At 70.7% G+C, this 57,427-nt stretch carries 52 protein-coding genes and 1 tRNA gene (1 of these 53 cut by a window edge); 30 read left to right on the forward strand and 23 right to left on the reverse strand.

Annotated elements, in window-relative coordinates; all coding sequences use genetic code 11:
• Positions 1-78 precede the first annotated feature (78 nt).
• The gene (locus tag QM595_RS05560) at positions 79-612 is read right to left on the reverse strand and encodes a hypothetical protein (protein WP_415170538.1); all 534 of its coding nucleotides are present in this window, start codon (positions 610-612) and stop codon (positions 79-81) included.
• 134 nt (positions 613-746) lie between these two features.
• On the opposite strand from QM595_RS05560, the gene QM595_RS05565 reads away from it, so the two are divergent.
• Both QM595_RS05565 and QM595_RS05570 read left to right on the forward strand, forming a co-directional pair.
• Positions 747-1,220, forward strand: a complete 474-nt coding sequence (locus tag QM595_RS05565; RefSeq protein ID WP_415170539.1) for a SigE family RNA polymerase sigma factor — start codon at positions 747-749, stop codon at positions 1,218-1,220.
• On the forward strand, positions 1,207-2,154 hold the full coding sequence (locus QM595_RS05570) for a PASTA domain-containing protein (RefSeq protein ID WP_415170540.1): 948 nt from the start codon (positions 1,207-1,209) through the stop codon (positions 2,152-2,154). The genes QM595_RS05565 and QM595_RS05570 overlap by 14 nt, the downstream gene beginning before the upstream one ends.
• On the opposite strand, the gene QM595_RS05575 is transcribed toward QM595_RS05570, so the two are convergent.
• From QM595_RS05575 to QM595_RS05595, 5 genes are read right to left on the reverse strand one after another with little or no spacing between them, the layout of a single operon-like run.
• Entirely contained in the window at positions 2,155-3,042 is an 888-nt protein-coding gene (locus tag QM595_RS05575) for a siderophore-interacting protein (protein WP_415170541.1), read from the reverse strand.
• Positions 3,039-3,848: an ABC transporter ATP-binding protein gene (locus tag QM595_RS05580; RefSeq protein ID WP_415170542.1), complete on the reverse strand. Its 810-nt coding sequence runs from the start codon at positions 3,846-3,848 to the stop codon at positions 3,039-3,041. Before QM595_RS05580 ends, QM595_RS05575 begins: the two co-directional genes overlap by 4 nt.
• Complete coding sequence (locus QM595_RS05585; protein ID WP_415170543.1) at positions 3,845-4,906, reverse strand: FecCD family ABC transporter permease; 1,062 nt, start codon at positions 4,904-4,906, stop codon at positions 3,845-3,847. The genes QM595_RS05580 and QM595_RS05585 overlap by 4 nt, the downstream gene beginning before the upstream one ends.
• Entirely contained in the window at positions 4,903-5,964 is a 1,062-nt protein-coding gene (locus QM595_RS05590) for a FecCD family ABC transporter permease (RefSeq protein WP_415170544.1), read from the reverse strand. Before QM595_RS05590 ends, QM595_RS05585 begins: the two co-directional genes overlap by 4 nt.
• Positions 5,961-7,031: an iron-siderophore ABC transporter substrate-binding protein gene (locus QM595_RS05595; RefSeq protein WP_415170545.1), complete on the reverse strand. Its 1,071-nt coding sequence runs from the start codon at positions 7,029-7,031 to the stop codon at positions 5,961-5,963. Before QM595_RS05595 ends, QM595_RS05590 begins: the two co-directional genes overlap by 4 nt.
• Before the next feature lie 78 nt (positions 7,032-7,109).
• Between QM595_RS05595 and QM595_RS05600 the strand changes: the two genes are divergently transcribed.
• A complete protein-coding gene (locus QM595_RS05600; RefSeq protein ID WP_415170546.1) occupies positions 7,110-7,952 on the forward strand; it encodes a phosphatase PAP2 family protein in 843 nt (280 codons plus the stop codon).
• On the opposite strand, the gene dcd is transcribed toward QM595_RS05600, so the two are convergent.
• Positions 7,914-8,489 carry a dCTP deaminase gene (dcd, locus tag QM595_RS05605; protein WP_415170547.1) on the reverse strand — a complete coding sequence of 192 codons (576 nt, stop codon included), beginning with the start codon at positions 8,487-8,489 and terminating at the stop codon, positions 7,914-7,916. The two genes, QM595_RS05600 and dcd, sit on opposite strands and share 39 nt — an antisense overlap.
• A gap of 51 nt (positions 8,490-8,540) precedes the next feature.
• Here dcd and QM595_RS05610 point away from each other — a divergent pair, with 51 nt between their 5' ends.
• From QM595_RS05610 to QM595_RS05650, 9 genes are all read left to right on the forward strand, one after another.
• Positions 8,541-9,317 (forward strand): SGNH/GDSL hydrolase family protein, encoded by a 777-nt coding sequence (locus QM595_RS05610; protein WP_415170548.1) that lies wholly within the window; start codon positions 8,541-8,543, stop codon positions 9,315-9,317.
• A 66-nt stretch (positions 9,318-9,383) separates the two neighbouring features.
• Positions 9,384-9,459 (forward strand) — tRNA-Gly (locus QM595_RS05615).
• A 340-nt stretch (positions 9,460-9,799) separates the two neighbouring features.
• Positions 9,800-10,018, forward strand: a complete 219-nt coding sequence (locus tag QM595_RS05620) for a hypothetical protein (RefSeq protein WP_415170549.1) — start codon at positions 9,800-9,802, stop codon at positions 10,016-10,018.
• A 32-nt stretch (positions 10,019-10,050) separates the two neighbouring features.
• The gene (locus tag QM595_RS05625; protein WP_415170550.1) at positions 10,051-10,335 is read left to right on the forward strand and encodes a type II toxin-antitoxin system RelE/ParE family toxin; all 285 of its coding nucleotides are present in this window, start codon (positions 10,051-10,053) and stop codon (positions 10,333-10,335) included.
• Complete coding sequence (locus tag QM595_RS05630; protein ID WP_415170551.1) at positions 10,325-10,888, forward strand: GNAT family N-acetyltransferase; 564 nt, start codon at positions 10,325-10,327, stop codon at positions 10,886-10,888. Before QM595_RS05625 ends, QM595_RS05630 begins: the two co-directional genes overlap by 11 nt.
• Positions 10,889-10,900: 12 nt before the next feature.
• Positions 10,901-11,542: a DUF2461 domain-containing protein gene (locus QM595_RS05635; protein ID WP_415170552.1), complete on the forward strand. Its 642-nt coding sequence runs from the start codon at positions 10,901-10,903 to the stop codon at positions 11,540-11,542.
• Positions 11,543-11,624: 82 nt separating this feature from the next.
• The gene (locus QM595_RS05640; RefSeq protein WP_415170553.1) at positions 11,625-12,416 is read left to right on the forward strand and encodes a thioesterase family protein; all 792 of its coding nucleotides are present in this window, start codon (positions 11,625-11,627) and stop codon (positions 12,414-12,416) included.
• A 203-nt stretch (positions 12,417-12,619) separates the two neighbouring features.
• Entirely contained in the window at positions 12,620-14,503 is a 1,884-nt protein-coding gene (locus QM595_RS05645; protein WP_415170554.1) for an acyl-CoA dehydrogenase, read from the forward strand.
• A gap of 120 nt (positions 14,504-14,623) precedes the next feature.
• On the forward strand, positions 14,624-15,673 hold the full coding sequence (locus QM595_RS05650) for a family 43 glycosylhydrolase (protein ID WP_415170555.1): 1,050 nt from the start codon (positions 14,624-14,626) through the stop codon (positions 15,671-15,673).
• Between the two features lie 168 nt (positions 15,674-15,841).
• On the opposite strand, the gene QM595_RS05655 is transcribed toward QM595_RS05650, so the two are convergent.
• From QM595_RS05655 to QM595_RS05665, 3 genes are all read right to left on the reverse strand, one after another.
• Positions 15,842-16,636 carry a crotonase/enoyl-CoA hydratase family protein gene (locus QM595_RS05655; RefSeq protein ID WP_415170556.1) on the reverse strand — a complete coding sequence of 265 codons (795 nt, stop codon included), beginning with the start codon at positions 16,634-16,636 and terminating at the stop codon, positions 15,842-15,844.
• Between the two features lie 74 nt (positions 16,637-16,710).
• Entirely contained in the window at positions 16,711-17,964 is a 1,254-nt protein-coding gene (locus QM595_RS05660) for a fatty acid desaturase family protein (protein WP_415170557.1), read from the reverse strand.
• An 8-nt stretch (positions 17,965-17,972) separates the two neighbouring features.
• Positions 17,973-19,118: a ferredoxin reductase gene (locus tag QM595_RS05665; RefSeq protein ID WP_415170558.1), complete on the reverse strand. Its 1,146-nt coding sequence runs from the start codon at positions 19,116-19,118 to the stop codon at positions 17,973-17,975.
• An 89-nt stretch (positions 19,119-19,207) separates the two neighbouring features.
• Here QM595_RS05665 and QM595_RS05670 point away from each other — a divergent pair, with 89 nt between their 5' ends.
• Complete coding sequence (locus tag QM595_RS05670) at positions 19,208-20,374, forward strand: PucR family transcriptional regulator (protein ID WP_415170559.1); 1,167 nt, start codon at positions 19,208-19,210, stop codon at positions 20,372-20,374.
• A 37-nt stretch (positions 20,375-20,411) separates the two neighbouring features.
• On the opposite strand, the gene QM595_RS05675 is transcribed toward QM595_RS05670, so the two are convergent.
• The gene (locus QM595_RS05675) at positions 20,412-21,422 is read right to left on the reverse strand and encodes an agmatine deiminase family protein (protein WP_415170560.1); all 1,011 of its coding nucleotides are present in this window, start codon (positions 21,420-21,422) and stop codon (positions 20,412-20,414) included.
• Between the two features lie 100 nt (positions 21,423-21,522).
• Between QM595_RS05675 and QM595_RS05680 the strand changes: the two genes are divergently transcribed.
• Positions 21,523-22,185: a hypothetical protein gene (locus tag QM595_RS05680; protein WP_415170561.1), complete on the forward strand. Its 663-nt coding sequence runs from the start codon at positions 21,523-21,525 to the stop codon at positions 22,183-22,185.
• Here QM595_RS05680 and QM595_RS05685 read toward each other — a convergent pair.
• Positions 22,173-23,606, reverse strand: coding sequence for a protein kinase domain-containing protein (locus QM595_RS05685; protein ID WP_415170562.1), 1,434 nt, complete (start codon positions 23,604-23,606; stop codon positions 22,173-22,175). The two genes, QM595_RS05680 and QM595_RS05685, sit on opposite strands and share 13 nt — an antisense overlap.
• Positions 23,607-23,624: 18 nt before the next feature.
• Between QM595_RS05685 and QM595_RS05690 the strand changes: the two genes are divergently transcribed.
• The 11 genes from QM595_RS05690 (at position 23,625) to QM595_RS05740 (ending at position 37,692) form a co-directional block, all read left to right on the forward strand.
• Complete coding sequence (locus QM595_RS05690) at positions 23,625-24,164, forward strand: RNA polymerase sigma factor (RefSeq protein ID WP_415170563.1); 540 nt, start codon at positions 23,625-23,627, stop codon at positions 24,162-24,164.
• A complete protein-coding gene (locus QM595_RS05695; RefSeq protein WP_415170564.1) occupies positions 24,161-25,624 on the forward strand; it encodes a M1 family metallopeptidase in 1,464 nt (487 codons plus the stop codon). Before QM595_RS05690 ends, QM595_RS05695 begins: the two co-directional genes overlap by 4 nt.
• Positions 25,625-25,799: 175 nt before the next feature.
• Complete coding sequence (locus QM595_RS05700) at positions 25,800-26,849, forward strand: NAD/NADP octopine/nopaline dehydrogenase family protein (protein WP_415170565.1); 1,050 nt, start codon at positions 25,800-25,802, stop codon at positions 26,847-26,849.
• Positions 26,850-26,870: 21 nt separating this feature from the next.
• Positions 26,871-28,061, forward strand: coding sequence for an amidohydrolase family protein (locus tag QM595_RS05705; protein ID WP_415170566.1), 1,191 nt, complete (start codon positions 26,871-26,873; stop codon positions 28,059-28,061).
• Positions 28,062-28,151: 90 nt separating this feature from the next.
• The gene (locus QM595_RS05710) at positions 28,152-29,813 is read left to right on the forward strand and encodes an ABC transporter substrate-binding protein (protein WP_415170567.1); all 1,662 of its coding nucleotides are present in this window, start codon (positions 28,152-28,154) and stop codon (positions 29,811-29,813) included.
• A 69-nt stretch (positions 29,814-29,882) separates the two neighbouring features.
• Entirely contained in the window at positions 29,883-30,830 is a 948-nt protein-coding gene (locus tag QM595_RS05715) for an ABC transporter permease (protein ID WP_415170568.1), read from the forward strand.
• A 23-nt stretch (positions 30,831-30,853) separates the two neighbouring features.
• Positions 30,854-31,669 carry an ABC transporter permease gene (locus QM595_RS05720; RefSeq protein ID WP_415170569.1) on the forward strand — a complete coding sequence of 272 codons (816 nt, stop codon included), beginning with the start codon at positions 30,854-30,856 and terminating at the stop codon, positions 31,667-31,669.
• Between the two features lie 26 nt (positions 31,670-31,695).
• Positions 31,696-32,601 carry an ABC transporter ATP-binding protein gene (locus QM595_RS05725; RefSeq protein WP_415170570.1) on the forward strand — a complete coding sequence of 302 codons (906 nt, stop codon included), beginning with the start codon at positions 31,696-31,698 and terminating at the stop codon, positions 32,599-32,601.
• Complete coding sequence (locus QM595_RS05730; RefSeq protein ID WP_415170571.1) at positions 32,598-33,428, forward strand: ABC transporter ATP-binding protein; 831 nt, start codon at positions 32,598-32,600, stop codon at positions 33,426-33,428. Before QM595_RS05725 ends, QM595_RS05730 begins: the two co-directional genes overlap by 4 nt.
• Positions 33,429-37,265, forward strand: coding sequence for a hydantoinase B/oxoprolinase family protein (locus QM595_RS05735; protein ID WP_415170572.1), 3,837 nt, complete (start codon positions 33,429-33,431; stop codon positions 37,263-37,265). It abuts the gene before it with no gap.
• 16 nt (positions 37,266-37,281) lie between these two features.
• Entirely contained in the window at positions 37,282-37,692 is a 411-nt protein-coding gene (locus tag QM595_RS05740) for a nuclear transport factor 2 family protein (RefSeq protein WP_415170573.1), read from the forward strand.
• A gap of 10 nt (positions 37,693-37,702) precedes the next feature.
• Here QM595_RS05740 and QM595_RS05745 read toward each other — a convergent pair whose 3' ends face one another.
• Positions 37,703-38,377, reverse strand: a complete 675-nt coding sequence (locus QM595_RS05745) for a TetR/AcrR family transcriptional regulator (RefSeq protein WP_415170574.1) — start codon at positions 38,375-38,377, stop codon at positions 37,703-37,705.
• 74 nt (positions 38,378-38,451) lie between these two features.
• On the opposite strand from QM595_RS05745, the gene QM595_RS05750 reads away from it, so the two are divergent.
• A complete protein-coding gene (locus QM595_RS05750; RefSeq protein WP_415170575.1) occupies positions 38,452-39,912 on the forward strand; it encodes a carboxyl transferase domain-containing protein in 1,461 nt (486 codons plus the stop codon).
• Here the strand turns inward: QM595_RS05750 and QM595_RS05755 are convergent.
• The 5 genes from QM595_RS05755 to QM595_RS05775 form a co-directional block, all read right to left on the reverse strand.
• Complete coding sequence (locus QM595_RS05755) at positions 39,903-40,478, reverse strand: hypothetical protein (RefSeq protein ID WP_415170576.1); 576 nt, start codon at positions 40,476-40,478, stop codon at positions 39,903-39,905. The genes QM595_RS05750 and QM595_RS05755 overlap by 10 nt on opposite strands.
• Positions 40,479-40,617: 139 nt before the next feature.
• Positions 40,618-41,898 (reverse strand): dihydrolipoamide acetyltransferase family protein, encoded by a 1,281-nt coding sequence (locus QM595_RS05760; RefSeq protein WP_415170599.1) that lies wholly within the window; start codon positions 41,896-41,898, stop codon positions 40,618-40,620.
• Positions 41,899-41,995: 97 nt separating this feature from the next.
• Positions 41,996-42,976, reverse strand: a complete 981-nt coding sequence (locus tag QM595_RS05765; RefSeq protein WP_415170577.1) for an alpha-ketoacid dehydrogenase subunit beta — start codon at positions 42,974-42,976, stop codon at positions 41,996-41,998.
• The gene (gene pdhA / locus QM595_RS05770) at positions 42,973-44,073 is read right to left on the reverse strand and encodes a pyruvate dehydrogenase (acetyl-transferring) E1 component subunit alpha (protein WP_415170578.1); all 1,101 of its coding nucleotides are present in this window, start codon (positions 44,071-44,073) and stop codon (positions 42,973-42,975) included. Before pdhA ends, QM595_RS05765 begins: the two co-directional genes overlap by 4 nt.
• 187 nt (positions 44,074-44,260) lie before the next feature.
• Complete coding sequence (locus QM595_RS05775; RefSeq protein WP_415170579.1) at positions 44,261-45,208, reverse strand: glutathione S-transferase family protein; 948 nt, start codon at positions 45,206-45,208, stop codon at positions 44,261-44,263.
• A gap of 146 nt (positions 45,209-45,354) precedes the next feature.
• Here QM595_RS05775 and QM595_RS05780 point away from each other — a divergent pair, with 146 nt between their 5' ends.
• Complete coding sequence (locus tag QM595_RS05780; protein ID WP_415170580.1) at positions 45,355-45,771, forward strand: YciI family protein; 417 nt, start codon at positions 45,355-45,357, stop codon at positions 45,769-45,771.
• On the forward strand, positions 45,744-47,075 hold the full coding sequence (locus tag QM595_RS05785) for an RNA polymerase sigma factor (protein WP_415170581.1): 1,332 nt from the start codon (positions 45,744-45,746) through the stop codon (positions 47,073-47,075). The genes QM595_RS05780 and QM595_RS05785 overlap by 28 nt, the downstream gene beginning before the upstream one ends.
• A 12-nt stretch (positions 47,076-47,087) precedes the next feature.
• Here the strand turns inward: QM595_RS05785 and QM595_RS05790 are convergent, their stop codons facing one another.
• The 5 genes from QM595_RS05790 to QM595_RS05810 all read right to left on the reverse strand — a co-directional run bounded on the left by QM595_RS05790 (position 47,088) and on the right by QM595_RS05810 (position 56,001).
• A complete protein-coding gene (locus QM595_RS05790) occupies positions 47,088-48,182 on the reverse strand; it encodes a hypothetical protein (RefSeq protein ID WP_415170582.1) in 1,095 nt (364 codons plus the stop codon).
• Positions 48,183-48,208: 26 nt separating this feature from the next.
• On the reverse strand, positions 48,209-49,183 hold the full coding sequence (locus tag QM595_RS05795) for a putative zinc-binding metallopeptidase (RefSeq protein WP_415170583.1): 975 nt from the start codon (positions 49,181-49,183) through the stop codon (positions 48,209-48,211).
• 184 nt (positions 49,184-49,367) lie between these two features.
• Positions 49,368-50,252 (reverse strand): transglutaminase family protein, encoded by an 885-nt coding sequence (locus QM595_RS05800; protein ID WP_415170584.1) that lies wholly within the window; start codon positions 50,250-50,252, stop codon positions 49,368-49,370.
• Positions 50,249-52,732, reverse strand: coding sequence for a circularly permuted type 2 ATP-grasp protein (locus QM595_RS05805; protein WP_415170585.1), 2,484 nt, complete (start codon positions 52,730-52,732; stop codon positions 50,249-50,251). Before QM595_RS05805 ends, QM595_RS05800 begins: the two co-directional genes overlap by 4 nt.
• Positions 52,732-56,001, reverse strand: a complete 3,270-nt coding sequence (locus QM595_RS05810) for a DUF2126 domain-containing protein (protein WP_415170586.1) — start codon at positions 55,999-56,001, stop codon at positions 52,732-52,734. Before QM595_RS05810 ends, QM595_RS05805 begins: the two co-directional genes overlap by 1 nt.
• Before the next feature lie 248 nt (positions 56,002-56,249).
• Between QM595_RS05810 and hisC the strand changes: the two genes are divergently transcribed.
• Positions 56,250-57,299, forward strand: a complete 1,050-nt coding sequence (gene hisC, locus QM595_RS05815; RefSeq protein WP_415170587.1) for a histidinol-phosphate transaminase — start codon at positions 56,250-56,252, stop codon at positions 57,297-57,299.
• Between the two features lie 33 nt (positions 57,300-57,332).
• Positions 57,333-57,427: the 5' end (the start) of a phage holin family protein gene (locus QM595_RS05820; RefSeq protein ID WP_415170588.1), read on the forward strand. It continues 289 nt past the right edge of the window; the window shows 95 of its 384 coding nt (coding positions 1-95); its start codon is at positions 57,333-57,335; its stop codon lies off the right edge, out of view.

The following is a 57,427-nucleotide window of genomic DNA, read 5'->3' on the forward strand; positions in this document are numbered from 1 at the left end:
GATCAACCCTGTGGAAGACGGCTAGTGCGGTGGATCCGTGCCGGATAGTGACTCGGATCCACCGCACTACTCAACTGGTCAGCAGATGGCGACGATCTCGAAGGCATCCCAGACGAGGGTCAGGTTGGGGTCCGTCATCGTCACCTCGAGGACGTTGCCTCCCAGCGACGACCTGCCGACGCCGATCAACCGCGGGATCGTCATCTCGCTGCCACCGAGAGGGTTCACCGCGTCGGAGGTCGTGGCGCCCCAGAAGCAGTCGGAGAGGTCTGCGGGGAAGGTCACCCGGGTCTTGGCTGACTGACTGCCATTGGTGACATGGCTGGCCGTAATGCCGCCGGACTGCTTCACCACACTGCCGTTCTCGTCGATGGCCGCCCAATAGCGGTTGACCGAGCCGGCGGCACCGGCAGGACCCTGAGCGCCAGCAGGCCCGGCGGGGCCCGTCGCACCTCGGAGCGCTGCGATGGCGTTCTTGTTGAGAGCGCTGAGCGGGATGGAGTTCTTCTTGATGTTCTTGCCGTTGATCACGCCGGCGGCGGTGGCGGTGCCGACGGACGTGAGCACGATGACGGCGATCAGGGCGATCACGGTGCTGAGCTTGGGGCGCATGGTCCAGCCTTCCAGGAGGATGTAGATCGCTGGCACGGTAGGGGCCCGTCGAGGCGCCTGACATCAGGGATCGACCCCAATGTTTTCGGAACCAACCGGCCCGCCAGGCTGTCCAAGCAGGTGAAGGAGGGCGGATGGAGTTCAGCGACTACGTCGCGGCGCGGCGTACGGCGCTCGTGCGCACCGTCGTACTGCTCGGCTGCCCAAGACCCGACGCGGAGGACATCGTCCAGACGGCGCTGCTGAAGTGCTACCGCCACTGGCGGCGGGTGCAGCGCGCCGACCGGCCCGAGGCCTACGTCCATCGCGTCCTCGTCAACACGCTCACCGACGCCCGAGCCCGCCGCTGGCACGGCGAGCTGCCCACCGAGACGCTGCCCGACTCCGGCCACGAGCCCGACCTGAGCACCGGCCTGGCGGTACGGCGGGTGCTGGCGACGATGGACCGGGCGCAGCGCGAGGTGCTGGTGCTGCGCTACTACGCCGACCTGTCCGAGCGCGAGATCGCCGACATCCTCCGGATCGCGCCCGGCACCGTGAAGAGCCGCGCCGCCCGCGGTCTGGCCGCGCTCGCCGCCGATCTGAGGAGCCCCGATGACGCTCACTGACCACGAGGCCCGCGAACTGCTCGCGGCCGCCGCCGACACCATCGAGGTGTCCCCCACGCCGATCCCCACGCCGGTACGACGCCCGCCGCTCGTCCCGGTCGCGGCGGCCGCCGCCCTGGTCGGCCTGGTCGCCGGCGTGGCGCTCTGGCACGGCCGCGACGACGGCTCCAGGACTTCCTCGATCGCCACCGACAGCCCGTCGTGGTCGCCACCGACAGCCTCCGCGACACCGGGCACGAGCCGGGCGCCGACGCCGCAGACCTTCGAGGTGCCCAACGTCCTCGGCCTGCCGACGGACCAGGCCGAGGAACGGCTGCGCGGCGCAGGCTTCAGCGTCGAGACCACCTCCGTCGACACCTCGCCGGCCCGGCCGTGCAGCCGCGGCGAATACGTCACCTCCCAGCGTCCGGCCGCCGGGTTGCGACCGCGTGGGGTCACAGTGCGACTGGTGCTGGGCTGCACCGATCCGGTCGTCGCGGACGACGTACCTGCCACGCTTGCCGACACGGCGAGGGCGTTCATCTCCTTCGCGGACGGTGGCGGCCAAGCGCCGCGCTGGGCGCCACGGGTGAGCCTCACTATCGGTGGCGAGGAGGTCGGCTCGCTCGACCGAGCCACCGCCGGTGTGGCCGCGAACTGGCGCGGATGCCCAGCGTCCGGCAGCTACGCTGCCCGGACCTGTCCGTTCTCCTCGTTGAGCGCGATCCCCCACGACCAGCGGGCATCCGCGTTCGGCCTCAGCATCACCACTCCGCCAACGAAGGCGCCCAACTGCATGGCCTGGCCCGAGTCCTATCACCCGAATCCGGCCCGAGCGGTGGCGATCCAACCCACCGGCCCGATGGTGAGCTGCGTGTCGAACTTCGTCGTCACGCTCTTCCTCGACGCCGCCGGACAGGTGGAGCGGGTGGATCTGATGCTGTCGGAGCCGTGATCAGCCGCGCATCGCGACGCCCTCGCGCCAGTAGCCCATGAAGGCGACCTGGCCGCGATCGAGGCCGACCTCGTTGACCAGCGCCCGGCGCAGGCCGGTGACGACCTTGGACTCGCCGGCGATCCAGACGTAGCGGTCGGCGTGCGAGGTGGGCTCGGTGACCTCCTCGCCGGAGGAGGAGTAGGTGGGCGTCTCCCACAGGTCGGGGTCCACCTCGAGGTCGGCGACCTCGACGACCACCGGCGCCGCGCCGACGTGGGCCAGCACCTCCTCGTGGAGCAGCTTGCCGAGTGGGGCGCCGTCGCGGGGCAGCCAGGTGACGGTCATGCCGGCGGGTGCGACGAGAGTCTGTACGTCGGCCACGACCGGCACCTCGAGGAAGGCCGCGCCGACGGCGTCGGCGGGCAGCTGCGAGAGGATCGCCGCCATCGCCGGGACGGCGGTCTCGTCGCCGGCCAGCAGCAGCCGGGTGGCGTCGCCGGGCACGAACTCGATGCCACCGAGCGGCGTGCCGCGGCGCGGCCCGACCACCAGGATCCGGTCCCCGGCCGAGCAGCCGGCGGCCCAGTCGGAGCCGGGTCCGTGGGCGCCGGGGTGGATCACGAAGTCCACCACCAGCGTCGTACCGGCGTGCTCACGCACCGTGTAGGTGCGCACCGGAGCGCGCTGGTCCGCCGGCAGCGCGGCGAGTTCGGTCCACCAGCTGTCGGCGTCGAGCGAGGGCAGCCCGGCGGGGCCGGGGAAGATCAGCTTGATCCGCTGGTCGTAGAGCGGCTGCCCGTCGACGCCGAAGTCGGCGAGCTCGGGCGAGGTCAGCGTGACCCGGGTGAACGACGGCGAGAGCCGCTCGACGGAGACGACCGTGCAGGCGGTCAGGATGGCACTCACAGGAGCTCCTTCACATGGTGGCGGCCCAGCGGGACGACCAGCGGGGTAGCCGAGACGGGGTCGGGGATGACGCGGCACGGCATCCCGAAGACCTCCGACACCAGGGATTCGGTGACGACCTCGGTGGGCGGGCCGGCGGCGACGATGGCGCCGTCCCGGAGCGCGACCAGGTGGTCGGCGTACCGCGCCGCGAGGTTGAGGTCGTGCAGCACCATCACGACGGTGGTCCCGCGGCTGCGGTTGAGGTCGGTGAGCAGGTCGAGCACCTCGACCTGGTGGGAGACGTCGAGGAAGGTGGTCGGCTCGTCGAGCAGCAGGATGTCGGTCTGCTGGGCGAGCGCCATCGCGATCCAGACCCGCTGCCGCTGGCCGCCGGACAGCTCGTCGACGGCCCGATCGGCCACCTCGGCGGTGCCGGTCGCCGCCAGCGCGGCAGCGACGGCCTGGTCGTCCTCCCGGGACCAGCGCGACAACATGCCCTGGTAGGGATGGCGGCCGCGGCCGACCAGGTCGGCGACCACGATCCCCTCGGGCGCGATGGGCGACTGCGGCAGCAGCCCCAGGGTGCGGGCGACCTGCCTGGTCGGCATCCGGTGGATGTCGGCGCCGTCGAGCACGACCCGCCCGGCGGCCGGCGCGAGCAGCCGCGCCATCGCGCGCAGCAGCGTCGACTTGCCGCACGCGTTCGCGCCGACGATGACGCTCACGGCGCCCGGCGGCACGGTGAGCGAGAGGTCGGCGACGACGGTGCGCTCGCCGTAGCGGAGCGTGGCCCCCTCGACGGTGAGGTCGTGGTCGAGCGTCACAGGCCACCTCCGGCGCGGTTGGTGCGAACGAGCAGATAGACCAGGTACGGCGCCCCGAGCACCCCGGTGACGACGCCGACGGGATAGCGGGTGCCGAAAGCGAACTGTCCGACGAAGTCGGCGACCAGCACCAGCAGCGCGCCGACCAGGGCCGAGGGCAGCAGCAGCGACCCGCCCGGGCCGACCAGCCGGGCGGCGATCGGACCGGAGAGGAAGGCCACGAACGCGATCGGCCCGGACGCGGCGGTGGCGAAGGCGAGCAGCGCGACGGCCGCGACGATGACGACCAGCCGGGTCCGCTCCACCGGGACGCCGACAGCGGCGGCGGTGTCGTCGCCGAACTGCAGCAGGTCCAGGTCGCGGGCCTGGGAGAGCAGCGTCGGGACCAGCACGACCACCGCCAGCGCGAGCGGTACGACGGCGGACCAGCTCGCCCCGTTGAGGCTGCCGGTCAGCCACCGCATCGCGATCTGGAGGTCCCACTGGGCGGCCTTGACGATCACATAGGAGACGAAGCTGTCGAGGATGGCGGCGATGCCGATGCCGATCAGGATCAGCCGGGTGCCGACGACGCCGTCCTGGTAGGCGAGCAGGTAGATCAGCAGCGCGGTCGCCAGCGCGGCGAGGATCGCCAGCAGCGACGTCATCGCCGCGCTCAGCGAGAGCATCACGATCGCGAAGACGGCGGCGGCGCTGGCACCGGAGCTGATGCCGATGATGTCCGGCGAGGCCAGCGGGTTGCGCAGCATGGTCTGGAAGGTCACGCCGGCCATCCCGAAGGCCACGCCCGTCAGCACCCCCAGCGAGGCCCGCGGCAGCCGCAGGTCGCCGACCGTGAACGAGGCCCCGGACACCTGTTCGCCGAGGATCACCCGGACCACCTGGCCGGGGGTGTAGAAGGTCTCGCCGTACATCAGGCTCACGGCGTACGCCGCCACCAGCAGGACCACGAGGACGGCCAGCACGCTACGACGCCGCAGCAGCCGGCGGCGACGGCCCGAGGCGATCCGGTCCAAGGCGATCCGCGCCGCGATCAGCTCGCTCGCAAGCTCGCTCACAGCGCCCGCACCCTGGTCCGGCGCACGATCCAGATGAAGAACGGCGCCCCGACGAAGGCGGTCACGATGCCGACATCCACTTCCGAGGGCCGGGCGACCAGCCGGCCGACCACGTCGGAGGCGGTCAGCAGCGCGGCACCGGCGACGGCGGAGGTGGGCAGCAGCCAGCGGTGGTCGACACCGATCAGCAGTCGGCACAGGTGCGGGACCACCAGGCCGACGAAGGCGATCGGCCCGGCGACGGCCGTCGCGGCGCCGCACAGCATCACCGCGCCGACGGCGGCGGCGAGCCTGGTGACGGCCACCCGCTCGCCCAGGCCCGCGGCGACGTCGTCGCCGAGCGCGAGCGAGTTGAGTCCGCGGGCGCAGCCCAGGCAGACGAGCGCGCCGAGGACCAGGAACGGCAGCGCCAACGAGAGGCTGTCGTAGGAGGCGCCGCCGACGCCGCCGATCTGCCAGAACCTGAACTTGTCCATGACGTCGATCCGGGGCAGCAGCAGCGCGCTGATCAGCGAGGTGAAGGCGGCGGACGTGGCGGCGCCGGCCAGCGCCAGCTTCAGCGGGGTCGCGCCACCGCGGCCGAGCGAGCCGACGGCGTAGACGAAGACGGCGGCGATCGCGGAGCCGGCGATCGCGACCCAGATGTAGGACGACGGCGCGGCCAGCCCGAAGAAGACCATGCCGGTCACCACGGCCAGGGCGGCGCCGGAGGTGACGCCGAGCAGGCCCGGATCGGCGAGCGGGTTGCGGGTGACGCCCTGCATCACGGCGCCGGCCAGACCGAGGGCGGCGCCGACCAGCAGCGCCAGCAGGGTGCGCGGGATCCGCTTCACCACGGCGGCGCTGGCGATGGTGTCGTCGTGACCGCGCAGCCCGTCGACCAGGTCCTGCGGGCCGACGAACCGGACCCCGAGCGCGATCGAGGCCAAGGCAGCGACGACGGTCACCGCCAGGGCCGCTGTCAGCCAGCCCGCCTGGGAGCGGAGGGACCGGGAGGCCGCAGCGCGCCGTGTGGCGTCGTCGCGCGGCGGCCTCCCGAGATCAAGGGTGCTGCTCACTGACTCTTCGAGGCGGCGGCGTCGATCAGCGCCAAGTAGTCGTCGAGCGCCCAGTCGATGGAGAGCGGCGAGGGGTTGGCCGAGGCGGAGAGCGGGGTGGAGTCCGGGAGCACCGCGATGGCGCCCTTGGCGACCGCCGGGATCTTGGAAAGCAGCGGATCGGACTGGGCGGCCTCGACGATGGAGGAGCCGTCGGGGTTGCCATAGGTGACGAAGACGTCGACGTCGTCGAACGCCTCGGCGTTCTCGGCGCTGACGGTGGTGTAGAACTCCTCGGTCTCGGCGGACTTCTCCTCGACGATCGCCGGCATCGGGAAGCCGTGCTCGGCGAGGAAGCCGGGCCGGGTGTCGTGCAGCGTGTAGAAGCCGACCTGGCTGAGGTCCTTGGGGTCGAGATAGGTGAAGAGGATCTTCTTGCCGCTCAGCGCGGGGTACTTCGCGATGGTGGCGTCGATCTTCTCCTCGAGCGAGGCGACCAGCTCCTCGCCCTCGGTCGTGAGGCCGAGTGCCTCGCTGTCCATCCGGATCATGTCGTCCATCGACGTGCCCCACGCGACACCGGGCTGGGCGATGACCGGCGCGATCTTGCTGAGGGTGTCGTAGTCCTCCTGGGTCAGCCCGGAGTAGGCGGCCAGGATGACGTCGGGCTTGGTGTCGGCGACCTGCTCGAAGGGGATGCCGTCGGTCTCGTCGAACAGCGCCGGGGTGTCGGCGCCGAGCTCCGTCAGCTTGTCCTCGACCCAGGGCAGCACGCCGTTGTCGTCATCGTCGCCCCAGGTCACCTTGGTCATGCCGACCGGCACGATGCCCAGGGAGAGCGGCACCTCGTGGTTGGCCCAGGCGACGGTGGCGACGCGCTCAGGCAACTTCTCGATGGTGGTCTCGCCGAAGGCGTGCTCGATGGTCACCGGGAACGCCGCGTCGGCTGCGCTGTCGCCGCTGCTCGCGGAGACCGTCGAGTCGGCGGACTCACTGGCCTCCTCGGATTCGCTGGAGCCGCAGCCGGCGAGGGCGAGGGCGGTGAGGGCACCGGCGAGGATGACGCGAAGCGATCGGGGAGCGAGCACGAGGGCCCTTTCAGGTTAGCCTTACTTTGGTTAGGCAAGCCTAATCATAAACCACCCCGGTCTTGTCAAGTCCGGCCGATGCCGCACACTGATCCGGTGCCGTGGCCGACCTGGGACGAAGCAGCGATCGCCTGCGCGCTCTCCCTGGCGGCCTGGGTCGTCGTACGACGACTGCCGCGGCACCCGGTCACCCTCACGCTGGCCGCGGCGTTCAAGGAGTTCGCGCTCATCTCGGGCCTCTACGCGATCTGGCGGATCGCCCGGCAACTGCCCTTCACCCACGAGGCCGGCGCCGTCGAGCGCGGCCGGGAGATCGCTCACCTGCAGGACTGGCTGCATCTGCCCAGCGAGATCGGGCTACAGCACTTCGCGATTCAGCACGAGTGGCTGGCCCGCTTCGTCAACGCCTACTACGCCACGGTGCACGTGCCGGCGCTGATCGTGTTCCTGATCTGGCTGTGGATCTTCCACCGGGACAAGTACCCGCACTGGCGCAACGGCCTGGTCTACGTCACCCTCGGCTGCCTGCTGATCCGGTTCATCAGGGTGGCGCCGCCGCGGTTCGTCCCCGAACTCGGCTTCGTCAACCTCTCCGACCGGCTCGGCTTCCAGATCTACGGCGACCCGGGCGTCGGCATCTCCGACCAGTACGCCGCGATGCCGTCGATCCACGTCGCCTGGGCCGCCGTGGTGGGACTGGGGTTCTTCTGCGTCACCCGCAACCCGCTCCGCTGGCTGGTGGTGCTCCACCTGCCGATCACCATGTACGTCGTCGCCGCTACCGGCCACCACTGGTGGTTCGACGGCATCGTCGCGTTGCTGCTGCTCTGGGCCGGGCTGGCCTTCGACACCCGCTGGCGCCGACGCCGGGCGCAGGCGCTCTCAGATCGAGGTGCGGTGGAAGCTCTGGAAGCTGCGTGAGGGCGTCGGGCCACGCTGGCCCTGGTAGCGGCTGCCGTACTTCTCCGAGCCGTAGGGGTGCTCGCTCGGCGAGGTGAGCCGGAAGAAGCAGAACTGCCCGATCTTCATGCCCGGGTAGAGCAGGATCGGCAGCGTCGCGACGTTGGCGAGCTCGAGGGTGACGTGCCCGGAGAAGCCCGGGTCGACGAAGCCCGCGGTGGCATGGGTCAGCAGCCCGAGCCGGCCCAGGCTCGACTTGCCCTCGACCCGGGCGGCGATGTCGCCGGGCAGCGTCACCGACTCGTAGGTGGAGCCGAGCACGAACTCGCCGGGGTGCAGGATGAACGGCTCCTCGCCGACCGTCTCCACCTCGTGGGTCAGGTCGGACTGGTCGGCGGCCGGGTCGATGGCGGCGTACTTGTGGTTGTCGAAGACCCGGAAGAACCGGTCGAGCCGGACGTCGATGCTCGACGGCTGGATCATCGCCTCGTCCCACGGGTCCATCGCGATCCGGCCCGCCCCGATCTCCGCAAGGATGTCCCTGTCGCTCAGCAGCATGACCGCACCCTACCCAGCGGTGACCTCCGGCACCGGAGCACAATGCCGATCGTGACTTTCCAGAGGTACGTCGCGATCGGGGACTCCTTCACCGAGGGGGTCGGCGACCCCGACCCGAGCCGACCCAACGGCGTGCGTGGCTGGGCCGACCGGGTGGCCGAGGTGCTGGCGACGCACAGCCCCGACTTCCAGTACGCCAACCTGGCGGTCCGGGGCCGCAAGATGCTGCCGATCCTCGCCGAGCAGATCGAGCCGGCGCTGGCGCTGGCGCCCGACCTGGTCACGCTCAACGCCGGCGGCAACGACCTGATCCGGCCCAAGGTCGACATCGACGCCCTCATCGACGCGCTGGACGTGGCGGTATCCCGGCTGCTGGCCGGCGGCACCACCGTCGCGCTGTTCACCCACGGCGACGGCGGCTCCTCGGGCGTCTTCGGCGCCATCCGGGGCCGGGTCGCGGTCTACAACGAACTGCTGCGCGACCTGATCTCCCGGCACGAGGGGATCGTGCTCGTCGACAACTGGCGGCTCAAGGACGGCCGTGACCTGCGGGTCTGGGACGAGGACCGGCTCCACCTCAACCCGATCGGCCACCAGGGCGTGGCGATCAACGTCCTGGACACGCTGGGCGTGCCGCACGACCTGCGGCCGCTGCCCATCCCGGACATCGTCAAGACGCCGCGACAGCAGCGCCGCGAGGACCTCGCCTGGGTCCGCAACCACCTGCTGCCGTGGGTGGGCCGGCGGCTGCGGCGCGCCTCGTCCGGCGACGGGATCTCCGCCAAGTACCCCACCCTGACGCCCCCTCCCGGCTGGCTGCTGGGGTGAGCGCCGGATGAGGTAGCATCCTCTTCGCTCCTCGGCTCGACTCCCGGGTCGATCTCCAGGGGCGCTGCGGATGTAGCTCAGTTGGTAGAGCGCAACCTTCCCAAGGTTGATGTCGCGAGTTCGAGCCTCGTCATCCGCTCCACGCCGAGTCGGCAGAAGTGCTGGTCCTAGCCACGCCCAGTCGGCAGAAGTGCTGGTCCCAGCCACGCCGAGTCGGCAGAAGTGCTGGTCCTAGCACCGCCGAGTCGGCAGAAGTGCTGGTCCCAGCCACGCCGAGTCGGCAGAAGTGCTCGCCGGCGCGCTGCTCGACGAGTCAGAGGCAGAATGTGACCGTGACCTTTGAAGGCTTCCCCGCCGCCGCGCTGGACTTCTACGACGACCTGGACGTACGTGAAACTCGGCCTAACTCTTGTGTGAAGCACACGAACTGTTCCCCGGTCTCTGGACCGACGAAGTCTAGGCAGTCAAGGTAGACTCGCTCCATGGTCAGCCCCGAACTTCTCGCCTCGGTCGACGCCCTCAGCGCCGATGATCGACTCGAGCTGCTGGCCCACCTTGAGGACGGCCTCTACTCTGCCGTCATCCCGACCAAGGCACAGCAAGCGGCCGCCGAAGGGCGCCTCGCCCAGATGAAGGCTGACCCCTCGATCGGCTTGACGCTCGAGGAGTCGATTGCCACGGCTCGCGCGATTGCTCGATGAGTCGTCGGCGCTTCCGGGTCCACCCGGAGGTCTTGAGCGTCGATCTGACCGAGGCCGTCGACTACTACCGGTCGATTGACGCCGACTTGCCGATGCGCTTCGCGGACTCGTATGCGCAAGCCGTTCAGCAAGTGTGGGCTCACCCGACAGCGATTGCCGAGTATCTGCCCGGCTGGCGCCGAGTCCTACTTCGGACCTTCCCGTATCTGCTCGTCTATGCCGTCGATGACGAGCAGATTCACGTCGTCGGCTTGTTCCACACTCGCCGCAACCCGGAGTTCATCAAACAGACGGTCGGCAGCCGCGGTGATCGGTGACTCCCGAGACCCGGTCCGCAGGGTCGACTTCGGCGTCGTCGCGTCCTCTGCGCTCGACGAAGCAGACCGCGCGAGGTTGCAGCAGTTGTGGTCGGAGGCCTTCGGCTCACGCTTCAGCGAGCACGACGCGGACCATGCGTTCGGAGGCTGGCACGTGGTGGCGTGGACCGGCGGTGAACTGGTCGCGCATGCCAGCGTGATCGAGCGTCGGATCCAGTTCGGTCCCGACTGGCGAAACATCGGCTACGTCGAGGCAGTTGCCGTCGTACCCAAGCAACAGCACCGAAGACTTGGCTCCGCGGCGATGGAGCTCCTCCACGACGAAATCACTATGCGCTGGCCCGTAGCGATGCTGTCGACCGGGCGCGCCACCGGGTTCTACGAATCGCTTGGCTGGGAACGCTGGCAGGGCATCTCCTACACACTCACGTCGGACGGGCGCGTCACTGACAACGAACACGGTGGCCTGATGATTCTTCGGATCGATCCCTCGGCAGTCCCGGACCTCACAGTCGAGGTCACCTGCGAGGATCGGCCCGGCGACGCGTGGTAACCGACTGACACAATGGTGCGCGTGAGCTTCGAGGGCTTCCCCGCCACCGCGCTGGACTTCTACGACGACCTGGAGGTCGACAACACCAAGTCCTTCTGGGAGGCCCACAAGCCCATCTACCAGGAGTCGGTGCTGGCGCCGATGAAGGCGCTGGCGGCGGCGCTGGAGCCTGAGTTCGGGGCGGTGAAGATCTTCCGGCCCTACCGTGACGTGCGGTTCTCCAAGGACAAGGTCCCCTACAAGACCCACCAGGGCGCGTTCGCCGCGGTCGCGCCGCAGACCGGCTACTACCTCGAGCTCTCGCCGCGCGGGATCCGCACCGGCGGCGGCTGCTACCGGTTCGAGCCGGCACGGCTGGCCGCCTTTCGGGAGGCGATCGTCCATGACACCTATGGCGCCGAGCTCGAGAGGCTGCTGCGGGCCGCCGCCCGCAAGGGGTACGACGTCGGCGGCGAGCAGCTGAAGACCTCACCGCGCGGCTACGACAAGGACCACCCGCGCATCGAACTGCTGCGCCACAAGTCGCTCACCCTCGGTCGAGTGATCGGTTTCGAGCCGGTCATCCACACCGCCGAGCTGCTGGACGTCGTCCGCGACGACTGGCGCGCCCTACGGCCGACGACCGAATGGATCGCGCACCACGCCCAGGCCTGATCGCGTCAGGTAGCGCGGTCCGGGACCGTCGTACGACGTGATGCAATGACCGCAAGCAGCCTGCCCACCCGAAAGAGCAGATATGACCGAGGCTCTCTACCTTCCGGCCGGCGTCGAGAACGGCGTCGAGCGGTTCAAGCCGACCGAGCACTGTGTCGGCCCCTGGGCCGACCATTTGCAGCACGCCGGCCCGCCGATCGGGCTGCTCACCCGTGCCATGGACCGGCTCGCATCGCGCGCCGACGCCCGGCTGACCCGGATCACCACCGAGATCCTCGGCGCGATCCTCCTCGACGAGGTCGAGGTGACGGCCCGGGTCGAGCGGCCCGGTCGTCGTATCGAGTTGCTCAGCGCCGAGATGCGGCAGGACGGCCGGCCGGTGGCGCGGGCGGCGGCCTGGCGGCTGCGCACCCTCGACACCGGAGAGGTCGTCCACCATGCCGAGCCGACGCTGCCGGCGGCTACCGAGAGGTTCGACGGACTCGGTGCACTCGCCTCCTGGAGCGGCGGCTTCGTGGCGGCCCTCGACTGGCTGGCGTTGAGCACGGAGATCAGGCACGGCGAGACGACGAAGGTCTGGACCCGGCTACGCCCCGCACTCGTGGCCGGCGAGGCGATCACCGACCTCGAGCGGGTCGCGATCACCTCCGACGTCGCCAACGGCGTCGGCGCCCGGCTCGACCCCGCCCGGTGGACCTTCCTCAACACCGAGACCACCCTCCACCTCTACGACCCACCCAGCGGCGAACTGGTCGGCCTGGCCGCCGAGACCTCCATCGGCCGCGACGGCGTGGCGATGAGCTCGGCGGTGCTGTCGTCGGTCACCGGGCCGATCGGCCGGGTCACCCAGAACTCGCTGGTCGAGCGCCGCTGACCACGAAGCGTGGAGTGTGAGGCGTATCTGGCGCGCCTCAGCGGTCAACCGAACCAGACCTCGCTCGTGGCGATCTCGGCGAGCGTGTCCAGGTCGATCGGCACCCCTCGCTTGCGCCACGAGGCAGCGCGATCTAATCTTGAAGTTACCGGCCGGTAGCATCACCATGCCGCTTCCCTTTCGACCTCCAGACAGGTGGAGACATGAGCCACTACAAGAGCAACCTGCGCGACATCGAGTTCAACCTCTTCGAGCTCAACGGGCTCGACAAGATCCTGGGCACCGGCCCGTTCGCGGAGTTGGACGCCGAGACCGCCCGGGAGATCCTGGCCGAGGTCGAGCGGATCTCCCGCGAGGACCTGGCCGCCTCCTTCGAGGACGCCGATCGCAACCCGCCGGTCTTCGACCCGCAGAGCCACACCGCGCCGGTCCCGGCCGCCTTCAAGAAGTCCTACGACACCTGGATGGACTCGGGCTTCTGGAGCCTGCAGGCCCCGGCCGAGGCCGGCGGCACCGCCGCGCCCCCCTCACTGGTATGGGCGACGGCCGAGATGATCCTGGGCGCCAACCCGCCGATCTGGATGTACGGCTGCGGCCCGTTCTTCGCCCGCGTGGTGTGGGAGAACGGCACCGACCGCGACAAGCGCATCGCCGAGATCATGGTCGAGCGGCTGTGGGGCTCCACCATGGTGCTGACCGAACCCGACGCGGGCTCCGACGTCGGCGCCGGCAAGACCTACGCCACCCCCAACGAGGACGGCTCCTGGAACATCTCGGGCGTCAAGCGCTTCATCACCAGCGCCGAGTCCGACCTGCAGGAGAACATCATGCACCTGGTGCTGGCGCGGCCGCGCGGCGTCGAGGGCGTCGGCGGCCCGGGCACCAAGGGCCTCTCGCTGTTCCTGGTGCCGAAGCACCACTTCGACCACCAGACCGGCGAGCTCACCGGCGAGCGCAACGGCGTCTACGTGACCAACGTCGAGCACAAGATGGGCATCAAGGTCTCCAACACCTGCGAGGTCACCTTCGGCGACCCGCAGGTCGGCGGCGGCGAGCCCGCCCAGGGCTGGCTGCTCGGCGAGGTCCACGACGGCATCCGGCAGATGTTCGACGTCATCGAGAACGCCCGCATGATGGTGGGCACCAAGGCCATCGCGACGCTCTCGACCGGCTACCTCAACGCGCTGGAGTTCGCCAAGACCCGGGTGCAGGGCGCCGACCTGACCAACCCGGCCAAGGACGCGCCGCGGGTCACCATCACCCGCCACCCCGACGTACGCCGCTCGCTGCTGCTGCAGAAGGCCTACGCCGAGGGAATGCGGGCGCTGGTCTTCTACACCACCACCTTCCAGGACCGGATCCAGATCGCGCGGGCCGACGGCACCGAGGACAAGCTCGCGGTGGCGATGAACGACCTGCTACTGCCGATCGTCAAGGGCTTCGGCTCCGAGCGGGCCTGGACGCTGCTGGGCACCGAGTCGCTGCAGACCTTCGGCGGCTCCGGCTTCCTGCAGGAGTACCCCGTCGAGCAGTACATCCGCGACGCCAAGATCGACTCGATCTACGAGGGCACCACCGCGATCCAGGGCCAGGACTTCTTCTTCCGCAAGATCGTCAAGAACCAGGGCGCCGCGCTCGGCAACCTGGCCGGCGAGATCAAGAAGTTCCTGGAGACAGAGGCCTCCGGCGAGCTCAAGGAGTCGCGCGCCCTGCTCGCGACGGCGCTCGCCGATGTCGAGGCGATCGTGGGCCACATGTTCAACGATCTGCTCTCCGCCGACCCGTCCTCGGAGACCGGCAACATCGCGAACGTCTACAAGGTCGCCCTCAACACCAGCCGGCTGCTGCTCAGCGTCGGCGAGGTCGTGGTCTCCTGGCTGCTGCTGCGCCAGGCGGAGGTGGCGCTGACCGCGCTCGCCGGCGCTGCGCCGAATTCCTCGGCGAGCAAGGACAAGGCGTTCTACGAGGGCAAGGTCGCCGCGGCGAGGTTCTTCGCGGCGAACGTGCTGCCGAGGCTCTCGGCCGAGCGCGCCATCGCCGAGGCGGTCGACCTGTCCGTGATGGAGCTCGACGAGTCGGCCTTCTGAGAGCTCTACGACAACGGCCCGCCCAGCCTCGGCTGGGCGGGCCGCCGCGTCCTTGCTCAAAGCAAAGACCTGCTGGGTTAGGGTGTGGCCCCTGCCGCCGACCCCGGAGCCTCCCGACACATGCCCCGTCGCCTGCCCAGACTCGCCCTGCTCACGGTGTTGCTGCTCTCGTTGACCCTGCCGGCCCACGCCGGACCGGTGCTACCCCTCGAGTACAGCCAAAATGTCGCCGACCCGAGCGTGGTGAAGACCAAGAAGCACAAGCAGTACGTCGTGGTGGGCACCGGCGAGCAGGTGGTCCGGATGACCTCCAAGAACGGCCGCCGCTGGAAGGCGTTCTCCCCCGCCCTGATCACCCGGCCGACCTGGGCCAAGGCCAGCGGCGACATCTGGGCCGCGGAGATGGTGCAGCTGGGCGGCCGGTGGCTGCTCTACTTCGCCGCCCCGGTGGGCGGCATGAAGGCGTCCAGCCGTTGCATCGGCGTCGCGGTGTCAGCCTCCGCGACCGGCCAGTTCACGCCGTACGGCGACGCGCCGCTGGTCTGCCCCAGCGCCGCCTCGACGCCGCCGGCGGCCGACCAGATGATCGACGCCGGCCTGACCGCGCCGACGATGGCGTCGCACGGCGCGATCGACCCGTCGATCTACGTCGGCCCACAGAATGTCTTCCTGCTCTACAAGACCGACGGCGTCCCGTCCTCGATCCGGCTGCTCAAGCTCGCTCGCGACGGGCTCACCCCGCTCGGCGAGCCGAGCATGACGCTGGTCGTCAGCGCCGGCGTGGTCGAGAACCCGGTGCTGCTCAAGCGCGGCAAGTGGTTCTACCTGTTCACCTCGACCGGTGACTACTCCCGGTGCAGCTATGCCGAGACCTGGCGCCGCTCCGACTCGCCCTACCTCTGGCTCGGCGCCGAGCACGTCATCCTCAGCAAGCCGAAGACCAAGCTGTGCGGCCCGGGCGGCGGCGACATCATCACCGAGGGGAAGAAGACCACGCTCTACTTCCATGCCTGGGTGTGCCGGAGCAGCGGCAAGCCGTGCAAGGAGCCGTTCCACGCCTATCCCGAGGGCGCCGAGGCGAGCCGGAACCCGATCCGCGCGCTGTACGCCGTCGAGGTGCGGTTCACCAAGAAGAAGTTCCCGGTGCGCGGGAAGTGGCTCAAGCCCTGAGAGTGTGTTCGAGAACTCGGCGTCGAGCTCGGCGTTGTCCAGCGTGCGTCATGGCAAGGAGGAGGAGGGAGCCATGCCGGAGGCATGGCGACCGACGACAACGCAGCCAGGGCGTGCGATGGGCGGCGGCGGGCCGGCGCCTCCGAGTTCTCGAACGCGCTCTGAGGCTCAGCGCTGGCGCGGCCGGTAGGCCGGCGACGTCTTCTTGAAGGCGGCCTCGCGGGCGATCTTGGCGTTGTCGCCGAGAAGCAGGAAGAGCTGCTCGATCCGCTCCCGGGCAAAGGTCCGGCGCGGCGACCTCCCCCAGGTGTCGTCGAAGAGCCGCTTGGCGGCGGCGAGCGCGTCGGGCGACCGTTCGGTGAGCCGGTGCGCGAACGCCGTCGCGGCCACTACCGGGTCGGCATCGAGCTCGGTGACCAGGCCGAGGTCGTGGGCCTGCTTGCCGGAGAGCATCTCCGCGGTCATGGTCAGCCTCTTGGCCTGGTCGATGCCGAGCAGCTCCGAGAGCGCCTGGACGCCGCTCATGTCGGGGATGATCCCCCACTTGCCCTCCAGCACCGACCAGGTCGAGTCGGGGGTGGCGATCCGGAAGTCGGCGGCCAGCGCGATCTGCACGCCGCCACCAAGACAGTGGCCGTGCACGGCCGCGATGACCGGCACCGGCACCCGGCGCCAGGCCCAGCACGCCTCCTGGAAGGTGTTGGTGCCCCGCCACGGCCGCGGCACGAACGCCTTCGCGACCTTGGCCGGCCGCCTCAGCACGCTGGCGAAGTCGAGTCCGGCACAGAAGGCGTCGCCCGCGCCGGCGATCACCACGGCACGAAGCGTCTTGTCCCGGCGCAGCCGCCGCGCGGTCGCGACCAACTCGTCGAGCAGCGGCAGGGTGAGCGCGTTGAGCTTGTCGGGCCGGTTCAGCCGCACCTGAGCGATGCCGCCCTCGACGGTGCAGGTCACCAGGGTCATCCGGGAATCCTAACCGGAAAATTGACCTCAGCCAGGCTGGTGGCAGCACCCTGCAGGACAGCTGGGGTCGGGGCTCAGCTCGCCGCCGCGCGGGCTTCGAGCTCCTTGAGCATCCGGAGCCGGTCCCTGCCCTTGGCCTTCACGATCCGGCCCAGCAGGGCGACCTGCTTGGGCAGGTTGCGCTTGGTGGTGGTCTCCCACCAGCCGTTGGGGAAGGCGAGCCGGATGGTCTTGTGCCAGGCGCTGCCGACCTGCTGGGGCAGCGGGGCGGAGTGGTAGTTGAGGCCGTACTTCTCGAAGAGCGCCCGGACCCGCGGGGCCACCTCGGCGTAGCGGTTGGAGGGCAGGTCGGGCCAGATGTGGTGCTCGATCTGGTGCGACAGGTTGCCGGACATGATGTGGACCAGCTTGGAGCCGGAGATGTTGGCGGAGCCGACCATCTGGCGGGCGTACCACTGGCCGCGGGTCTCGCCCTCCGGGAGCTCGTCGAGCTCGAAGGTGGCGACGCCCTCGGGGAAGTGGCCGCACATGATCACGCTGTGCGACCAGACGTTGCGGGCCAGGTTGGCGATCACGTTGGCGGCGAACGTGGTGGCGAAGGACGGTCCGGAGAGCAGCGGGTGGACGACGTAGTCCCTGAGCGCTTGCTTGCGGACCTTCTTGATGGTGCCCGTGAGCATCCGGTTGAACTCCTCCGACCGCTCCTCCTTGGGCAGCCGCAGGTTGTCGCCGAGCTTGAGGTCGTACATCGCGATGCCGTATTCGAAGATCAGCATGTTGATGAAGTTGAGGCCCGGCTGGATCAGGCAGCGCGGGTTCCACTCCTGGGCCTCGTCGACGCGGACCAGGCCCCAGCCGAGGTCGTTGTCCATGCCGACGATATTGGTGTAGGTGTGGTGCTCCTCGTTGTGGGACTTCTTCCAGCCCTCGGCGGTGGCGGCGTTGTCCCACTCCCAGGTGGTGGAGTGGATCTTCGGGTCGCGCATCCAGTCCCACTGGCCGTGGAGGATGTTGTGGCCGATCTCCATGTTCTCCAGGATCTTGGCCACGCTCAGCCCGACGGTGCCGGCAATGAACGCCGGCGGGAAGATGCTGGCCAGCAGCACCGCACGGCTGCCGAGCTCGAGGTAGCGCTGGGTCTTGATGACGCGGTGGATGTAGGCGGCGTCGCGGGCGCCGCGGTCGGCCATCACCTCGGCGCGGATGGCGTCCAGCTCGGCGCCGATCGCCTCGATGTCCTCCTTGGAGAGGTGGGCGATCGGGTTGTCGGTGGCGTTGATCGGGCTGTTGGCCCCGTCGTTGACAGAGGGCTCGTTGGTGATCGTCATGGTCTGTCCTAGTGGTCGATGACGCATTCGCCGGCGGCGGCGCTGATACAGGTCTGGATCATGGTGCCGTCGCTCTCTCCCGGGACGGCGATGGTGAGGTCGCCGTTGCGCAGGTCGCGCACGGCTCCCTCCTTGAGCGGCAGCACGCAGCCGAAGCAGATGCCCATCCGGCAGCCGCTCGGCATCAGGACGCCGGCCTCCTCGGCGGCGTCGAGGATCGGGGTGGCGCCATCGACCGTCACCGTCCGGTCGTTGAAGGTCACCGTGCCGCCCTCGGCGACGACGACGGTGGTCGGCCGGAACTGCTCGGTGAACAGCTCCAGCCCCTGGCGCTCGTGGTGGGCGGCCAGGGCGTCGAGCAGCCCGCCCGGACCACAGGCGTACGTCGTGCGCTCGGCCAGGTCGGGCACCAGCTCGTCGAGCCGGTCGATGTCGAGGACGCCGTGCTGGTCGTCGTACCTGTCGACGAGGCGGATCTGCCCGGCCTCGTGGAGCGCCGCCAGGTTGTCGATGAAGATCGACTCGGCGCGGGTGGGCGCGACGTGGACGCAGACGATGTCGAGGCCCCGGCTGCGGGCGAGCCGGAGCACGCCGGAGTCGGTGACGGGGAAGAGGTTGCGCAGCATCCCGATGACCGGGGTGACCCCCGAGCCGGCGGTGACGAAGAGCAGCTTGCGGCCGCGCAGGTCGCTCGGGAGGACGAACTCGCCCTGCGCCTGCTCCAGGTGGAGGATCGTGCCGGTGCGGGCCTGGTGGACGAGGTAGTCGCTGACCTTGCCGGCGGCCTTGACGGTGATGGAGATGTGGCCGTCGGGGCGGGGGCCGTGGGTCAGCGAGTAGGCCCGCCAGTTGCGCACGCCGTCGATGTCGACGCCGATGCGGACGTACTGGCCCGGGACGTGGCCGGCCCAGTCACGACCCGGCTTCATCACGATGGTGGCGGCGTCGGCCGTCTCCTGGGTGAACTCGACGATGCGGGCCCGCAGGTCGGCGCCCTTGCGCAGCGGGTTGAACAGGTCGAGGTAGTCCGCCGGGACCAGCGGCGTGGCCATCACCGCGGCGACCTGGCCGGCGCGCTCGGCGATCCGATCGCGCAGCCGCTGACCGACGGCGGCACCGAAGCCGGAGCCGGAGGGATAGGCGGCGGCAGTCATAGCACTATCTTGACTGACCGATGTAGGTAAACTCCTGTGTGGACGACGTGAAGATGCGCGTCACATTTGTTCGTCAGGAATGAAAACAAGTGGTCAGAGCCTTTCCTCGCCGTACTCCCTCGCCGGAGATCCGGCTCTCGAACGAGATCGCGGCCAGCCTCCAGGAGATCCTGCCCCGGGTGGGGGAGGACGTGGTCGGCGCCATCATCACGGGCGTGCCGTCCTATCAGGACGCCCTGTCGGGCCCGATGGGCAAGACCATCAGGACGGCGGTCGGCGTCGCGCTGGGCGGCTTCCTGTCGGTCGCCTCCGGCCAGAGCGCCGAGGCGGTGCCGGCGACGCCGCAGTCGCTGGAGGGCGCCTACGAGCTCGGCCGCGGCGAGGCCCGCAGCGGCCGCACTCCGGAGGCGCTGCTGGCCGCCTACCGGATCGGCGCCCGGGTCGCCTGGCGCGAGCTGTCCACCGCCGCGGTGAAGGCCGGGCTGCCGCCCGAGGCGCTGGTGGAGTTCGCGGCACTGGTCTTCGCCTGGATCGACGAGGTCTCCGACGCCTCCGCGGCCGGTCACGCCGACGAGCTGGCCAGCGCCGGCCGGGTGCGGCAGCGGCTGCTGGAGCGACTCACCCGCCATCTCGTCGAAGGCGCCACCGCGGAGGTGCTCGACGACGCGGCGAGCCGCGTCGGCTGGTCACCGCCGACCACGCTGACCGCGGCGCTGGTCCCCGAGTCACAGCTGAGCGCGGTGATGGCGCTGGTCTCCCAGGCGGCGCTGGTGCTGGAGGACCCACCCGGCGTGGAGGGGGTCACCCTGCTGCTGGTGCCCGACGCCCACGGCCGGGCCCGGGCGGCGCTGCTGCGCCCGCTGGCGGGCCGGGGCGCGGTGGTCGGGCCGGCGAAGCCGTGGCGCGAGGTGCGGGCGTCCTACCTGCGCGCGCTGCGGGTCCGTGCCGCCGGCTGGGGCGAGGACACCGAGGCCCACCTGGTGCCGCTGGTGCTGGGCGCCGACCCGGAGGCGCTGGCCGACCTACGCACCGCCGTACTGGCACCGCTGGCCGGGCTGCGGCCGGCGGTGGCCGAGAAGCTCACCGAGACGCTGCGGTCGTGGCTGCTGCACCACGGCCGCCGCGACGAGGTCGCCGCCGAGCTGTTCGTGCACCCGCAGACGGTGCGCTACCGGATGGGGCAGCTCCGCGACCTGTACGGCGACCGGCTGGAGGACCCCGAGACGGTGCTGGCGCTGACCGTGGCGCTGGGCTGACGGGCCGGCCCCACCCCGGAAGGAGGATCGAGCGGGGTCAGTCGATCGACGGCTGCTGCTGGGTGATGCAGTGGACACCGCCGCCCCGGGCGAACAGCGCCCGGGCGTCGACCGGGATCACCGCGCGACCGGGATAGGCCTCCGCCAGGATCTCGGCGGCCTCGGCGTCGACCGGGTCGTCGAAGGCGCAGGCGACGACGGCGCCGTTGAGCACGAAGTGGTTGACGTAGCTGTAGTCCACCCAGCCCTCGTCGTCGGTCAGCGTCGCCGGCGCGGGCAGCCGGGTCACCTGCAGCCGCCGGCCGGCGGCGTCGGTGGCCTCGGCGAGCAGCTCCGCCAACTCCTCGCCGAGGGCGTGGTCGGGATGGCTCGCGTCGCGCTGGTCGTGGAGCAGCACCCGGCCGGGAGCGGTGAAGGTCGCGACGATGTCGACGTGGCCGCGGGTGCCATAGGTCTGCGAGTCGCGGGCCAAGCCGCGCGGCAGCCAGATCACCCGGCGCGCGCCGACGGTACGGGCCAGCTCGGCCTCGACGTCGGCCCTGGTCCAGCCGGGGTTGCGGCCCGGGTCGAGCTGGACCGTCTCGGTGACCAGGAAGGTGCCCTCGCCGTCGGTGTGGATGCCGCCGCCCTCGTTGACCATCGGGGAGTCGATCCGGACCGCGCCGCTGGCCGCCGTCGCCACCTCGCTGGCCTGGGCGTCGTACTCCCAGCTGGCCCAGTGCTGCTGGCCCCAGCCGTTGAAGACCCAGTTGACGGCGCCGAGCCGGCCGGTCTCGTCCACGACGAAGGTGGGCCCGCTGTCGCGGTACCAGGCGTCGTCCAGCGGCGCCTCGTGCAGCTCGATCGTGCTGGAGAGCCAGCGGCGCGCCGTCGCCACCCCCGCCGGATCGACCACCATCGAGAGCGGCTCGTGCTCCGCGACCGCGTTGGCCACCGCCGACCAGGCCGTCCAGGCCTGCTCGGCCTCGGCCGGGGTGTCGCCAAGGGTGTACGGCGCCGACGGCCAGGCCATCCACGCCCGGGCGTGCGGCGCGGTCTCGGCGGGCATTCGCCAGGTGCTCAGGGCATCCTCCTCCGACGTGGGAGGCCCACGGTAGTGCGCCGGACGCGCCGCCGGGAACGCCGGCCGTTCCCTATGGTTGTCAGCCATGGGGCTGGTGGTGCGCGTCGTCGTCGTGCTCCTGCTCCTCGCGGGCGGGATCGCGGCCGGCTGGACGGCCGGACGCACCGAGCAGTCCCCGGTCGCCGAGGTGGCCGAGGCCACGCCGCTCGAGGCGACGCCGGCGCTCCCCTACGACCCCCAGGTGCCCTACGCCGACGACATCGACTTCCCGACCCTGCAGCCGGGGCTGGCCTACGAGAGTCACACCATCGGCACCCCGGACAACCTGTGGTCCTACCAGGTGCCGAAGAGGTGGACCTCGCCCGACGAGGACGACGAGGACGCCCTTCAGATCCGCTGGCAGCCGCCCGGCCAGCCGGTCTTCGGCGGCTACAGCCTGCGGCTGATGGTCGTCAACGACAACCGCACGCCGAAGCTGATGAAGCAGCACAAGATCATCGATCTGGAGAACTCACCGGACATCCTCGACTTCGAGATCGTGTCGCAGACCGACGACACCGTCGCCTTCCGCTACCGCACCTCGGTCGGCAACGTGCTGCGCTTCAACACCTTCCGCTGGTTCGCCGGCCCGGACGGCCTGGCCCGCATCGAGATGTCGGTGGTCGGCCGCGAGCGCGACGTACCCGGTCTCGACGACCTGCTCGCCAAGGTCTCGGCCAGCATCCGGCCCGCCGATCAGATGCCGTGAGTCTGCAGCGCGTCGAGCACCCGGTTGGCGACCATCCTCGAGTCGCTGCGCACCTGCACCCACAGCAGCCGGTTGTCGGTGACCTGGACGACCCGCTCGACGGTGACCCCGCCGGGGCAGCCGGTGAAGACCACGGTGACCATCTCGTCGCCGGCCGCCGAGCGGTCCGGCAGCGGCTCGTCGGCCCGCTCGCACTCGGGGTGCTGCGGCACCTGCTGGGGCAGCTTGTCGCCGGGCAGGATGCCGGCGAAGACGCCCTGGCCTGCCGATCCCTGCCAGTCCCGGGCGGTGCCCACCGACAGCGCCGGGTAGGTGGTCTCGCTGGCCTCGTCGGTCGGCGGCTGCCAGCCGGCGGTGGAGACCGTCCGGTCCCATGCGGTGGGCACGGTGACCGAGAGCGTCCCCTCGTCGTCGGTGACCGTGGTGGTCTCGGGGGCCCGCGGCGCCATCGCCCAGCCGGCAGCCACGCCGGCCGCGGCCAGTACGACGCCGGCGACGAGCCAGGGCCACCAGCGGCGACGACGACCGGGCGGCGGCGCCGTGGCCCGGGCCGTGGGCCGACCTGCGGGCGCCGGCGTGGCCTGGGTGGCCTGCGGGTCGCACAGCAGCGGCTCCGGCGGCGTGCCGAGCGCGTCGGTCAGCGCGTCGGCGAAGTCGGTCACCGAGGGCCACCGCTCGTCGCGATCGCGGGCCAGGGCCCGGCGTACCACCTCTGAGGCTGCCGGTGGGAACGGCTCCGGCAGCGCCGGCGGCGAGGCCGACTCGGCGGCCGCTCGCAGCGAGGCGTGGTCGTAGGGCGGCCGGCCGGTCAGCAGCAGGTAGGCGAGCGCCGCCAGGGAGTACTGGTCGGCGCGGGCGTCCGGCGACTCGGCGGCGGCCTGCTCCGGAGCCACGAACCAGGGCGTGCCGGCGATCATCGTCAGCCGCGACGAGGCGTCCAGCGACTTGCCGAGGCCGAGGTCGCCGAGCATCGCCCGGACCGACTGCCCGGCGGTCTTGAAGAGCACGTTGGCGGGCTTGACGTCGCGGTGCACGATGTCGCGGTCGTGCAGCGCCTGCAGGCCCTCGGCGATCTGCCGCACCACGGTCAGCACCTGTCCGGGGCTCAGCGGCGCGGCGGCCAGCCGGTCGGCGAGCGTGCCCTGGTCGGCGTAGGTCATGACCAGATAGGGCCGGCCGTCGTCGAGCTCGCCGGCGTCGTGGACCGAGACGACGTGTGGCGAGTCGACCCGTCGCAGGTAGCGGCCCTCCTCGACGAACCGCCGCCGCACCTGGCCGTCCTGCGCCCAGTTGTCGGCCAGCACCTTGATCGCGACCGCCGAGTCGAGGTGCTCGTCGTAGCCGAGCCACACCGTCGCGAAGCCGCCGGAGCCCAGCAGTCGCTGCGCGTCGTAGCGTCCGAGCCGGCCGGGAAGTGACACCCAGGCATGATAGGTGTCGTGACTCCGGACGAGATCGACGAACTCGCGCATCGGGCGCAGGCCGGCGACCGGGACGCCCTGGAGCAGCTGCTCGCCGAGGTGCGCCCCCGAGCGCTGAGCGTGTGCCGCGGCGTGCTGCCACACCCGTCCGACGCCGAGGACGCCTGCCAGGAGGCGCTGATCAACGTCGCCTCGAAGCTGTCGTCGTGGCACGGCCGGGGCCGCTTCACCACCTGGCTGCACGTCGTCGCGCTCAACGCCGCCCGGACGGCGTACCGGCGGATGAAGAGCGAGACGCCGGTCGACGCCCCCGCGATGGACCGGCCCGATCCGCGCACCACCTCGGTGATCGCCGGCACCCGGCTCGACCTGCTGGAGGCGATGGAGACGCTGGAGCGCGAGCATCCGCAGTACGTCGAGCCGCTGCTGTTGCGCGACGTCTACGACCTCCCCTACGAGGAGATCGCCACCCTGCTCGGGCTGCCGCTGGGCACGGTCAAGGCCAACATCCACCACGGTCGCCGGCTCACCCGGCCGCTGCTCGCCGAGCAGGCATGAGGACACGTCTGACCGGTGCGGCCTGTGTGCTGCTGCTCGCCGGCTGCTCGGCCTCGGAGCCGCCGGCGGCCGACCCGACCGCATCGGGGGGCAATTCGGGACCTCTCGAGGGGCAATCCGAGACCTCTCGGGGGGCGATCGGGGACCTCTCGGCGTACGACGGGGCGATCTCGACCCCGGTCGAGGACTCCTATTACCCACAGGTCGGCGACCCGCTCGTCGACGCGCTGCACTACGACCTGGCGCTGACCTGGGACAAGACCACGCTGACCGGCCACGAGGAGCTCACCTTCCGGGCCACCGCCGACGCCGGTGCCGTCCAGCTGGATCTGGCGGCGAGCCTGGCCCCGACCGCGGTGTCGCTCGACGGCGACCCGGTGCCCTTCGACCACCCGGGCGACTACCTGGTGGTGAACGCGCCGGTGGCCGCCGACAGCAGGCACGTCCTGACGCTGGACTATGCCGGGGCGCCCGAGCCGGTGCCGGCGCCGGCGACCCGCAAGGACACCGAGACCGTCGGCCTCACCGCCACGCCGGACGGCCGGCTGTGGACGATGCAGGAGCCCTATGGCGCGTTCACCTGGTACGCCGTCAACGACCAGCCCTCCGACAAGTCGCTCTACGACGTGACCGTCACCGCTCCCGGCGACTGGGTCGGCATCTCCAACGGCGAGCTGACCAGCCGGACCTCCGACGGCTCCACGACGACCACCTCGTGGTCGCTGGACAGCCCGGCGGCGTCGTACCTGACGACGCTGGCGGTGGGGCCCTACACCAGCACCACCGCGACCTCGTCGAGCGGCGTGCCGATCACCTCCTGGATCCCGAGCGACGACGTCCAGGCGCACGGCGACCTCGACCAGGTGCCGGAGATGCTGGACTGGCTGGAGGCGAAGCTCGGCCCCTACCCCTTCGACACCCTGGGCTTCGTGCTCGTCGACGGCGAGAGCGGCATGGAGACCCAGACCATGATCACCATCGGCGATGACGATGACGACCTCTCCGGCGAGGTGCTGGTGCACGAGATGGCGCACCAGTGGTACGGCGACCTGGTGACCCCGGCCTACTGGCGGGACCTGTGGATGAACGAGGGCATGGCGACCTACCTGCAGGCGGTCTGGCAGGACGAGGCCTGGGGCCTGGAGCCCGGCGACACGCTGCGCGACTTCCGCCGCCCGGAGCGGCGCTCCCGGAAGAAGGACGGCCCGCCCGGCGCCTACGACCCCGGCCGGTTCGCGGCGATCAACGTCTACTACGGCCCGGCGCTGATGTGGCAGCGGCTGCGCGCCATGCTGGGCGACGAGGTCTTCTGGCGGCTGGTGCGGGACTGGCCGGCCGCCCGGGCCGGGCGGTCCACGACCCGCGAGGACTATCTCGGCTGGATCAACCAGCAGACCGGCCAGGATCTGACGGCGTTCTTCGACGCCTGGCTGATGAGCCCCACCACGCCGAAGAGCTGACCAGGTCCACCGCGGGATCGCGGTCGCGGCCAGGATTTTTCAACACGTTCTCACAGGTTGTTTCGGGCGTGTCACAATCCGGCGACAAAAAGCGATAGTGCACTCATAACGAAGTAGAGTCTCGCAAGTTGCTACCGGCGGCCCTCAACCGGATCTCGAAGGGAGGTGCAGGATGGTGTCCGACACGCTCGTCGTACTGGGGGACAATCCCCTCGTCGAGGTCACTGCGGCCTACTGCTCCGCCTCCTCGGGCACGCGCGTCCGCGTGCTCAGGACGGATCTGGGTTCGACCACCCCCACCCTGCGCGAGCTGCGGGTGCGCACGCCCGACGGCGCGACCCGCAGCGCCCAGATCGCCAGCGCCGACGAGGCGGAGGCCGCGGCGTGCTCGCACGTGCTGGTCATCGCCAACCCGCGCTCGCTGCGCCGACTCCTCGACGATCGCCCCACGCTCTTCGAGGCGGCCGACATCCTCATCGCCCCGGGGAACTTCGCCGGAGCCGCGGGCTTCCGTCACTGGGCTCGCGAGGCGGGGGTCGACTCACCGCAGGTGGGCGAGCTTCCGGGGGTGGCGGTGTTCGGCCAGTTGACCGAGGACCTGGTCGAGATCCGGCACCTCAAGGCCGATCTGCAGTGCGGTGGTCTGTGCCGGAGTCAGGGCGAGGCGCTCGCGGCGTCGTTCGGGCGATGGCTGCCCGGCCTCGTCGGCACGCACCACCACGAGACCAGCCTCGCCAATCTCAACCACGTGATCCATCCGCCGATCATGCTCGCGAACCTCTCCGCCATCGACCGGGGAGAGGGCCGGCGCTTCTATCGCGAGTCGCTCTCCGAGGCGACCGGGCGACTACTCGAGGTCGTCGACTCGGAGCGCTGCGCGATCTCCCGCTCGCTGACCGGGGAGAGCGAGTCGACGGTGCAGCTCTTCACCCGCTACTACCACGCGCAGGGCGCGGCCGGCGAGAGCATCCTCGAACTGCTGCAGAGCTTTCCCGGCTACGAGTTGTCCCAGCCGCCTCGGGCGCTGTGGCCCTCCTACCTCACCGACGACCTTCCCTACGGCCTCGCGCCGATGGAAGAGCTCGCGCGCCGGATAGGCGTCGCCACGCCCACGATCTCCTCGATCATCACCGTCTTCGAGAGCGCCACCGGGCTCGACGTGCGCTCCGGCGCCGGCGAACTGGTCGACCGCCTGCTCCACGCGGGCGAGTCGCCCGTCGAGTAGCGCTCGCGCCCACAACCGACCATGAGAGGCACCGTGAAGCAGATCCTGCAGGCCCGCTATGTGTACGACGGGCTCGGCGACGAGCTCCGCGAGCACACCGCGATCCTCGTCGACGGCGACCGCATCGGCGAACTCGGCCCGCCGGAGCAGTTGCGCCGCAAGCATCCGGACGCGACGCTCGTGGATCTCGGCGACCGCACGCTGCTGCCCGGGCTCGTCGACGCCCACGTCCACCTCTTCCTCAACGGGGGCACCACGCTCGGCGACCGCGCCTATCGTGCCCAGGCCAACGCGATGCGGTGCCTGCGCGCCGGGCTCACGACCGTGCGCGACCTCGGCACGGTCGACGACACCGTCTTCGACCTCAAGGCTGCCATTGACAGGGGCGACGTACCCGGCCCCAGGATCGTGCCCGCCGGCGCCGCCATCGCCATGACCGGCGGCCACGCCCACGGACACGTCAGCACGAGCGCGGACGGCGTCGACGGCGTGACCCGCGCGGCGAGGCAGCAACTCTCGAAGGGCGCCCAGGTGATCAAGCTGATCGCCTCGGGCGGGGCGATCGGGCAGCACGAGCACTTCACGGCCACCCAGCTGACGGTCGAGGAACTTCAGGCCGGCGTCGCGGTAGCGCACCGCGCCGGCCGCAGAGCGTGCGTACACACCCTGAACGATCAGGGCGCGCAGAACGCCCTCGCCGCCGGCGCCGACTCCATCGAACACACCCCCCTGATGAGCGATGAGACGCTCGAGCGGCTCGTCTCGTCGGGCACGACGCTCGTCCCCACGCTCGGCGTCTACCGCGCGATCTCCGAGCGCGGGGCGGAGAACGGTGTCCCCGACTACGGGATCAAGGCCGCCACCGAGGTGACGCAGCGGATGATCGAGGTCTTCGAGAAGGCCGTCGCGCGCGGAGTGCGGCTCGTCTTCGGCACCGACGGCGGGCCCGCCTGGCTGCCGGTGGGCGATATCGGCCTCGACCTGCGGATCTGGTCCGAGGCGGGCGTGCCGGCGGCGGGAATCCTCGCGGCCATCACCAGGGACGCCGCGGCGCTGCTGCAACTCCAGGACGAGGTCGGCACCCTGCGGACCGGACATGCCGCCGATGTCGTGGCCGTCGACGGCGACGTTCTGCACGACATTCTCACCCTGGAGCGGCCGGCCTTCGTGATGAAGGGAGGAGTGGCGGTACACCGCGCCGAATTCGGGTGACCACCGCCCAGCCACAGCTCGGCCACGCAATTCAAGAACCAACCTTCCTGTTCCCAAGGAGAACATCATGCGCGAAATGAGACGACCGAAATGAGACGACACGGAGTCGTGACTCGCGTCGGCGGGGTTTCGGCGAGCCTGCTGCTGGTGGTCGCTGCTGCCACCGCCTGCTCGTCTGACAAGAGCTCGGACAGCGACAGCTCGGAGTCGAGCACGATCGAACTGCAGAACACCACCGCGGCGGCCACCGGCGAGATGGACGTGCTGAAGTGGGGCGTTCCCTTCGGCGAGCCCACGACGCTCGACACTGCCAAGGGCGGCGACAACAGCCTCTACCTGGTCAACTCCAACATCTGCGATCGGGTGGTCGCCCTCAACCCGGACTACTCGCTCGGCCCGAGTCTGGCCACGTCGTGGACCTACAGCGAGGACCACCTCTCACTCGTCTTCACCCTGCGCGACGACGTGAAGTTCTCGAACGGCGAGGCGATGACTGCCGAGGACGTGCAGTACAGCCTCGCCCGGCACATGGACCCCACGGTCGCCTCCGGCTACGCGGGCAGCGTCTTCGCGAGCGTCGCGAGCATCGACGTGACCGGCACCAACGAGGTGACAGTCACCTTCAAGACCCCCGACTCGCTCTTCCTCACCGCGATGAGCGTCGCACCGGGGGTCGTGATGCAGAAGTCGTTCGTCGAGGCCCACGGCACGGAGACCGGCAGCCCCTCGGTCGGCGTGATGTGCACCGGCCCGTACCAGATCGAGAATTGGGCCTCCGGCAGCGGCATCCAGCTCACCGAGAACCCGTACTACTGGAACACCGAGGCGAAGCCGCACGCCAAGGAGGTCGACCTGCAGTTCATCTCGGATGCCTCGGCCCTGACGCAGGCGCTGCAGTCGGGCGCGATCGACGGCTCCTACGAGGTGCCGCCGGCGGCCATCGAGCCCCTCTCCGAGACCGACGGCCAGCTCATCTACGGCCCGAACCAGTCGATGCTGCAGATCTTCCCGGTGGGAACGGGCGCGATGCAGGACGAGAGGCTGCGCCAGGCGTTCAGCAAGCTCGTCGACCGCACGGCGATCGCCGAGAAGGTGTTCCACGGTGCGGCGACGCCGCTCTACACGATGGTGCCCGAGGTGCTCTGGGGCCCGGACAATGCCGATCTGTACACCAGCGGGCTCGAGGAGCTTGACGTCGACAAGACCGCCGACATCGAAGGCGCGAAGAAGCTCATCGCCGAGATGGACGACCCGCCGACGAGCCTCACCATGGTGGTCATCGCGGGCAACGAGCAGATGCGGCTCACCTCGACGCTGCTGCAGGAGCAGGCGAAGCAACTCGGCATCGACCTCGAGATCAAGCAGATCCAGCCGGCCGAGAACGCCTCGTACTTCATCGATCCCGCAGCCCGGGAGGGCGTGGACCTCATCATGAACACCGGTGTCTCGGTGGTGCCGGACATCCTGTTCTACCCGCGCCGCACGGCAACCGACGGCGCGCTCTTCAACCTCGCCCAGTTCTCGGATCCGGAGGTCGACGCGGCCGTGGCGAAGGCGGTGGAGACCTTCGATTCGCGCGAGCGCGCCGAGATCCTCAAGGAAGCGCAGCCGTTGTACGAGCCGGCGAGGATCACCGTGCCGCTGGTCAACAGCTACGAGATCCTCTATCTGCGCAAGGGGCTCACGGGCGGCATCGCCTCGTTCGCCTATGTGTTCAGCCCGAGCCTGGCGCTGATCGGCCCGAGCGAGTAGTGAACTCCGATCCGTCGCCGTGCGGGGCCGCAGACATCCTCTGCGGCCCCCCACGGGAGGGGACATGACATGAACTCCGCATTGAAGCAGGGCTTGAGAACCCTCCTCGGGGCGCTGATCACGATGCTGGTCGCCAGCGTCCTGGTCTTCACCGCGCTCCAGTTCGTTCCGGGCAATCCGGCGGTCGAGATCGCCGGCAGCGACGCGAGCCCTGAGCAGGTCGCGCAGATCGAGCACCGGCTCGGCCTCGACCAGTCGGCGTGGCTGCGCTACTTCGACTGGCTCTTCGGGGTGCTGCGCGGCGACCTCGGCACGTCGTACCACTATCAGCAGAGCGTCTGGTCGCTTCTCCAGCCTCGCATCGGCAACACCCTGCTGCTCGACCTGTACGCCACGCTCCTGGTGATCCTGTTCGGCGTCGGCCTCGGCATCCTCGCGACCCGCGTGCCGAAGCTCAACGGCCTGGTCACCGTCATCACGAGCGTGCTCATCGGGCTGCCCTCCTTCGTGGCCGCCGTGCTGCTGATCCACCTCTTCGCCGTCAAACTCGGCTGGTTCCCGGCCGTCGGGGCGGGCGGCCCGGGCCTCGGCTCGAAGATCGTCGCGCTCACGCTGCCATCGATCGCGCTGTCGCTGGCCTGGACGGCCTTTCTCGGACAGATCGCCCGTGCGAGCCTGCGCGATCAGGCGAGTCGCGAGCACGTCGAGACCGCCCGCGGCCGCGGGCTCTCGAGCGGGTCGGTGTTCTGGCGGCACATCTTCCGCAACGGGGCCGTCCCGATCGTTACCGTGGTGAGCCTGACCGGCGGCGGCCTGATCGCCGGCTCGGTGGTGGTCGAGAAGGCCTTCGCCCTCGACGGCATCGGCTCGTTCCTGGTGCAGTCGGTCATCTCGAAGGACGCCAGCGTCGTGCTGGCCATCGTGATGATCCTCGTAGTGATCTTCGTGGTGCTCACGACGATCGCGGATCTGCTGCACCTCTGGCTCGATCCGCGACTGCGGAAGGGAAGGACCTGATGAGCATCGGAAAGGCGTCTCTCATGACCAGGGTGAAGAGCTGGGATCCCGTGATCGCGGTGCTGTCGCTCATCTGCCTGCTCTTCGTGCTCGTCGCGGTGTTCGCCCCGCTCATCGCGCCGTACCCGCCGAGCCAGACCGACATTCTCAGCGCCTCGATGGGGCCGTCCGCCGAACACCTGCTCGGCACCGACAGCACCGGGCGCGACATCCTCTCGCGGCTCGTCTACGGCACCCGGCTCAGCCTGCTCGGCCCGGCGCTCGTCATCCTGGTGGCCTCGACCACCGCGATCACGCTCTCGCTCTCGGCGGTCTGGATCGGCGGCCGCTACGACCAGTTCGTGGCCCGCCTGCTCAACCTGCTGTTCTCCTTCCCCGCGCTGATCCTCGCGATCGTCGTGGTCGCCGTACTGGGAACCGGCGTCGTGGGCCCGTCCGTCGCGCTCGCGATCGGGTTCACGCCCTATATCGCCCGCGTGCTGCGCTCGGTCGCCCGGCGGGAGCGACACCTGCCGTACGTCGAGGCGTGCCAACTGCTCGGCATGTCGGGCTGGCGCATCTGCCTACGGCACCTGCTGCCGAACCTGCTGCCCATCATCCGGGCGAATCTCACGATCTCCTTCGGCACTGCGCTCGTCGATCTCGCGGCCATCTCCTACCTCGGCCTCGGCGTGCAGCCGCCGGCGGCCGAATGGGGCCTGATGGTCTCCACCGGCCAGTCCGACCTCATCGCGGGCAAGCCCTGGGAGACGATCTCGGCCGGCATCGCCATCGTCGTGGTGGTGATCGTCGTGAACTCGCTCGGCGAGCGAATGACGCAGAGAGCGGCGGCCCGCTGATGACACCGACCCCGACGGAGGCAGCGATGTCTACTCCCACGCTCGAGATCGATCGGCTCACGGTCGACCTGCCCGTGCGCGGCAAGCCGCTGAGGCTCATCCACGACGTCAGCCTCGAGATCGGCAGCGGAGAGACCCTCGGGGTCGTGGGCGAGTCGGGGTCGGGCAAGTCGCTCACCGCGCGCGCGGTGATGCGCATGCTCATGCGCGGCGCCGACGTCGGGGGCCGGATCCGGTTCTGCGGCGAGGATGTCTACGAGATGAGTTCGGCGCGGCTTCGGGAGTACCGCAGCCACGGCGTCGCGATGATCTACCAGAGCCCGCACGCCTACATCAACCCGATGCGCACCGTCGGCGACTTCCTGACCGAGGCCCTCGTACGGGTGCGCGGCCACTCGCGAGCCGAGGCGGAGAAGAAGGTCGTCGAGTTGCTCGCCTCGGTCGGCATCCCCGACGGCGAGCGGCGGCTGCGGCAATACCCCCATCAGCTCTCTGGCGGTCTGCTGCAGCGAGTGATGATCGCGGCCGCCCTCGCGGTCGAGCCGCAGCTGCTGCTCGCCGACGAACCGACCACGGCCCTCGATGTGACGAGCCAGCAGGACGTCATGGCGATCCTCGCCGAGGCCAAGGAGGCCAGGCAGCTCTCGATGCTGCTGATCACCCACGACATCGACCTCGCGGCCGCGGTCTGCGACCGCATCGCGGTCATGTACGCAGGGCGCATCCTCGAGACCGGCGCCGCGGCGGAACTCGTCGCGAACCCCCAGCACCCCTACACCGCAGGGCTGCTCGCGGCGCGCCCGACGCTCACCACCGAGGGCAGGCTCCAGCCGATTCCCAGCGAACTCGCCGCGGCGCTGGGGGCGGGCGCGCACCTCCCAGCCGAAGAGCCAGCCGAAGAGCCAGCCGAAGATAAGGAGGCCCGATCGTGACCGGGACCGTGCTGGAGGTCAGCGGCCTGCGCAAGGAGTTCGTCATCGACGTACCGGGCAAGGGCAAGGCCCACACCCTGGTCGCGGTCGACGACGTCAGCTTCTCGGTGTCAGCCGGCGGGGCGCTCGCCGTGGTCGGCGAGTCGGGCTCGGGCAAGACGACGGTCGCGCGCATGATCGCGGGCCTCGAACAGGCCACCGCCGGGCACGTGTACGTCGACGGCGTCGAGCGCACCCGGCCCAGGGGCGCCGCCCAGCGGCTCGCGCAGGCCAGGCAGGTGCAGATGGTCTTCCAAGACCCGTACTCGTCGCTCGATCCGCGGCAGACCGTGAGCTCGTGCCTCGACGAGGTGCTGCGCCTGCATCACGGCGGCAGCGCGGCCGAGCGCGCCGCACGCATCCACGAGCTGATGTCGCAGGTCGGCCTGGACGAGCGGCACGAAGGCCTTCGACCGAAGGCCCTCTCGGGCGGTCAACGCCAGCGCGTCGGCATCGCCCGCGCCCTCGCGGTGAAGCCGTCGCTGCTCATCCTGGACGAGTCGGTCGCGGCGCTCGACGTGTCGATCCAGGCGCAGATCCTCAACCTGCTCAACTCGCTTCGCGAGGAGCTCGGCGTCGCCTATCTCTTCGTCACGCACAACCTCGCCGTTGCCCGCTACGTCTGCGAGACGACGCTGGTGATGCGGCGCGGCCAGATGGTCGAGTACGGAACCTCCGACAAGGTGCTGCGCGACCCGGCCGCCGACTACACCCGCCGCCTCCTGGAAGCGGTGCCGCACGTGGACTGGGTTCCCAGGCGGCGTACCGCCGAAGAGATGGACGGCTAGATGGTCCGGATCGGCATCGACACCGGCGGCACCTTCACCGACGTGTTCGCGCACGACCCCGATACCGGCGGCTGCGCCATCGCCAAGGTGCCGTCGACGCCGCCGACCTTCTACGAAGGTGTGGTGCACGGCATCTCGGAAGTGCTTCGCAGCTTCGACGCCACGCCTGACCAGGTCGAACGCATCTGCTACGGCACCACGATCGCTACGAACGCGATTCTCGAGCGTAAAGGTGCAAAGATCGGACTGCTCCTCACGGCCGGGCACGAGGATGTGCTGCCGATCGGGAAGCTCAGCCGATCGAGCATGTACGACATATTCGTGGAGGCAGCCGAGCCGCTATTCCTCGCGAACCGGCAACTCACCCGGGGCGTCGAGGAGAGGATGAGCAGCGCTGGCGAGCCGGTCGTGCCACTCTCCGAGCGGAACCTGCGGCGCAAGGCAGAAGAGCTGCTGGAGCAGGGAGCCGAAGCTCTCGTGGTCAGCTTCATCAACTCCTACGCCAATCCGGCACACGAGGAGCGGGCAGCGGCCATCCTTCGCGAGCTCCACCCGCAATGCGCGGTGACGACGGCGAGCGCGCTGAGTCGGCGTATCGGCGAGTACGAGCGCACCGTGCTCGCCTCCTTCGACGCCTACATCCGGCCCGCCATCATCACCCACCTCGGCGGCCTTGAGGCAGCACTCGCCGACTTCGGCTGTACGGCGCCGCTGCAGATCATGCAGTCCAGCGGCGGACTCGCGGGCCCTGAGACCACCCGTGAGCGACCCATCGGAACGGCGCTGTCGGGCCCTGCGGCAGGAGTCGTGGGCGCTGGCCGGATCAATCGCCAGAGCGGTTCGCGCGACTGCATCACCTTCGACATGGGCGGCACAAGCACGGATGTGGCGCTCGTGCGAGACGCAGTGCCCCTGCTCACGCCCGAGGGAGAGATCGACGGCTTCCCGCTCAGCATTCCCATGGTCGGCATTCACACCGTCGGCGCGGGCGGCGGCAGCATCGCGTGGATCGACCAGGGAGGCGGTCTGCAGATCGGCCCGCAGAGCGCAGGGGCTCGGCCCGGCCCGGCATGCTATGGCCGCGGCGGCACGCAGCCCACGGTGACCGATGCGAGCGCGGTGCTTGGCTATATGCATTCGGGCGGGACGCTGCAGATCGACCGCGAGCTCGCGATCTCGGCGATCGAACGCGATATCGCAGGCCCCTTGGGCATGACCGTCGAGCAAGCGGCCCTCGGCATCCACCGCGTCGCGAACGCGGCGATGGCTCGGGCGGTGAGGCTCGTCTCGGTCGCGCAGGGATACGATCCCCGCGATCTGAACCTCGTGGCCTTCGGCGGCGCGGGCCCAGTGCACGCGGGCAGGCTGGCCGAGGAACTCGAGATCCCCGCCGTCATCATCCCACCCGCCGCCGGGGTGCTGTGCGCGTTCGGGGCGCTCGGCGCCGACACCGTGCATGATGCCGCCGCAAGCCTCGGCACGCTCACCGCACAGACCGACGAACTCGACACCGAAGCGGTGAGCCGACTCCTCGCCAGCCTCGACCAAGAGTGCCTGCGCAAGCTCGAGCTCGACGGCTACTCGGCTGAGGCGAGCCGCGTCGAGGTGCACGCATCGATGCGGTATCGCGGGCAGTTCCACCAACTCCCGGTATCAGTCGGCTATCCCCTCGACGCGGTCGCCCTCGAGCGTGCGAGGCAGGCGTTCCATGTCGAGCACGAGAAGGTCTACGCCTACGCAAAGCCGCACACCCCGGTCGAGGTCGCGGGAGCGCGTGTGACCCGTACCGCCGCGGGCGGCTCCGACTCCGTGCCGCTCGGCGCGGCTGCACCGGCCGGCGGGCACCAGGCGCGTGAGCGCGAGGTGATCTTCGACGTGGGAGGGGAACCGGTCGCGATGATGACCCAGGTGATCTCCCGCGCCTCGCTGCGCACGGGCGAGGAGGTGCGCGGCCCTGCGGTGATCGCCCAGACCGATGCGACCGTGGTCGTCTACCCGGGTCATCTCGTGACCGTGCTCGAAGGCGGCAACCTGCGCTACACAACGGGTCGCGACGACTCAGAGCGTGTTGGCGAGCGCGAGAGCGGCGGCAGAGGCTCAGCGGCTCACGTCGATCCGATCGACATCGCCGTGCTGCGCGGCCTCTTCGAGTCGACGGCCGACGAGATGGAGGCCTCGATGTGTCGCACAGCAGAAGGCACCATGATCAACCAAGGGCACGACGCGACCGCCGCGATCTTTGACCGGCAGGGGCGCACCCTCGCCCAGGCCGAGGCGTTGCCCTGCCACCTCGGCATGCTCGTCGACGCGGTTGCCGGCATACTCCGCGAGTTCCCACCCGAAAGCGCCAAGCCCGGCGATGTCTACCTGCTCAACGACCCCTACAGCGGCGGCACCCACCTGCCCGACTTCGCGGTCCTCGAGCCGGTCTTCTACGACGACGCGGTGTTCGCCTACACGGCGACCATGGCGCACCACACCGACATCGGTGGGGTCGCCCCCGGCAGCACCTCGACCAACGCCTTCGACATCCACGCCGAGGGCTTCCGACTGCCCCCGGTGCGTATCGTCGAAGCGGGAGCAGTCGACGAGAAGCTCCTGCGCATCTTCGAGTACAACTCGCGCAACGGGACCGCCGTACGAGGCGACATCGAAGCGCAGATCGCCGCCTGCCACGTCGGCCGAAGGCGCCTCGAAGAGGCGTGCCGCCGCTGGGGCGTCGACAAGGTCGTGCGTGTGGGAGCCGAGCTCATGGACATCGCCGAGCGCACCGCGAGGGAGAGCATCCGCTCGATACCCGACGGTAGCCACACCTTCACCGACTACATCGACGACGACGGGAACTCCGACGAGCCGATCGCAATCACCGTGACCGTGACGGTCGACGGCTCGGACATCCGCTTCGACTTCGCTGGCACCTCGCCGCAGGTCGCGGGTGCGATCAACTGCACGCCATCATCCTCGATCGCGGGCGTCTACTACGGCGTACGGATCCTCTGCCCCGCATCGATGCCGAGCAACGCCGGCTGCTTCCGCTCCGTGGCAGTCGAGATGCCCGAGGGCAGCATCGTGAACGCAAGCTATCCCGCCCCGGTCGGTGCGCGCGCCGTGACCTTCAAGCGGGTCGCGAGCGCGGTGCAGGGAGCGCTCGCGCTCGCCGCTCCCGAACGAGTCGGCGCGCCGGGTGACGGCCAGCTCAGCATGATCTACGTCGGCGACCGAGGACACGTCGAACCACTCGGCCTGCTGCACTGCGGAGGCATGGGTGCCCGCCCCGATCGCGACGGTCTCGACATGACCGACACCGATCTCACCAACGGCTCGCTCATTCCGGTCGAGGTGACTGAAAGCAGGCTGCCGGTGCGCATCGAGCAGAGCCGACTGTGGGCCGATTCGGGCGGCGCAGGCGAATATCGTGGCGGCCTGGGCTGCCACGTGAGTGCCAGGTGGCTCGGCGGCGATGCCCAGTTCAGCGTGCGCCGCGACCGGCACGTTTTCACGCCGCAGGGTGTGGCAGGCGGGCTTGCCTCCCCGCCATGCCGCTACCGGGTGACGAGCGCTTCGGGAGAGCAGACCGAGCTCGGATCGAAAGCAGTGCACATGTTCCACCACGGCGAGATCCTCGAGATGTGGACCACCGGCGGTGCGGGCTACGGAAAGCCGCAGCACCGCGACCCTGAGCTCGTTGCCCACGACGTACGCGAGGGCCGGGTCTCGACCGAGAGCGCTCGCGAGGTGTACCGCGTCGCGCTCACCGCAGAGCATCTCGTCGATGCGGTGGAGACCAGGGGGCTGCGATCCTCGCACTCCGCCGCATCCACCCAAGCGCAGCCGTAACCAGGAAAGGAAGGCCATGCCGCTCTCACTCGAGGATCACCTCGCCATCCGCGAGCTCTTCAGCCGCTACAACTATCTCGTCGACGTGGTCGGGGATGCCGCCGGTGTGGCCGACTGTTTCGTCGAGGACGGGATCTACGACCACGGCCGCTTCGGGCTGTTCCGGGGCCGCGAGGAGATCCAGGGGCTCATGCAGCGGGCCGTCGACGAGCAGCTGGGCTACCAGCACTGGAACAACAACCTGCTCATCGACGGCGAAGGCGACGAGGTCACCTCGACCGCTTACGTGCTCACCCTCGACGGCAGCGTCGATCCCCCGGTCATCGCCAGGCTCAGCGTGGTCCGTGACTCGATCGTGAGAACCTCGCAGGGCTGGCGCTTCCGCGAGCGCCGCGTCGGCTACCCCGTCACCGACTTCCGGCAGTAGAAACTCGGGGTCAGGGCTGCTCGTCGTCGACGAGCAGGGCGAGCTGCGTCTCGAGCCGGGGGCGCAGCCGCTCCCAGACCTTCTCGTGCTCGAGCCCGCGGCTGCGGGTGCGGAAGACCTCGTGCACGAACAAGCCGAGGCAGTTCTCCCCGACCAGCGCAGCGTCGACGTCGGCCCGGAGGACGCCGAGCTGCTGACCTCTGACGATGAGATCCGTGGCGACGGAGATCATGACGTCTCCGTGCACGATCACGGTTTCGCGATCGGAGGTCTCCCGGTTGTAGCTCTCGAGCAGGTAGAGCCCGACGTTGTTCGGAGAGGTGAGATAGACCTCGCAATAGCCGCGGTAACCGTCGAGCACGGTCTCGATGATGCGCTCACCGGTGACTCCCTCGGTCTCGGCGCAGAGCTCAGCCGCCTGCTTCGTGATGACCTCGAGCTTGGCCTGGAAGCGGGTGCCGTAGGTGATCACGAGCAACTGCAGCTTGTTCGCGACGTAGCGGAAGAGGGTCGCCTCGCCGATGTCGGCCCGCTCGGCGATGTCCTTCGTGGTGACGTCGTTGAAGTCGTGCTCGGTGAGAAGCTCGTAGGCCGCCTGCTTGATGCGCTCCATGCGCTCCCGCTTCGAGCGCTCGCGTCTGGACTCCACCTGGCGCACCACGCCACCGACCCTAACATCGGGCATCCCGCAGATTCCCGGGCTCCCAGAGCCCCTCGCCGCGCCGTACCGAGTGCGGCGCGGCGGTAGCCTTCGGCGCCATGGCCCACCTGACCGCCCGCGACCTGCTCGACCTCGTCCTGGACGAGGGCTCGTGGCTGTCCTGGGACACCCCGCCTGCTCGCGCCGGGGTCTCGGCGGAGTACGCCGCCGAGCTGGCCGCGGCGCAGGCCAGGAGCGGGGCCGAGGAGTCGGTGCTCACCGGCGAGGGCCGGCTCGGCGGCCGCCGGGTCGCGGTGCTGGTCAGCGAGTTCGGCTTCCTGGCCGGCTCGGTCGGACGGGACGCGGCCGATCGGCTGGTGAACGCCATCCAGCGGGCCACCCGGGAGCGGCTGCCGCTGGTCGGCGCCCCTGCCTCCGGCGGCACCCGGATGCAGGAGGGCACCCCGGCGTTCGTGCAGATGGTGCGGATCGGCGAGGCGATCAGCGCCCATAAGACGGCCGGCCTGCCCTACCTGGTCTACCTGCGCCACCCCACCACCGGCGGCGTGATGGCGACCTGGGGCTCGCTCGGGCATGTCACCATCGCCGAGCCACGAGCGCTGCTGGGCTTCCTCGGGCCGAAGGTGGTCGAGCTCGTCACCGGGGCACCGCTGCCGCCCGACGTACAGCAGGCCGAGAACCTGCGGATGCACGGGATCATCGACGCCGTCGTGCTCCCCACCGACCTGCGCACCGTCGCCCTCAACGCGCTCGACGTGATCTATGCGCCGCGGGACACGCCGGCCCGGGCGCTGCCCGAGGACCGGCTCGAGGCGCCCGACGCCTGGGACGCCATCACCCGCACCCGCCGCCCGGACCGGCCGGGCGTGCGCGAGCTGCTGGGTGCCGCCGAGGTCGTCGTACCCCTCTTCGGCAGCGGCCGGGGCGAGCACGACCGCGGCATCCGGCTGGCGCTGGCACGGTTCGGCGCGGCGCCGTGCGTGCTGGTCGCGCAGGACCGCCGCTCCCAGGCGGAGCGACCGTTCGGGCCGGAGGGTCTGCGGGTGGCGCAGCGCGGCTTCGAGCTGGCCTCGGCGCTGTCGCTGCCTGTCGTGACGGTGATCGACACCCGGGGCGCCGCCCTCTCGGCCGCCGCTGAGAACGGCGCCATCGCCGGCGAGATCGCCCGCACCCTGGCGGCGCTGCTGGGGGTGGGGACGCCGACGGTGAGCCTGATGCTCGGCGAGGGCAGCGGTGGCGGCGCACTCGCCTTCCTGCCCGCCGACCGCATCGTCGCGGCGCAGCACGCCTGGCTCACTCCGCTGCCGCCGGAGGGCGCCTCGGCGATCGTCCACGGCGACACCACCCATGCCGCCGACATGGCCCGGACCCAGCGGATCGGCGCCTTCGACCTGCGCGAGCTGGGCGTCGTCGACCGGATCGTCGCCGAGCGGCCCGATGCCGCCGACGAGCCCGACGACTTCGTACGCCGGGTCGCGGCCGTGCTGGAGGCCGAGCTGCTGGGGCTGCTGGCCGCCGGGCCTGGGACACCGGCAGATCGGGCGTCGCGCTATGCCTGAGCGGGCAACTGTTGCCCGAGCAGATGACCCTTGATGATGCCCAGGTCGGCCTCGATCGCCGCCAGTCGAGTGTCGCTCAGATCCTTGAGCGCGTCGATCTTCAGGTCGAGCCGCCGCTCGCTCCCGTCGCCCTTGGTGGCCACCGCGTCGATCCGCGCGCCGAGCCGCTCTTCGACGAGATCGATCTTCGCGTCCAGCCGCTCTTCGACGAGATCGATCTTCGCCTCGAGCGCCGCTATCTGCTGGTTGACCTGCTGATCGCTGAGGTCCATCTTCGCCTCGAGCGCCGCTATCTGCTGGTTGACCTTCTGGTCACTGAGATCCATCTTCGCCTCCAGCGCCGCAATCTGCTGGTTGACCTGCTGATCACTGAGATCCATCTTCGCCTCCAACCCCTGTTTGGCCCCGTCGATCCGTCCGTTGAGCAACGGAATCTCGACCGCGAACCTCGTGTCGAGCTTCTGATCGATCCGCTTGTCCTGCTGGCGCAGCAGCCACCACATCGCGGCGACCACGGCCGCGATGACCGCGATGCCGCTGTTGGCGAGGTCCAGCCATTCCTTCACGCCTGCCATTCTGCTTCCTTCCCAGACCGATGTCATGTGATTGGCGTGGACGCTACGACGCGGCTGATGTCGGTCGCTGCGGCTGATGCCGGCGCTGTGGAAAGCGCGGTCTGAGGGGCGGCTGTGGACAGCAGTTGGCCTAATTGGCCCTGTGTGACGGATCGGTCATCGCCGCGGCGACGTCGGCCAGGAAGGCCGAACCGGCAGCACCGTCGATGTGGCGATGGTCGAAGCTGAGGCTGAGGGTGCAGACGTCGCGGATCGCGAGCCGGTCCTCGCCGTCGGAGGAGACCGCCCAGGGCCGCTTGGCGACGGCGCCGAGGCAGAGGATGGCCGACTCGCCGGGGTTGATGATCGGCGTACCGCCCTCCATCCCGAAGGGCCCGACGTTGGTGATGGTGAAGGTGCCGCCCTGCTGCTCCTTGGGCTGAGTCTTCCCCTCGCGGGCGATGTCGGTGAGCCGGTTGATCGCCCGGCCGAGGTCGGGCAGCGACAGCAGGTCGGCGTCCTTGATGTTGGGCACGATCAGCCCGCGCGGCGTCGCCGCGGCGATGCCGAGGTTGACGAAGTGGCGCAGCACCACCTCCTCGCCGGCGAACACCGAGTTGAGCAAGGGGTGGCGTCGCAACGCCTCGATGCAGGCGCTCGCGAGGATCAGCAGCGGGCTGACCCTGATGCCGTCGTATGTCGGCTCCCGCCGAAGTCGCTCGACGAGCCGGGTCGTCGCGGTGACGTCGACGCTGGTCCAGATCGTCACGTGCGGCACCGTGTTGGCGCTGGCGGTCATCGCCTCGGCCATCGCCTTGCGGACGCCCTTGACCGGCTCCCGGGTGACCCTCCCCGCAGCGTCATACGAGGTGGTAGCCGGGGCCGTCGACTCGTACGACGTCGCGCGCAGGTCCTCGGCCGTCACCTCACCCTTCGGTCCCGTCGGCGTGACCGTGCGCAGGTCGACGCCGAGCTCGCGGGCCAGCGCCCGCACGGGCGGCTTCGCCAGTACGGCGTGGGTCGCGGGCCGAGCAGTCGGCTGCGAGGGCTGAGCTCGGCGGGCGCGGCGGCTGGTGGTGCGGGCCTTGGGTCCATAGCCCACCAGGGTCCCCGGCGTGTCAGTTTGGGACTGCTCACCGGGGTTGGGGGTGTCAGTTTGGGACTGCTCACCGGGGTTGGGGGTGTCAGTTTGGGACTGCTCACCGGAGGAGATGCGGATGATGGGGGTGCCGACGGGCACCGTCTCACCGACGGGGACGAGCAGGTCGGTGACCACCCCGGCGTAGGGCGAGGGGAGCTCGACCACCGACTTGGCGGTCTCGATCTCGCAGACGACGTCGTTGACCTTGACGGTGTCACCGACGGCGACCTGCCAGGAGACCAGCTCGGCCTCGACCAGGCCCTCGCCGACATCGGGCAGGCGGAAGTCCATCACTCCGCCCGCCGTCCGCTCGCCAGCTCGCTCACGACATCGGATCGTTCGCTCGCAAGCTCGCTCACGGCATCGGATCGTCCGCTCGCAAGCTCGCTCACCAGGCCACCGACCGATCCACCGCGTCGAGCAGCCGGTCGAGGTCGGGCAGCCACTGGTGCTCGACCCGGGCCGGCGGGTAGGGGGTGTCGAAGCCGCCGACGCGGAGCACCGGCGCCTGGAGGGAGTAGAAGCACTCCTCGGTGACCCGGGCGGCGATCTCGGCGCCGATGCCGAAGGACACGTGTGCCTCGTGGACGACGACGCAGCGGCCGGTGCGCCGTACCGACTCCATGACCGGCGCCACGTCCAGCGGCGAGAGGGTGCGCAGATCGATGACCTCCAGCGAGACCTGGGTGGCGGAGGCGGCGTCGAGCGCCACCGACACGGTCGGCCCGTAGGCCAGCACCGTCACCTCGGAGCCTGGCCGCACCACCGAGGAGGCGAACAGCGGCCCGGGCTCCTCGGCGATCTGCGCGGAGCCCGCGTGGTAGAGCCGCTTGGGCTCCAGGAAGATCACCGGGTCGGGCGAGGCGATCGCCTGCTGGATCATCCAGTAGCCGTCCGAGGGGTTGGCGCAGGAGACCACCTTCAGACCCGGGGTGTGCGCGAACTGCGCCTCCGGCGACTCGCTGTGGTGCTCGACCGCGCCGATGCCGCCGCCGAACGGGATCCGGATGACGATCGGCATCGGGATCCGGCCGCCGGAGCGGAACCGCATCTTGGCCACCTGGGCGACGATCTGGTCGTAGGCGGGGTAGACGAAGCCGTCGAACTGGATCTCCACCACCGGCCGGTAGCCGCGCAGCGCCAGGCCGACCGCGGTGCCGACGATGCCGGACTCGGCCAGTGGGGTGTCGATGACGCGGTCCTCGCCGAAGTCCTTCTGCAGCCCGTCGGTCACCCGGAACACCCCGCCGAGCTGGCCGATGTCCTCGCCCATGAGCACGACCTTGGGGTCGTCCTCCATCGCCTTGCGGAGCCCGGCGTTGAGCGCCTTCGCGAGCGTGAGCGCGGTGCCACTGGGGCGCTCGGTCATGCCCCGACCTCCTCGAACGAGGCGAGGTAGGCGGCATAGTCGTCACGCTGGCCGACCAGCTCCGCCGGCGTCTCGCCGTAGACGTTGTCGAAGAGCGCCACCGGATCGGGGTCGGGCAGCGCCCGACAGCCGGCCCGGAGCCGCTCGCCCAGCTCCTCGGCCTCGGCCTCGACGGCGGCGAAGAACTCCTGCGACGCCAGCCCGCCCCGCCGCAGGTAGGCCTCGACGCGGGCGATCGGGTCACGCAGCTTCCACCGCTCGACCTCGCCGGAGAGCCGGTAGCGGGTGGGGTCGTCGGTCGTGGTGTGGGCGCCCATCCGATAGGTGAACGCCTCGACGAAGGTCGGGCCGCCGCCGTCGCGGGCGCGTTGCAGGGCGGCCTTCGTCACCGCGTAGGTCGCCAGCACGTCGTTGCCGTCGACGCGCACCCCGGGGAAGCCGAAGCCAGCGGCACGGCGGTAGAGCGCTTGGGTCGACTGCCGCGTCGTCGGCTCGGAGATGGCCCACTGGTTGTTCTGGCAGAAGAACACCACCGGAGCGCCGTACGACGCCGCGAACACGAACGCCTCGTTGACGTCGCCCTGCGAGGTGGCGCCGTCGCCGAGGTGGGCGACCACCGCCATGTCGCGCGAGGGGTCGCCGGTGCCGACCAGGCCGTCGCGCTGGACGCCCATGGCGTAGCCGGTGGCGTGCAGGGTCTGGGCGCCGATCACCACGGTGTAGAGACCGAAGTGGTGCTCCTCGGGGTCCCAGGAGCCCTGGTCGCAGCCGCGGAAGAGCGAGAGCAGCCGGAGCGGGTCGACCCCGCGGCACCAGGCAACGCCGTGCTCGCGGTAGGTCGGGAAGACGTGGTCCTGGGCGCGCAGCGCGCGGCCGGCGCCGATCTGCGCGGCCTCCTGGCCCAGCAGCGGCGGCCACAGGCCCAGCTCGCCGTGGCGCTGCAGCGCGGTGGCCTCGACGTCGAGCCGGCGCACCAGCACCAGGTCCCGGTAGAGGGAGCGGAGGTCGTCGTCGGTGAGGTCGCTGGCGTAGTCGGGGTGCTCGACCCGCTCCCCCTCCGGCGTCAGCAGCTGTACGGCGTGGTCTTGGTCGGGCATGATCGCACTCCTTTGTCCGGCGGCTGCCCGGGGTCTCCGGAACACCGTCCTCATCGGGAGGGCCACGCGCCCGCAGGGGTGGCGCGGAGGTGTGACCCAGCCCACAGTCAGGCTGAGTCAAACCTAGCGCGGCGGTTCGGTTACCGGCGAGTCCGCAGCCGCGGCGGGCTGCTCGAACCGCCGGCCCTCAGCCGCGGCCGTGTGCTGTCAGCCAGCCGGAGAGGTCCGGGCCGGCGGGGACGATGCCGGAGGGGTTGATGTCGTGATGGACGACGTAGTAGTGCGCCTTGATCTGCTCGAAGTCGGTGTTCTCGCCGAAGCCGGGGGTCTGGTAGAGGTCGCGGGCGTAGCCCCACAGGTTCGGCAGCTCGGTGAGCTTGGTGCGGTTGCACTTGAAGTGGCCGTGGTAGACGGCGTCGAAGCGCGCCAGTGTGGTGTAGAGCCGGATGTCGGCCTCGGTGATGGCCTCCCCCATCAGGTAGCGGGTCCGGCCGAGCCGCTCCTCGAGCCAGTCGAGCGCGTCGAAGAGGCGGACGTACGCCGCGTCGTACGCCTGCTGCGAGCCGGCGAAGCCGCAGCGGTAGACGCCGTTGTTGACCTCGGTGTAGACGCGCCTCATCACCGCCTCCATCTCCTCGCGAACCGCCGCCGGCCACAGATCGGGGGCGCCGTCGGCATGGAAGTCGGTCCACTCGAAGAACAGGTCGTGGGTGATCCACGGGAAGTCGTTGGTGACGACCCGGCCGGAGGCGACCTCGACGATCGCCGGCACGGTGATGCCGCGCGGGTAGTCCGGGAAGCGCTCGAAGTAGGCGTCCTGGAGCCAGTGGATGCCCAGCACCGGGTCGAGCCCGTCCGGGTCGAGGTCGAAGGTCCAGCTGCGCTGGTCGTGGATCGGCCCCGGCGTGCCGAGGCCGATGACGTCCTCCAGCCCGAGCAGCTGCCGGACGATGATGGCGCGGGTGGCCCACGGGCAGGCCTTGGCGGCGATCAGCCGGTAGCGGCCGGGCTCGACCGGCCACAGCTCCACCTCCCTCGGTCCGTACGACGGCGGCCGGGCGTCCTTCGTGATCCGGTCGCCGATGTAGTCGGTGTCGCGCTCGAACTCGGTCCTCGCCAGGTAGCCGCTCACCATCCCAGGGTAGTTGAAGATGTGACCAACTTTTCCGAGAAGATTCTCGGGCCGGTGTCGATCCGGCGGGGTGGCCGTTCGTGGAGTGGACAGAAGGCCACGCTGGCCGACCACAACTGACCAGCACCACCGAGACAAGGAGCAAGAAGATGCCGAAGTTCATGCTGATCATGCGCGCCACCGACGAGACCTGGGCCTCGATGGCCGAGGTGCCGTTCGAGGAGATCATCGAGACGATGGGCCGGATCAACGACGACATGGTCAAGGCCGGCGTGCTCGTCGCCGCCGAGGGCCTTGACCCCGAGCTGAGCGTCATCGTCGACCACTCCGGCGAGACGCCGCTGGTCACCGACGGCCCCTACGGCGAGACCAAGGAGCTGTTCGGCGGCTTCTGGATCCTCGACGTCCCCAGCGTGGACGAGGCGGTGGAGTGGTCCAAGCGGCTCCCCCGCGCGCCCGGCGCCAAGACCGAGATCCGCCGGATCGCCTCGATCGACGAGTTCCCGCAGGACAACGAGTGGATCATCCGGGAGCGCGAGTGGCGCGAGCAGACCGGCCAGCTCTGAGCGAGGGCCAGGCGGACCGGCGGGAGCAAACCCGCCGGTCCGTCGAGGCCGTCTGGCGGATCGAGTCGGCCCGGATCGTCGGCGCGCTGGCCCGCTACACCGGCGACTTCTCGATGGCCGAGGACGCCGCTCAGGAGGCGTTCGCCGAAGCACTGGTCGCCTGGGCGCGCGACGGCCGGCCAGCCAACCCGGGCGGCTGGCTGCTGACCACCGCCCGGCGGCGCGCCATCGACACGCTGCGGCGTCGTACCACCCTCGACCAGCGGTACGCCGCCCTGGCCGGTGAGCTCGCCGAGGGCCAGACGACCTCCGGCGGCCCGGCGCGGACCGATCTCCCCTGGGACCCCGACCGGATCGACGACGACGTGCTCACGCTGATCTTCGTCTCCTGCCACCCGGTCCTCTCCCGCGAGGCGCAGGCCGCGCTGACGCTGCGGGTCGTCGCCGGCCTGACCAGTGAGCAGATCGCCCGGGCGTTCCTGGTGCCGGTGCCGACCGTGCAGGCGCGGATCACCCGCGCGAAGAAGACCATCGCCGCCGCCGGCGTCCGGTTCGAGGTGCCGGGAGCCGAGCAGCGCGGCGAGCGGCTGGCCGGCGTACTGAGCGTGCTCTACCTGATCTTCACCGAGGGCTCGACCGCCTCGACCGGTGCAGACCTGTTGCGGCCCGACCTTGCACAGGAGGCGATCCGGCTGACCCGGGTGCTGGCCCGGCTGCTCGCCCGCTCGAAGACCTCGAAGACGGCGGAGCCCGAGGTCTACGGCCTGCTGGCGCTGATGGAGCTGACCGCCGCCCGGTTCCCGGCCCGTACCGGTCCCGACGGCGAGGCGGTGCTGCTGGAGCACCAGGACCGCCGGCGCTGGGACCGCGCCGCGATCCGGCGCGGCCGGGCGGCACTGGCACAGGCGACCAGTGCCGGCCTGGGCCCCTACGGTCTCCAGGCCGCCATTGCCGAGTGCCACGCGGTGGCGCCCTCGGTCGAGCGCACCGACTGGAACCGGATCGTGCTGCTCTACGAAGCGCTGAGCCGGATCGCGCCCTCGCCGGTGGTCGACCTCAACCGGGCGGTGGCGGTCGCGATGGCGAGCGGACCGTTGACCGCGCTGGGGATCGTCGACGAGCTGGTCGCCGCCGACCGGCTGGCGGGCTCGCACCTGCTCCCGTCCGTCCGCGGCGAGCTGCTGCGGCGGCTGGGCCGCGACGAGGAGGCGCGGGCGGAGCTGCTGCTGGCCGCCCGGCTGTGCGGCAACGACCGGGAGCGGGAGCTGCTGGAGCGGAAGGCCGCCGAACTTCCCCACTCGTGAGCGAGCGCGGGGTCAGCCGCAGGCGGTGTAGGTCCGCTGGACGGTGAAGGTCTTCGGCTTGGGCAGCCGCTTGCCCTGTGCCCGCAGATTGCGCCGCTGCTTCTTCTTCAGTGCCTTCGTCGCGGTCACCTTGGCGGCGACGGTGAAGTCGCCGGAGGCCGGCACCGGGATCACCACCGAGCGGTTGGACTTCGGCTTGAGGGTCAGCGCCTGGCTGCCGTCGACGGTCAGCACCACCTTCTTCGCCTGCCACTTGTGTGCCTTCCGCGCCACCGCGATGGTGGCGGCATGGGCGGCACAGTCGGCCGATGCCGGCAGCGTGACCAGGCCCTGGGAGGTGCCGGCGGCGGTGCCGATCGCCTCCCCGGCCGGGGTGTAGGTGGCGGTGACGGAGCTGGCGTCGCTGCTCGACTGGAAGTGGAGGCCGTCGCTGAAGGTGGAGCCGTAGACGTAGGAGTTCACGTAGACGACGACGCGGCCGGAGGGCACGAACATCCGGTTGGTGTGGGTGCCGTGGTCGTAGCTGACCAGCTCGCTCTGCTCGCTCGCGTCGCTGGTGCCGGGATAGAAGCCGGCGCTCACCTGGAACTCGACGTCGCCGCTGTAGCCGCGATGGGTGGTCACCTCGAGCCAGCCCGGGTGGACGACCGGGAGGACCAGCCGCACCTGACCACCGCCGACGCTGCGAGCCTTCTCGCCGGTGCAGGCCTGCGGTGTGGCACCGCTCATCGTGGCGGAGCTGTTGTCGGTGAAGGTCAGGCTGCGGAGCTCACCGCCGGCCGTGGTGACGCTCGCACTCACCTGCGAGCTGGTGGTGCCGGAGGCGACCACCGTCTGGGTGGCGATGTCGGTGATCGTCTGCGCGGCGGAGAGTGCGGCGCTGGCCGAGCCGCCGGAGGCCGGGATCTCCTTGACGTCGTCGGACGCGCTGGTGGTGGCCGTGCACACGGTGTCGTCCCCGCTGGTCGCCATCGACCCGGCGGTGAGGACGATCTCGAAGCTCGGCGGGTCCGCCGAGGCCACCGGAGCGAGGGGCGTCAACGCGGATGCCGCCAAGACGGCGGCGAGCGCCGCGCCGAGGGCGGCTGGACGATACCGGATGTTCACCAGCAGACCATAGAACGAACTCCGGATCAGCGCGGCAGAGTCGCGACAAAGTCCAGCTTGTCGACGACCGGCGGCGGGATGACGAAGGGGTAGAGATCCTCCCGGCCCATGCTGCGGTTGATCACGTTGAGCGCCGTCGTCAGCGGCACCCACACCTCACTGATCAGCCGCGGGAACGAGCCGGGCAGCGGACCGGAGCCCCAGACGCCGTACTCCCTCGCGGACTCGATGGTGTCGCAGATGTGGAGGTAGTGGGCGAAGGTCTCGGCGAAGTCCTCGAAGGGGTGCATGGTGGCGTACGTCGAGATGAAGCTCTCCTCCCAGCCGGCCGGCGCGCCCTCCTCGTAGTGGCGCTCCAGCGCGTCGGCGTAGGACTCGCTCTCGTCGCCGAACAGCTCGCGGGCGGACCCGATCAGGTCGCCCTGGACCAGCTGCCACTCGTAGTAGTGGCCGACCTCGTGCCGGAAGTGACCGAGCATGGTGCGGTAGGGCTCGTCGAGCTTGGCGCGGATCTTCTCGCGGTAGGCGTCGTCGCTCTCGGCCAGGTCGATGGTGATGACGCCGTCGGCGTGGCCGATGGTGACATTCTCGGCGACCGAGGACAGCAGGTCGAAGCAGAGGCCGTTGAGCTCGTCCTCGGCCTTGGTGAGGATCGGGAAGCCGAGCGTGTCGAGCTCGACGACCAGGTGGCGCTTGGCCTGCTCCGCGTCGTGGAAGTTGACCAGGCCGACGGTGTCGTCGTCGCTGGGCCGGGTGCGGGTCAGGTCGCAGGCGAAGCACTGGCCACCCTCGAGCCGGGCCAGCCAGGTGCAGCCGGACAGGTTGAGGTTGCGGCAGACCCACCAGACCAGGCCGTCCTCGTCCACATAGCGACCGGCGTCGTCGACCGGCACGATCGCCCGCTCCTCGCGGGAGAATCCCAGCGCGGTGCCGCAGGCGACACAGAGGGAGTTCTCGAAGAAGAGCTGGTTGTCACAGACCCGGCAGCGGAAGGCCAACATGTCCCGAGCCTAGCCGTCGAGAGGTCCCTGATTGCCCCTCGAAGAGTCCCTGATTGCCCCTTCGTCGGTCCATCCGGGACCTCTCGAGGGGCGTTCTGAGACCTCTCGCGGGTCCATCCGGGACCTCTCGAGGGGCAATCTGAGACCTCTCGCGGGTCCATCCGGGACCTCTCGGCCGAATCGTTCAGACGGGTGCGACGTCGACGCTGACCGCCAGCGTGGACTTCTTCGCCTCGGTGAAGATGACGCCCTTCACCGGTGGCACGTCGGCGTAGTCCCGGCCCCAGCCGACGGTGACATAGCGGTCGTCGACCCACTGGTCGTTGGTCGGGTCGAGCATGACCCACTGCCCGTCGTCGGCGCCCGGGACCCAGAGGGCGACCCAGGCGTGCGAGGCGTCGGCACCGACCAGCCGGGGCTTGCCGGGCGGTGGGGTGGTGGCGAGGTAGCCGGAGACGTAGCGGGCGGCCAGGCCGTGGCCGCGCAGGCAGGCCAGCATCAGGTGGGCGAAGTCCTGGCACACGCCGCCGCGGGCGTCGAAGATCTCCTCGACCGTCGAGGTGACGGTGGTGGCCGCCTTGTCGTAGTCGAAGTCGGCGTGGATCCGGTGCATCAGGTCGACCGCCGCCTCGACCAGCGGCCGGCCGGGCCTCAGCGAGGAGGCCGCATAGGCCTGTGCCTCCTCGGGGGTCTCCACCAGCGGCGAGGCGACCACCATGTCGGTGGCACGCCAGGCGCCAGGCAGCTCGGGGTGGACCAGCGGCCGGGCCTCCTCCCAGGCGAGGCCGAAGCCGCTCTCGTCGTACGCCGGCGCGACGACGTCGACCTGGCTGACGGCCTCGACCTCGAGCGTGGTGTGCGGGGTGGTGACCTGGAAGTAGGTGACGGTGTTGCCGTAGTAGTCGACGTCGGTGGACAGGTCGCCCGGCTCGGGCTCGATCACGACCTCGGTCGAGGCCACCTGCTGCCAGGGCAGCGCCCGGGGGGTGACGTGGGCGATGCCGAGGCTGTCGGTGACGTCCTCGTCATAGGAGTACGTCGTGGTGTGGGTGACCTGGTAGGACGTCACGGGACGCTCCGGGTCAGCGCGTTGAGCGGCCGGGGCGCCGGCCCGGAGGTGAAGTGGATCTCGGCGACCGCCTCGGAGAGCCGCTCCAGCTGGCTCAGCGACATGTCGAGGAAGGCGTCCAGGTTGGGCCGGCCGACCCCGCCGATGAGGACCAGCGACGGCACGTCGGTGTGGTCGAGGGCGTCGCTGAGGTCGTCGAGCAGCCGCTCCGGCCGGCTGGACCCGGTCGAGGCGGGCATCGCCTGCAGGTGCGTGCGCAGCTCGGTGAGGTTGAACCGCAGCGAGCGCGGGTTGTCGGGATCCATCAGCAGCAGGTCGAGGACGCCGCCGGGCCGGACGTAGCCGCGGTAGCGGCGGCGGTGGGTGACCGACGACTCGGCCGCCGCCAGCACCATGGTGAGGATCTCGCGGTCCACGTCGATGCCGCGCCGCACGGTCGCGGTGGCACGGAGCAGATGGGTGAGCTGGACGCCGCGCTCCAGCGCCCGGCCGGCCGCGATCATGTGCCAGCCGGCGTCGCGGATCATGCTGGCGGTGACGCCCTGCAGCGAGAGCAGCCCGGTCAGCATCCGGCCGGCCGACTCCGCGACCTGGTGGCTGTGGTCGTTCGCCTGCAGCGACTCGACGGCGCGGTCGATGACGCCGAACATCCGCCAGGTGTCCAGTGAGAGCTGGTCGCGCACGCCCTGCAGCGCGTCGCGCAGGCCGTCGAGGGAGTGCGCCACGCTGCCGGGCCGGTCGCGGTCGAGGATCAGGCTGCGGAACTCCCGGTCGAGGTCGTCGTACCTGCTGCCGGCCAGCCGCCGGACCGCGGCCATCATCACCTCCAGCGAGGCGTGGCCGGCGGAGCGAGGCCGGGTCTTGAAGTCCTCGGCCTGGGCGTGCGCGGCGAGCACCAGCCGGAGCAGGTCCTCGACCCGCTCGGCGTAGCGGCCGGCCCAGTACAGATCCTCCAGCGCGCGCGGCACCAGGATCGTGGCGGCGCGGGCGTGGGTCATCGGCTGCACGTCGGCCAGGCCCTGGTCGGGCTCGCCGGGCGCCTCCTTGAGCACCCAGACGTCCTTGCTGCAGGTGGCGCGATCGCGGGCGCTGGCCTCGCGGATGCTGGCCAGGCCGCCGACCAGCGGCCGGTAGGCGGAGCCGTAGCGCAGCGTGAAGGTCCGCAGCGTGACCGGCCGGGGCCGCACCGTGCCGACCTCCCAGGTCGGCGCCTGGGAGAGCACCGGCAACTGCTGGCCGACGTAGCGGTAGGGCTCCTCGCGGATCTGCCGCACCACCTCCTCCCGGGGCAGGTCGCGCAGGCCGTGCGGCGAGCCGTCGATGCGGCGGACGACCAGGTCCTCGCCGTCCAGCACCGCGGCCAGCCCGTCGGGCTCGCCGCACCACCAGGTGGGGATCGAGGGCAGCCGCAGCGTCTCGCCGAGCAGCGCCTCGCAGGCGGCGGGGAGGTAGGGCAGCAGCCCGGGGTTCTCCAGTACGCCGGCGCCGAAGCCGTTGACGACCCGGACCCGGTCGCGTCGTACCGCCTCCACGAGCCCGGCCACGCCCAGCTGGGACTCGCCGCGCAGCTCCAGCGGGTCCGACCACGAGGCGTCCACCCGGCGCAGGATGACGTCGACCCGCTCCAGGCCGCTGCGCCCGGTGCCCGCGTGGGGCGAGCGCAGGTAGACCCAGCCGTCCTTGACGACCAGGTCACCGCCCTGGACCAGCGGGAAGCCGAGGGTGGAGGCCAGGAAGGCCTGGTCGTAGGCGGTCTCGGAGTGGGTGCCCGGGGAGAGCACCACGACCCGGGGGTCGGCCAGGTCACCGGGTGCGGACTGGATCAGCGCCGAGCGCAGCGCCCAGAAGTAGGGCTCCATCCGGTGCAGGCCGGCCTCCCGGTAGAGCTCGGGCATGACCCGGGAGATGACCCGCCGGTTCTCCATCGCGTAGCCGATGCCCGACGGCGCCTGGGCGCGGTCGCCGATGACCTGCCACTCGCCGTCGGCGGCGCGGCCGAGGTCGGTGGCGGCGAGCACCAGCGGCCGCGGGTCCGGCGAGGAGAGCCGGGCGACCACCCGGCTGAAGCCGGCGTGACCGAAGACCACCGGCGCCGGCACGATGCCCTCGGCGAGCAGCCGCTGCTCACCGTAGAGGTCAACCAGGACCGCGTTGAGCAGTTCGGCCCGCTGGGCCAGGCCGACCTCCAGCGGCTGCCATTGCGCGGCGTCGACGACCAGCGGCATCGGGTCGAGCCGCCACGGCCCGACCCCCTCGCCGGGGCGGGCGTAGGTGACGCCGTCGTCGGTGAGGAAGCGGACGATGTCGCCGTCGACCCGGCGCAGGTCGGCCGGGGTGAGAGAGACCGCGACCTCGGCCATGCCCTTCCAGGCGGGCCGCAGCGAGCCGTCGGCGCCGAGGACCTCGTCGAAGCGGGTCTGCTCCCCCGGCCCGAGGGTGGGCTGGGTGAGCAGGGCTGCGTAGTCGCGGAGCAGGGTCATCAGGCTCGGCGCAGATCCAACAGGTGGGGGTATTCGGCGCTGGCGGCGCGCCGGCCGCGCTCGGTCATCGCGGCCACGTCGAGCCGGCCGGGGGTGTGACCGCGCGGCTCGAACCTGCCGGCCCGGCGGGCTTCGGCCTCGCCGGCGTTGACCGGCGGGGTGTCGTAGCTGCGGCCGCCGGGATGCACGACGTGGTACGTCGCCCCGCCGAGGCTGACCTCGTCGTGGACGTCGACGAGGTCGACGTGCAGCGGCGCGTGCACCTCGATACTGGGGTGCAGGGCGCTCCACGGCTGCCAGGCCCGGTAGCGGACGCCGGCGTAATACTCACCGGGAGTGCCGGTGGCGGTCAGCGGCAGCGGCACCCCGTTGCAGGCGACGAGATGGCGATGCGGGTCGAGCCCTGTCACGCGCACCTGGATCCTCTCGACGCTGGAGTCGACATAGCGGGCGGTGCCGCCTGCGGTCGCCTCCTCCCCCAGGACGTGCCACGGCTCGATCGCCGCTCGGAGCTCGAGCTCGATGCCGTCCACCGACGTGAAACCTATCCGAGGGAACCGGAACTCGGCGAAGGGGTCCAGCCAGGACTCCTCGAAGGCGATGCCGTGGTCGCGCAGGTCGCGGACCACCTCGTGGATGTCGGCGAGGCAGCCCTGCGGCAGCAGGAAGTCCTCGTGCAGCCGGGTGCCCCAGCGCACCAGCGGGGCCCGCAGCGGCCGCTCCCAGAACATCGCGACCAGGGAGCGCACCAGCAGCGCCTGCAGCAGCGCCATCCGCGGGTGTGGCGGCATCTCGAAGCCGCGCAGCTCCAGCAGTCCGAGCCGGCCGCGGCTGCTGTCCGGCGAGTAGAGCTTGTCGACGCAGAACTCGGCGCGGTGGGTGTTGCCGGTCAGGTCGGTGAGCAGGTGCCGCAGCGCCCGGTCCACCAGCCAGGGTCGTGGCTCCAGGCCCTCGCGCTCCTGCTCGGCGACCAGCCGCTCGATCTCGCGGCAGGCGATCTCCATCTCGTAGACGGCCTCGGGGCGGCCCTCGTCGAAGCGCGGCGCCTGCGAGGTCGGGCCGATGAACCGGCCGGAGAAGAGGTAGGACAGCGACGGGTGGCGCTGCCAGTAGGTGATCAGGCTGACCAGCAGGTCGGGCCGCCGCAGCAGCGGCGAGTCCGCAGGCGTCGTACCTCCCAGGGTGATGTGGTTGCCGCCGCCGGTGCCGGTGTGGAGGCCATCGAGGTCGAACTTCTCGGTGGAGAGCCGGGCGAGCCGGGCCTGCTCGTAGAGCGTCTCGGTCAGGTCCCGCTGCTCGGCCCAGGAGGAGGTCGGCTGCACGTTGACCTCGATCACGCCGGGGTCGGGGGTGACCACGAGCTGGGTGAGCCGGGGGTCCGGCGGTGGTCCGTAGCCCTCCAGCACGATCGGGCTGCCGTCGGTCGCCTGCTCGATGGCGTGGAGCAGCGCGGCATAGTCCTCGAGCCGGTCGACCGGCGGCAGGAAGACGTGGACCCGGCCGTCGCGGGCCTCGATCGCCAGCGCGGTGGTGGCCGCGCCCTCCGGGTCGACGATCTCGACCTGGGGGACGGCCGGGTCGAGCGGCGGCCCGGCATGGAGGTACGACGGCTCGCCGGCGAACTCCGGGTCGGCCCAGGAGACGGAGTCCAGCGGCAGCCGCAGCCCCACCGGGCTGGTGCCGGGCAGCAGCACCAGCCGCCCGCGCCGGAACGACCAGCGGGCGCTGGTCCAGGCGCCGCCGGCGGTGTTGAGCGGGAGCACCCAGCCGGTCGGGGCGGTGATGTCGTCGTCGAGGGTCTTGAGCGAGTCGGCGGTGATCTCCTCGGGGTTGACTTCCTGGGAGGAGCCCTCGGGTCGCGGGCCGGCCGGCTGGCGGACCTGCGCGGCGAGGACGGCGAGCGGGTCCTCGTAGGCCGCCAGCAGCTGCTCCTCGGGCAGGCCGAGCACGGCGGTCAGCCGCCGGGCGAGCGCCTCGGCCTGGTCACCGGCGGCCTGGTCGCCGGCGTCGTCCCGGGGGTCGGCGAAGAGGCTGACGTCCGACCACAGCGGGGTGCCGTCGGCGAGCCACTGGAGGGCGATATTCCAGCGTGGCAGCGGCTCGCCGGGGTACCACTTGCCCTGGCCGCGGTGGACCACGCCGCCCTTGGCGTAGACCTCGCGCAGCCGGGCGGCCAGGTCCTCGGCGAGCCGGCGCTTGTGCGGGCCGTCGGCCGCGGTGTTCCACTCGGCGCTGGTCTGGTCGTCGAGGCTGACGAAGGTGGGCTCGCCGCCCATCGTCAGCCGGACGTCGCCGGCACGCAGCCGGGCGTCGACGGCCTCGCCGAGCTCGTCGATACGGCGCCAGGCCTCCTCGGTGTAGGGCTTGGTGACCCGGGGGTCCTCGTGGACGCGCCTGACCTCGTTGTGGAAGGAGAAGGCGACCTCGACCGGCTCGGAGGCGCCGGTGATCGGCGCGGCGCTGCTGGGATGGGGCGTGGCCGACAGCGGGATGTGGCCCTCGCCGGCGAACAGCGCCGAGGTCGGGTCGAGGCCGACCCAGCCGGCCCCGGGGACGAAGACCTCGCACCAGGCGTGCAAGTCGGTGAAGTCCTCGCTCGGCCCGCTCGGCCCGTCGAGCGCGGCCTGGTCGGCGGCGAGCTGGACGAGGTAGCCGGAGACGAAGCGGGCAGCGAGGCCGTACTGCCGCAGCAGCGCGACCAGCAGCCAGGCCGAGTCCCGGCAGGAGCCGATCGCCCTGGCCAGCGTCTCGTCGGGGGTCTGCACGCCGGGCTCCAGGCGCACGCTGTAGGCGACGGCGGCGTGGACGGCGGCGTTGAGGTCGCTCAGGAATGCCACCGTCGGCACCCCGTCGGCCGGGAGCGCCGGGCGCCGCTCGCGCCAGGCGGCCGTCGCGGCGGAGTCCTCGACCGGCCGCAGGTACGGCGCCAGGTCGGCGAGCAGCGCCGGCTCGTAGTCGAACGGGAACCGCTCGGCGTACTCCTCGATGAAGAAGTCGAAGGGGTTGATCACCATCAGGTCGGCGACCAGGCCGACGGTGATCTCCAGCCTCTCGACCTTCTCCGGGAAGACCAGCCGCGCCAGCCAGTTGCCGAACGGGTCCTGCTGCCAGTTGACGAAGTGGTTCGCCGGCGTGACGTCGAGGGAGTAGGCCTCGATCGGGGTGCGGGTGTGCGGCGCTGGCCGCAGCCGGACCACGTGCGGGGCGAGGGCCACCGGCCGGGCGAACTCGTAACTGGTGCGGTGCTCGAGGGCGACCTTGATGCTCACGCCCGCAAGCCTGCCAAGGTTCTGTTGCCTGCCGGTAACAAACGCGCCGTCTCGTGCCGGCCGGAGCGGTTACTAGTAGGCTGTCGCGGCTAAAGCGCGTGGTAGCGCGGTGTCCGGGTGCGTGCCTCGCAAGGCGCCGGCGCGAAGGCAGGCCGGTGGCCTGTCGAGCGTCGGCAACGCCGCGAGGTGCGGGGGGAGGGCGCCGCGATAGCGGCGAATTAGCCGCGACAGGCTACTACGGTGTGGCCGTGACACCGACGCCACGCCCCCATCTCGCCGACCTGCCGCCGTACACGCCCGGGCGGCCCGCCCCGCAGGGCGCCTTCAAGCTCTCCGCCAACGAGAACCCCTATCCCCCGTTGCCCGGCGTGCTGGCGGCGACGACGGCCACGCTGGACGCCCTCAACCGCTATCCCGACATGGGCGCGACGGCGCTGTACGACGCCCTGGCGGCGCGGTTCGGCGTCGCGACCGATCGACTCGCGCTGGGCACCGGGTCGGTGTCGCTGATCTATCAGCTGCTCGCCGCGTTCTGCGAGCCGGGCGACGAGGTGGTCTACGCCTGGCGCTCCTTCGAGGCCTATCCGATCGCGGTCACCGTCGCGGGCGCGCGGTCGGTGCAGGTGCCGCTCACCGCCGACGCCCGCCACGACCTGCCGGCGATGGCGGCGGCGGTCACCGACCGGACCAAGGTGCTGCTGGTGTGCACCCCCAACAACCCGACCGGGCCGGCGCTGACCCACACCGAGCTGGCCGGCTTCCTGGGCACCGTGCCCGCTCACGTGCTCGTGGTCGTCGACGAGGCCTACCTGGAGTTCGTCAGAATGGCGGACCCGGTCGACGGCCTGGCGCTGGCGCGCGACTTCCCCCATGTGGTGCTGACCCGGACCTTCTCCAAGGCCTACGGGCTGGCGGCGCTCCGGGTCGGCTACGCGATCTCCACTCCCGAGATCGCCGGCGCGCTGCGGGCGGTGGCGCTGCCGTTCGGCGTCTCCACCGCCGGCCAGGCCGCCGCGGTCGCCTCGCTCGCCGCCGAGGCCGAGCTGCTGGCGCGGGTCGACGCCCTGGTCGCCGAGCGCGACCGCGTCCTGGCCGGCGTACGGGCCGCCGGCTGGAGCGTCCCCGAGGCCCAAGGCAATTTCGTCTGGCTCCCCACCGTGCGGGTGAGCGAGCTCGCCGCCGCCGCGGCGGAGCTCGGCCTGGTCGTCCGGCCGCTCGGCGACGGCGTCCGGGCCTCCATCGGCGAGCCCGAGGCCGGCGACCTGCTGATCAAGCTGGCCGAGTCGTTCCGGCCCTGAGCCGCCGACCACCGGTCTGGTTGACTACCAGACATGCGGTTCCTGGGTTGGCTGATCAGCATCGCCGTCGCACTCGCGATGGCGGCCTGGCTGATCGACGGGATCCGGTTCGGCGGGCCGACGAGCGG

The sequence above is a fragment of the Nocardioides sp. genome (genome assembly GCF_047607185.1).
GTDB lineage: Bacteria > Actinomycetota > Actinomycetes > Propionibacteriales > Nocardioidaceae > Nocardioides.

Bases quoted from the DNA above. Each gene is read 5' to 3' on its own strand.
- QM595_RS05805 (WP_415170585.1), bottom strand. From the start codon at position 52,732: ATGACCCTGCTCCGCGACTACGCAGCCCTGCTCACCCAGCCCACCCTC.
- QM595_RS05650 (WP_415170555.1), top strand. From the start codon at position 14,624: ATGCCCCGTCGCCTGCCCAGACTCGCCCTGCTCACGGTGTTGCTGCTC.
- QM595_RS05675 (WP_415170560.1), bottom strand. From the start codon at position 21,422: ATGCCCGCCGAGACCGCGCCGCACGCCCGGGCGTGGATGGCCTGGCCG.
- QM595_RS05765 (WP_415170577.1), bottom strand. From the start codon at position 42,976: ATGACCGAGCGCCCCAGTGGCACCGCGCTCACGCTCGCGAAGGCGCTC.
- QM595_RS05570 (WP_415170540.1), top strand. From the start codon at position 1,207: ATGACGCTCACTGACCACGAGGCCCGCGAACTGCTCGCGGCCGCCGCC.
- QM595_RS05795 (WP_415170583.1), bottom strand. From the start codon at position 49,183: ATGTTGGCCTTCCGCTGCCGGGTCTGTGACAACCAGCTCTTCTTCGAG.
- QM595_RS05735 (WP_415170572.1), top strand. From the start codon at position 33,429: ATGGTCCGGATCGGCATCGACACCGGCGGCACCTTCACCGACGTGTTC.
- QM595_RS05665 (WP_415170558.1), bottom strand. From the start codon at position 19,118: ATGACTGCCGCCGCCTATCCCTCCGGCTCCGGCTTCGGTGCCGCCGTC.
- QM595_RS05710 (WP_415170567.1), top strand. From the start codon at position 28,152: ATGAGACGACACGGAGTCGTGACTCGCGTCGGCGGGGTTTCGGCGAGC.
- QM595_RS05560 (WP_415170538.1), bottom strand. From the start codon at position 612: ATGCGCCCCAAGCTCAGCACCGTGATCGCCCTGATCGCCGTCATCGTG.
- QM595_RS05655 (WP_415170556.1), bottom strand. From the start codon at position 16,636: ATGACCCTGGTGACCTGCACCGTCGAGGGCGGCATCGCTCAGGTGCGG.
- QM595_RS05565 (WP_415170539.1), top strand. From the start codon at position 747: ATGGAGTTCAGCGACTACGTCGCGGCGCGGCGTACGGCGCTCGTGCGC.
- QM595_RS05715 (WP_415170568.1), top strand. From the start codon at position 29,883: ATGAACTCCGCATTGAAGCAGGGCTTGAGAACCCTCCTCGGGGCGCTG.
- QM595_RS05680 (WP_415170561.1), top strand. From the start codon at position 21,523: ATGGGGCTGGTGGTGCGCGTCGTCGTCGTGCTCCTGCTCCTCGCGGGC.
- QM595_RS05720 (WP_415170569.1), top strand. From the start codon at position 30,854: ATGACCAGGGTGAAGAGCTGGGATCCCGTGATCGCGGTGCTGTCGCTC.
- QM595_RS05750 (WP_415170575.1), top strand. From the start codon at position 38,452: ATGGCCCACCTGACCGCCCGCGACCTGCTCGACCTCGTCCTGGACGAG.
- QM595_RS05620 (WP_415170549.1), top strand. From the start codon at position 9,800: ATGGTCAGCCCCGAACTTCTCGCCTCGGTCGACGCCCTCAGCGCCGAT.
- QM595_RS05600 (WP_415170546.1), top strand. From the start codon at position 7,110: ATGCCGCACACTGATCCGGTGCCGTGGCCGACCTGGGACGAAGCAGCG.
- QM595_RS05725 (WP_415170570.1), top strand. From the start codon at position 31,696: ATGTCTACTCCCACGCTCGAGATCGATCGGCTCACGGTCGACCTGCCC.
- QM595_RS05740 (WP_415170573.1), top strand. From the start codon at position 37,282: ATGCCGCTCTCACTCGAGGATCACCTCGCCATCCGCGAGCTCTTCAGC.
- QM595_RS05760 (WP_415170599.1), bottom strand. From the start codon at position 41,898: ATGGACTTCCGCCTGCCCGATGTCGGCGAGGGCCTGGTCGAGGCCGAG.
- QM595_RS05775 (WP_415170579.1), bottom strand. From the start codon at position 45,208: ATGGTGAGCGGCTACCTGGCGAGGACCGAGTTCGAGCGCGACACCGAC.
- pdhA (WP_415170578.1), bottom strand. From the start codon at position 44,073: ATGCCCGACCAAGACCACGCCGTACAGCTGCTGACGCCGGAGGGGGAG.
- QM595_RS05660 (WP_415170557.1), bottom strand. From the start codon at position 17,964: ATGACGATCACCAACGAGCCCTCTGTCAACGACGGGGCCAACAGCCCG.
- QM595_RS05695 (WP_415170564.1), top strand. From the start codon at position 24,161: ATGAGGACACGTCTGACCGGTGCGGCCTGTGTGCTGCTGCTCGCCGGC.
- QM595_RS05640 (WP_415170553.1), top strand. From the start codon at position 11,625: ATGACCGAGGCTCTCTACCTTCCGGCCGGCGTCGAGAACGGCGTCGAG.
- QM595_RS05635 (WP_415170552.1), top strand. From the start codon at position 10,901: ATGGTGCGCGTGAGCTTCGAGGGCTTCCCCGCCACCGCGCTGGACTTC.
- dcd (WP_415170547.1), bottom strand. From the start codon at position 8,489: ATGCTGCTGAGCGACAGGGACATCCTTGCGGAGATCGGGGCGGGCCGG.
- QM595_RS05705 (WP_415170566.1), top strand. From the start codon at position 26,871: ATGAGAGGCACCGTGAAGCAGATCCTGCAGGCCCGCTATGTGTACGAC.
- QM595_RS05745 (WP_415170574.1), bottom strand. From the start codon at position 38,377: ATGCCCGATGTTAGGGTCGGTGGCGTGGTGCGCCAGGTGGAGTCCAGA.
- QM595_RS05780 (WP_415170580.1), top strand. From the start codon at position 45,355: ATGCCGAAGTTCATGCTGATCATGCGCGCCACCGACGAGACCTGGGCC.
- QM595_RS05645 (WP_415170554.1), top strand. From the start codon at position 12,620: ATGAGCCACTACAAGAGCAACCTGCGCGACATCGAGTTCAACCTCTTC.